Genomic DNA, 42,997 nt, shown 5'->3' with positions numbered 1-42,997 from the left:
GGGCGCCACCGTCGTCCTGCGCGTTCTCGGCGTCGGCGCCACCCTCGGCACCACCGCCCTCGGCCTCGGACTTCTGCAGTTCCGCCTGGATGAGTTCGGGCGGCAGGACGGTGTCCACCGTCAGCTCGCCGACGACCGGGTCATCACCGCTGGCTTCCATGTCCTTGGCGTTGAGCGTCATCTCCGGCTGGCCGGAGACCATGGGCCGCGACTCGTCGCTGTCCTCGTACGACACGCTCATGGTGGAGGGGACCGTAGCCTCGAAGGAGGGGATCTTGCCCTGTGCGAGACCGAGCAGCAGCGGGGAGGCACCGAAGCTCACGCTGGGATCCTCGGAGAGCTCGGTGCCGTCCTTCTCCAGGGAGGAGCGCATCTCGTCGGCGACGGTGTTCTTCGCGTAGGCGCGCAGGCCGAACTCGGCGACGACCAGGAGGATCGCCAGGACAACGACCACGCCGATGAGGATCTTCCACCAGCGGCCGGACTTCTTCTTCGGCGTGGGGGCGGTGGCGCCGGCACCGGTACCGTCGCCCCAGGCATCAGCGTTGCTTGAGTAAGTCACCGGACCAGTCTGGACTATGAACGTCCCCCGGCGCTACAGGCGGGGCGGGGGTTGGACCCGTTTCTACGGATACCGTCAGCGGCCTGACAGGTGGATCAGTTGTTCTCGGTGATCCACTTCTCGACGAGGCTGGCCTCGTTGACCACGATGTCGCGGACGTAGTCGGCGACCTTCGGCTCGATGACCGGGCCGATCATGGGGATGGTGACGTCGATGTCGACCTCCGCCTCGAAGGTGGTGGAGTCGCCCTCCCCGATGAGGGTCAGCTCGGCCTCGAACTTCACCGGGGCACCTTTGATCTCGGAGAACATCTCGCCGGTGGCGGTGCCGTCCTCGAGGGCGCCGAAGGAGATCGTGCGCTTGAGCTTGAGGTCCTGGGAGACCATGGAACGAACTGCCTCGGGCAGTGCGGTCGCGGAGAGAACCTCGAAGAGCACGACGTTGATCGGGTCGCTGGAGAACTCCGCGACCTCGCCGGGCTCGTCGGCGATGTTGGCCGTTTCGTACTCCCAGTACTCCTTGGTTCCGAGTGCCGCGAGGACCTTGTCGGCGGGGATGTTGACGGTCGTCGAGGTTTCGATGTGAGTTGTCATGCGGACAGACTACCGTTAACGGGGTGAGTTCTCTTGATTCTGGATTTGTCGCGTCAACAATCGCTTCCATCGGCACCCGTCCGGGTGTGGAGGTGCCGGACGCCGACTTCGCCTCGCTGACGACACTGCGTATCGGTGGTGCCCCGGCCGCGACCGTGGTGTGCCACACGCCGGATGCTATCGCGCAGGTGGTGGGGGAGCTGGACGCCGCGGGCATCCCGCTCCTGGTCGTCGGCGGCGGATCGAACCTGGTGGTCGGGGAGGACGTGGGTGATCTGGTTGCGGTGGTGCTGGCGTCCGGGGGGACGTCGGACGTCGCGTCCCCCGTGCCAATCGACACCGGTACAGGGCTGGTGCGTGCCTTCGCCGGCGTGGTCTGGGACGACCTGGTCGCGCAGACCGTGGATGCAGGCCTCGGCGGTCTGGAGTGCCTGTCGGGGATCCCGGGCTCCGTGGGTGCCACACCCGTGCAGAATGTCGGGGCCTACGGTGCGGAGGTCTCGCAGACGCTGCACCGGATCCAGCTCTTCGACCGGTCGACACGGGAGACGTCCTGGGTGCCCCCGGAGTCGCTGGATCTGGCCTACCGCTACTCGAACCTGAAGTTCACCAACCGTGCGGTGGTGACCGCAGTGGAGTTCCAGCTGACCGCGGATGGGCGGAGCGTCCCGCTGCGTTTCGGGGAGCTGGCGCGCCGCCTCGGGGTGACGGCGGAGGAGGCGAGCCCGCGCCGTCCCGTCGCCGACGTACGTTCCACGGTTCTCGAACTGCGGCACGGCAAGGGGATGGTGCTGGTCGCCGACGACCACGACACCTGGTCGGCCGGGTCGTTCTTCACCAACCCGGTGGTCCCGCCGGATCTGGCGGACTCCGTCCAGACCCTCGTCACGGAGTCACGCGGTGCGGAGGACGCGGCGAAGATGCCGCGTTTCGCCGCGGACGGCGGCGAGAAGCTGTCGGCGGCGTGGCTGATCGAGCGCGCCGGGTTCACCAGGGGCTGGCACCCGGAGGGCAACGGCAGGGCAACCCTGTCGACGAAGCACACGCTGGCCCTGACCAACCGCGGGGAGGCCACGTCCGGCGACATCGTGGAGCTCGCCCGCGCCGTCCGTGACGGGGTCCGGGACGTCTTCGGTGTGACCCTGGAACCGGAGCCGGTGTGGATCGGCGTCGAGATCGACGGGTAGGACCCTTAACTTTCGCACTCCCGCCCCGTCCCACGATGTGATATGAGCTGGTCAGGGAGTTATTCCCTTGGTGTCGACTTCGCTGAGGGTGCGAAAGTTTTCGATCGCGGGATGTCCGGCCCCGCGACGGGGAACGGCGCTCGGGTATCCTGGGACGCTATGCGCGTCGCGATGATCTCCATGCACACCTCCCCGCTGGAACAGCCCGGGATCGGCGACGCCGGAGGGATGAACGTCTACGTCCGGAACGTCGCCGAGCATCTCGTGTCGCACGGCGTGGAGGTGGACGTCTTCACCCGCGCCACCCGCGCGTCCCAGGGCGAGGTGGTGGACGTGTCACCGGGGCTGCGGGTGATCAACTGCGTTGCCGGCCCGTTCGAGGGACTGCCGAAGGAGTCGCTGCCCACCCAGCTCGCCGCGTTCACCGGGTCCGTCCTGTCCTTCGTGCGGCGTGAGGCGGGGAGCAACGGGGACCCGTCCGACCGCACGGGGGCAGGACGCTACGACCTGATCCACACCCACTACTGGCTCTCCGGGCAGGTCGGCTGGCTGCTGCGGGACCTGTGGGGCGTGCCGCTGGTGCACACCGCCCACACCTGGGCGGCGGTGAAGAACCTGGGTCTGGCGGAGGGTGACACCCCGGAGCCGGAGTCGCGGCGCATCTGTGAGCAGCAGATCATCGACAACGCCGACCGGATCATCGTCAACACCCCGGACGAGGCGGATGCACTGGTCACCGCCTACGACGCCGACCCCGACCGCCTGGCGGTGGTGTCCCCGGGCGTGGATGTCCACCGGTTCACCCCCGGCTCGGACCGGGCGACGGAGCGCTCCCGCCGTGAACTCGGCATCCCGCTGCGGGCGAAGGTCATCGCCTTCATCGGGCGCCTTCAGATGCTGAAGGGGCCGCACATCCTGCTGCGTGCCGCCGCCGACCTGGTCCGGCGGCACCCGGAGCAGAACATCCGCGTGGTGATCTGCGGGGGACCGTCCGGGACCGGGCTGGAACGTCCGGATGAACTGCACGATCTCGCCGCCGAACTGGGGGTGTCGGGCTACGTGCGCTTCCTGTCGCCCCGTCCCCCCGAGGAACTGGTGACCGTCTACCAGGCCTCGGACATCATCGCGGTGCCCAGCTACAACGAGTCCTTCGGGCTGGTGGCGCTGGAGGCCCAGGCGTCCGGGACCCCCGTCGTCGCCGCGCGCGTCGGCGGTCTGCCGTTGACCGTCACCGAGGGGGTCAGCGGGCTGCTGGTCGACGGGCACGAGCCGGCGGACTGGTCAGCCGCGCTGGAGAGGCTGGTCATCGATGACGACCTGCGCAACTCCATGTCGGACGTTGCCCCGGAGCACGCCGCCACCTACTCCTGGGACGTGACCGTGGAGCGGTTGATCGCCGAGTACCAGCGGATCGTCGACCGGTGGACGGACCGCCGGTGCGCGGAACCGGCGGTGTCGCTGACCTCCCTGCATTCCAGGAACCCCAGTGGAACACCGACGTCGGACGCCGCCGGGTAGTAGATTCGGTGCCATGGAACTGCAGCAGTTGACGGACCTCCTGGACACCGCCGAGGTCGACTACGAGGTGGCCGGGGGAGAGGGCGATCCCTCGAAGGGCGAGGCCGCCGTCGTGGTCCTGCCCGGTGAACGGCGGCTGAAAACCAATGCCCTGTTCATCCCGCAGGACGGCATGTTCCGCGTCGAGGCGTTCGTGTGCCGTGCCGTCGAGGAGGCGCACGCCGAGGTGTACCGGCTGCTGCTGCAGCACAACCGCAAGGCCATCGGTGTGCACTACACCCTGGACAACAACAACGACATCTACCTGGCCGGACAGTTCTCGGACACCACCAGTGCGCAGGATGTGCAGCGCGTCCTGGGCCAGATCCTGGAGCTCGCCGACGGGGACTTCAACCACATCCTGGAGCTGGGGTTCGAGACGTCGATCCGCCGCGAGTGGGAGTGGCGCCTGGACCGTGGGGAGCCGACGAAGAACCTGGAGGCTTTCCAGCGGCTGCGTCCCGGCTACGAGGAGGAGCGGCGTGCCGAGCGTGAGGCGCGGGCGGGGCAGGCTGCGCAGCAGGTTCCTCCGACGCCTCCGGCCCCGCCTGTTCCGTAGGCCGGTCAGGAGCCCAGCCCGCGCTCCGCGGCGATGGACAGCACCCACAGGTGCATCCGGTCCTCGAAGCCGCGGGCGGGGAACATGCCGCCGGGGCCGGTATCGGCGCCGGGGGTGGTCCCGGGGGCGGCGCCCACCGTCGCAACCCCCACTCTCTCGGCGGCGACGTCCTTGATGGTCACGCTCGGGGTACGCACACGCTCCGGCACGCTGATGCCGGACGGAGCGTCGAAGGACGGGATCCCTCCCTCGACCCGCTGGCGTTCCAGGGCGTTGACCCCGTCGATGCCTTCCGTCAGGTACACGGTGAGCATCTGCCACAGCGCACCGAGTTGGTCGTGCTGCCGGGCACCGTCCAGCTGCGACGGGTGCTGCAGCAGGTAGCAGGCGACGTTGAGGCCGTGGAAACGTCCCCAGGGTTGGAGGCGCTGATGGTCCAGGGCCAGGAGTTCGTGGAAGTAGCCGGTGCAGGTGGTGTTCTCCCACCCGGCACCGCACTCGGGGCAGGTGGTCGTGGGGTTCATGGTGTCGGTCCTTTCGTTCACACCTTCAGTGTCACGCATACCGCTGGTGTGCACAGGTGCCAGTTGTCATCACTTCCGTGGGAGATTCCTCAGGGGCTTTCGGCACTCACCGGCACGTGACGCAGGGCGAACGCCCCGCTGGACTCCACGAACATCGCGGCCGCGATGCGCCGGCTGACGGGAGACTGAGACCCCCTTTCCGTGGTGGCTGTTCTCCCGTTGTTCACGGTGCCGTGCGCTGGAGCGTGGCAGAATGGGGAACCATGAGCGACAACAACCACGGCACACTGATCCTGCTCCGCCACGGCCAGAGCGAATGGAATGCATCCAACCAGTTCACCGGATGGGTGGACGTCGACCTCACCGACCAGGGACGTGCCGAGGCCGTCCGCGGCGGCGAGCTCATCGCCGACGCCGGACTGACCCCCAACATCCTGTACACCTCCGTCCTGCGCCGCGCGATCACCACCGCGAACCTGGCCCTGGACAAGGCTGACCTGCACTGGATACCCGTCATCCGCGACTGGCGCCTCAACGAGCGCCACTACGGTGCTCTGCAGGGCCTGAACAAGGCGGAGACCAAGGAGAAGTACGGCGAGGAGCAGTTCATGGCCTGGCGTCGCAGCTACAACACCCCGCCGCCCGAGCTCGAGGACGGCGAGGACTACTCGCAGGCCGGCGAACTGCGCTATGCCGGGCTCGCCGAGGTCCCGAAGACCGAGTGCCTGCTCGACGTCGTCAACCGGCTCGTCCCCTACTACCAGACCTCTATCCTTCCGCGGCTGGAGAAGGGGGAGACCGTGCTGGTCGCCGCCCACGGCAACTCGCTGCGTGCCATGGTCAAGCACCTGGACGGCATCTCCGACGACGACATCGCCGGGCTGAACATCCCCACCGGCATCCCGCTGGTCTACAGGGTGGATGAGAAAGGCAGCGTCCTGAATCCCGGCGGCGAGTACCTCGACCCGGAGGCCGCGGAAGCAGGGGCCGCCGCGGTTGCCGCCCAGGGCGGAAAGTAGCAGACGGCGCAAGTGGACGTTTCGGGGACGGCGCTTCTTGCGCTGGGGATCCTTGCCGGCCTGATTGTGGGGGCCGTTGTCACCGGTGTCATCTTCGCGATCCGTCGGCGTGCCGAACGCCGGATCGATGAACGTGTGCGCCGGGAGACCCAGCAGAACCGGGTGTCGACGGTCGCACAGGTCATGCACTTCGCCGTGGAGTCCGCACCCCTGGGGATCGCGGTGGTCGACCGCCGTGAGGACCTGGTCCTCGCCAACCGGAGCTGCGGTGACCTCGGTGTCGTGGACGGCCGTCAGCTCGCACCCGAGGTGTGGCGGATCGCCCAGCGCGTCTTCGACGACGGCGAGGCCCGGGACGGTGTTTTCCGACCCGGGCCCTCGGTGGTGGGGCCGCTGTTCTCCGTCGCAGTGTCGGTGAAGAGGCTCACCACCGCCGACGACAGGTTCGCCGTCGTCTTCTCCTGGGACAATTCCGAGAACGTGCGCATGGAGTCCGCCCGCCGTGACTTCGTCGCCAATGTCTCCCACGAGCTCAAGACCCCCGTAGGCGCCATATCGCTGCTGGTGGAAACGTTGATGGAGGGCTCGGACGATCCCGAGACCGTCGAGTACTTCGGCGGCAAGCTGCAGACCGAGACGCAGCGGATTTCCACGATGATCTCCGAGCTCATCGGCCTGTCGAAACTGCAGGGGGCCGAATCACTGCCCGATTCCCGTCCGGTCAGCGTGGACGCCGTCATCGACAAGGCGGTGGGGCGCTCGCGGATGGCCGCCGAAGTCGAGGGGCTCGACCTGCACACCGACGGGCCCTGCAACGCGTGGCTGATGGGGGATGAATCACTGCTGGTCACCGCGGTGACCAACCTGATCAACAACGCGATCAACTACTCCCCGGAGGACACCCCGGTCACCGTGAGCCGGGCGGTCCGCGGTGAGTCTGTGGTGATCAGGGTGACGGACCGGGGCATCGGCATTTCCCCGGATGACCAGAAACGCGTCTTCGAGCGATTCTTCCGCGTGGACAAGGCACGCTCCCGGGCGACCGGCGGCACCGGCCTGGGCCTGGCCGTCGTCAAGCACACCGTCATCAACCACGGGGGGAATGTCTCGCTGTGGTCGCGCACCGGTACCGGTTCCACGTTCTCGCTGGAGTTCCCCGTGCTGAAGGACCAGGAGATCTCCGACGAGAATGTCCCGGACCAGGAACGTTTCACCTCCGCCGAGTTGCTTCCGGGGCAGGACTGACATGGGCAGGGCTTTGGTCGGACGCATGCCAGGCAAACTCCAGGCAAACACTTGGCGAACACTGCGCCAGCCGGGATCAACGGCTCCCCGGTACCGTCGCCGGGAGTTTACAATGATGCCGTCTGCTGCAAACACGGCCGTCACATGGCCGCAACCCGACGTGTGAGGACAGAACCGAACGTGACCACTGACCGCCAGACCGTGCTCATCGTCGAGGATGAGGAATCACTTGCGGAACCGCTCGCATTTCTCCTGGAGAAGGAGGGCTTCGGGGTCTACACCGCCGCCGACGGACCCAGGGCGCTGGAACTGTTCGACGCCCACGGCATCGACCTCGTCCTGTTGGACGTGATGCTTCCGGGCATGTCCGGCACCGAGGTCTGCAAACAGCTGCGCACCGTCTCCAGCGTGCCGGTGATCATGGTCACCGCCCGCGACAGCGAGATCGACAAGGTCGTGGGTCTGGAGATCGGCGCCGACGACTACGTGACCAAGCCGTACTCCGCCCGCGAGCTGATCGCCCGGATCCGGGCCGTCCTGCGCCGCGGCGGCGAGCCCGAGGACGAGGGGGAGGGCGACGACAGCCTGGTGCTGCGCAGCCGGCGGGTGGTGATGGACGTGGAGCGCCACACCGTGTCAGTCGACGGGACGAAGGTCTCACTGCCGCTCAAGGAGTTCGACCTGCTGGAGTACCTGATGCGGAACGAGGGGCGGGTGCTGACCCGCGGACAGTTGATCGACCGGGTCTGGGGGATCGACTACGTCGGCGACACGAAGACGCTGGACGTGCACATCAAGCGCCTGCGCTCGAAGGTGGAGGTGGATCCGTCCGCACCGAAGATCCTGGTGACGGTGCGGGGGCTGGGCTACAAGTTCGAGGGCTAGGAGGGGGTCTTCAATTCGTTCCCCGTGGCCGCCCGCTTCAGGGGGTGCGCTGCCGCGCTGGGTGGGAAGGGCCCTGCCCCTGGACTGCAGGAGCCCCGCCTACCACCGGAGAGACACTGGGGTGTGGAGGAGAACGCAATCGGCAACACCCGCACCGCACCGCTTTGGCGTCTTCGGCTTAAGTCGATGTGCCGAAAACGGTGCGGTTTTGCCGCTTGAGACTCCCGGACCCCGTAGCCACGTAGCCCCGTAGCCACGCAGACACGCACCTGCGGCTAACTGCAGTTGTGCTGTCCTGCAGCCGTGACATCCGAACGTGGACGAATCCCCCACGTTCCTAGGAAGCCCGCGACGCCGCGGCGGTCGCCGGGTGGATCGCCAGCAGCGGGAAGCCGGACGGTGCGACCTTCGCCAGGTTCTCGCGTTGCCGGCAGTGCTCGGCGACGACGTCGTAGGCCTCAGGACCGATCAGTTCCCGCAGCTCATCGGCATGGGTGGACCACAGGGACTCGGCTGCGGAACCGTCCCCAGCACCGTCACCGTGGCACCCCGGGTCGGAGGTGCAGTACCAGTCGAAGTCCTCGCCGCCTTCGCCCCAGCCGCGTCGGGTGTACTCGGTGACGGTGGTGTGCAGCATGTCCACGCCGTCCGGACGGGTCTCCCACTCCTCCTCCCGGCGCAACGGCAGCTGCCAGCACACCTCGGGCTTTGCGACTGTCAGCGGGACGTCGTTGCGCAATGCCCACCCGTGGAGGGCGCACCCTGCTCCGCCGGAATGCGAGGAACGGTTGGCGAAAACGCAGGCGCCGTTGTGGACCCTGGTCTTCAGGGCCGGTTCCGGACCGGAGCCGTCGTCTCCGTCGAGTTCGTCCCAGACCAGCCACGGCTCGCCCTCGGGGGAGTCCTCCCGGCCGTTCACCGCATCCGCAGCCTCCCCCGTGTCCCCGCCCATGACCAGTGAACGGAACTGCCAGTCCTCATCGGTGAGGTGGGGGACGATCTCGGCGAGTGCGCCCCGGTCGTCCTCGTCGGCGAGGAAGGCGCCGTGCACGCAGCACCCCACGTCCGGGTTGGACGCGTCGATGCCGTGGCAGGCGTCCGTGCCGAAGCGGCAGCGGTAGGTCGACAGCATCCAGGTGAGGTCGACGGAGACGATGTGGCCGGAGTCGGCGGGGTCGGTGAACTCGAGGAATTCACGGGCGTGGTCGGCCGCGACCTCGCGTCCCTCCCGGACAGCGAGATCGGCCGGGGTGCCCTCCGGGTAGCCGCTGACGGCACCGGGGCCGGTCACGGAGGACGGGGAAAGAACGGAATGAGTCACGGTATCCACCGTAGACCGGATAGGCTGGTGGTCGTGCGATTAGGTGTCTTGGATGTGGGAAGCAACACAGTCCACCTCGTGGTGGTGGACATGGCTCCGGGCGGTCCGCCGACCCCGATGAGCAACTGGAAGACGCCCATGCGTCTGGTGGAGTACCTCGACGACGACGGGTCCATCACGCCCAAGGGGGTGAAGAAGCTGATCAAGGGGGTCGGCCTGGCCGCTGAAATGGCCGATCAGTTCCATTGCGACGAGATGTTGCCCTTTGCTACGTCGGCACTGCGTTCGGCGGCGAACTCGGAGATCGTGCTGGCCCAGGTGGAGGCGGAGACCGGGGTCCGGTTACGCATCCTCTCGGGCACGGCCGAGGCCGAGCTGACCTTCCTCGCGGTGCGGCGCTGGTTCGGCTGGTCGGCGGGACGCATCTGCGACCTCGACATCGGCGGCGGCTCGCTGGAGATGTCCGTGGGGGTCAACGAATTGCCCGACGTGGCACTGTCGGTGAACCTGGGCGCCGGCCGGCTCACCCACGAGTGGTTCGAGACGGACCCGCCGAAGCGCAAGGAGATCAAGGCGCTGGCCGAGCACATCGACGCCACCCTCGAGGAGCCGGTGAGGACGCTGAAGGAGGCTGGTCCGGTCGATCTCGCGGTCGGCACGTCGAAGACGTTCCGGATGCTCGCCCGGTTGACGGGCGCGGCGCCGTCCTCGGCGGGTCCGCGTGTCCGTCGCGTGCTGACACGCCCCGGCGTCCGGCAGTTGACGTCGTTCATCTCCAGGATGACCGCCGCCGACCGTGCGGAGCTCGAGGGCGTGTCGGCGGACCGGTCCCACCAGGTCGTCGCCGGTGCACTCGTGGCCGAGGCCACGATGCGCCACCTGGGCATCGAGCAGCTCCAGCTGTGCCCCTGGGCGCTGCGTGAGGGCGTGATTCTGCGCCGCGCGGACGCGGAGGACGCGGCCGCCGACGTGGATGTGGACGTTGATTTCGATCAGGGAGATTAACGTGGTGGTCGGCGTAGGGTCCTACGATGTGGGCCGAATGCGTGATAACTGTAAACTGTCGACTGATAATTGAGGCATGAACCAGGGTTGCCGTGGAAGAGTACGGTGACCGCAGCGGTGTGATGTGTCTGCCGTCCTGCCCGGCAGGCGGTAACCGATGATGGGAACGACGGATGAGTGAGAAGCTGACTGTTGCGGAGCTGCTGGCCCGCAACGCCAAGGAGGGTTCGCGGAGGAACGCGGACCGTCCCCGGCGTCGACGCAACATTGAGGACGGTGGAGTCTCCGTGTCGGAGCTCACCGGTTCCATCCCGGTCGTCCGTGATGAGCATCTCGCGGAGGACGGGGGCGTTGAGGACGGCACCGGCATTGAGGACACTGCGGACGTTGCGGCCACCGGGGCCGAGGGGTCTCAGGACGCGGTACCGGCGGACCGTGCCGAGGTTGAATCCGCGCCGGAGGAACCGGTGGTGGAGCAGGAACACCACGGGACCCACGGGCTCGACGGCAGCGGGGACACCACCGACGCCGACGGTGCTGTGGCCGATGCCGACCTGGCCGATGCCGACGGCACCGACACCGGGCAGGAGTCCGGTGTCGATGTCGGGGACGCCGAGACCACGCTGATCCCGAAGGCCTCCATCGGTGCTGCCGGTGCCGGTGCCACTGCCGGCGTGGCCGGGGCAGCGTCCTTCGCGGACGCACCGGAGTCGCCGGAGGCAGAGCCCGTTGACGCGCCGGACGACGCCGTCGAGGGCGCCGACGCCGAGGGCGCCGACGCCGAGGGCGCCGACGCCGAGGGGACCCGCTCGGAGCTGACCGATGACGGGCAGGCGACGGACGACGAGGACGCCACCGGCACCGACGACAGCGACGAGGACGCCAGCGCTGAGGGCGCCGGCGCCGATGACGAGATCGTCGAGTACGAGGATGACGCGATCTCGTGGCCGGCCCTGATCGGCCAGTCCGTGATCGCCCTGGCGGTCGGCGTCCTGATCTTCTTCGGCTTCACCCTGCTGTGGGACAAGCTCGCCGCCGGCCTGGTTCTGGCCATGGCCGTGGTCGTCACCCTCGTCTGCGTGGGCATCGTCCACGCCCTGCTGCGGCACCGGGACACACTGGTGCTCGTCCTGGCGTTCATCGTCGGGCTCGCGATCACCCTGGGGCCCCGGCTCGTCATGTCGATCTGACCGGCCGCGGCGCCGGTGGCGCACACCGGATCGGTGCCGTACGGGGGCGGCCCATGGTGCTGACCACGGCCGGTGGCAATGGGGCGGGTTGCCTGGCACGCTGGTGAGCATGACTCGTATCTCATTTATCGGTGGTGGAAATATCGGCGAGGCCCTGATCTCGGGGCTCGTCGGATCAGGGGACAAGGGGGAGGCCCCGGATGTCGTCGTGTTCGACCCGAGCAAGGATCGGCTGGATGTCCTGCGCGAGCAGTACGGCATCATCTCCGCGGACAGTGCGTCCGAGGCGGCCACGGAGGCCGACTTCGTCGTCATCGCCGTGAAGCCGTACATCGTGGGCCCGGTGCTCGAGGAGATCGCCGGCACGTTGGACAGCAATGACACCGACACCGTCCTCGTGTCCGTCGCGGCGGGTGTGAGCCTGCCATCCATGGAATCCGCCGTGGCTGCCGGAACCCCGGTGGTCCGTGTCATGCCGAACACGCCGATGCTCGTCGGCAAGGGCATGAGTGCGATCGCCGGTGGACGGTTCACCTCCGCGGAACAGGTCGAGGCCGTCCGTGGCCTCTTCTCCACCGTCGGTTCGACCGTTGCGGTGGCGGAGAAGGACATCGACGCGGTCACGGCCGTGTCCGGGTCCGGACCGGCCTACATCTTCCTCGTCGGTGAGGCGATGACCGATGCCGGTGTGCAGCTCGGACTCACCCGCGACGTGGCCCAGCAGCTCGCTGTGGCCACCATCGAGGGTGCGGCCACGATGATGGCCGAGGGCGACAAGAACCCGGTGGATCTCCGCGGGAACGTCACCAGTCCCGGCGGAACGACCGCTGCGGCGACGCGTGCCCTGGAGGAGAACGGTCTGCGGACCGCGTTCTTCCGTGCGATGCAGGCGTGTGTGGACCGCTCGGTGGAGCTGGGACGCCCGTCCGATTCCTGAGGGACGCTCCCCGGTCCTTCCCGCCGTTACCGTCGGCAGAACGCCCCCGTCCGGGGGTGATTTAGATCGTCGATGTCACTGGAGTCCCCCAAGTCACAACAGTGTCAAACGGTGTCAACAGTTCTCTTTTGTCCTACCTGTCGCATTATTCACAGGATTAACGGTAGTATGGCCCCAGCGCCCGACGTGTCGAAGTTCTGCAGGAGGGGAAGCCTGCAGCGCGTGCGTGCGTCGTAAGGATGGAAATTATGGCAAGCAATGACAGTGGAACGTTCCTGACGGTCGCTGAGGTCGCCGAGCTTATGCGGGTGTCCAAGATGACCGTGTACCGCCTGGTTCACTCCGGTGAACTTCCGGCGGTGCGTGTCGGACGCTCCTTCCGCGTGCATGAGCAGGCGGTGGAGGAGTACCTGGGTGCCTCGATCTACGAGGCGGGCCAGGCTGGCTAGTCAGGTCCCCGGACCCCTCCTGCGCACCGGCCGAGAACCGGTGTGGGGGAGGGGTCTTTTGCTGCTTGAGTGAGCGGGACGTTAGACTGTCCACCATTCGTGTCGGTTCGGTCCCGATCGGTGATCACAGTTGCCGTTGCCGTCCGCCCAAGGAACCAGCAGGTGCCTGGTGGGAACCGACCGGCAGCAAGATCCGTAAATGAAGACCAACCACGAGGGAGGACCTATGGGTTCTGTCATCAAGAAGCGTCGCAAGCGCATGTCGAAGAAGAAGCACCGCAAGATGCTTCGCCGTACCCGCGTCCAGCGGCGGAAGCTCGGTAAGTAGAGCCTTCCGGCGGTCCCCTCCGTGGGGTTCACGGTCGGTTCATCCCCGGGGCGCACCCCGGGCCCGGCGGCGTGGTCCCCGGTCACTTCACGTGGCCGGGGACCACGTTTTCTTATGTCCGTCCCTGCGGCCACTAGAGTGGTCGGCATGACGCCCCACTCAGTGACCCTGATGGTCCGCAGCACCTGCGGCTCCTGTGACCGGGTCCGCCGCCAGATCACGCCGATCTGCGACGGGCACGGTGCCGGCCTGGAGGTCGTGGACGTCGATTCGTCAGGGGCGCTGGCCATCGAGTTCGGTGACCGGGTGCCGGTTGTCCTGGTCGATGACGAGGAAATCGCCTGCTGGGAGATCGACGACGATGAACTGGTCGATGCCCTGCGCAGATAGGTGAACCCACCGACCCAACGGCCGGATCCGGGGCCGTTCCCTATACCAACCGCCTCCGGCGCTTTTGTTATTGGGGGGTCTGAAGGGATACCGTAGACACCCGGAAACACTTGACGATGACTCGGGAGGCTGTGCGCCCATGGCAGGACTGGGGATCAACGGACCGGCAGCCGTCCTCCTGGTCGGGCTGTCTTTCCGTTCGGCACCTGTGCCGGTTCTGGAGAAGGCGTCCGTGTCACCGGAGGAGCTCAACCTCCTGGAACGCGATCTGCTCGACGGGGAGTGCGTGACCGAGGCGCTCATCCTCTCGACCTGCAACCGCATGGAGTTCTATGCGGCCACCACCGCTTTCCACCCGGCCCTCGACCACGTCGTGGAGACCATCGCCGCCCATGCGGGGATGCCCTCGGCGGAGCTCGAGCCCTACCTCTACGTCCGCTACGCCGACGCCGCGGCCGAGCACATGCTGACCGTCGCCGCCGGCCTGGACTCCATGGTCGTCGGAGAGCAGCAGGTCATCGGACAGTTGCGACACTCGTACACCTCCGCCTCGGACAACGGCACCGTCGGAGCCACGCTGCACGAGCTGACCCAGCGTGCACTGCGCACGGGTAAGCGTGTCCACACGGAGACCGACGTGGACGAGGCCGGTTCCTCGATGGTCAGTTTCGCGCTGGACAATGCGCTCGCCGAACTCGGTGCGTCCGACATGAGGGGACGTTCCGCCGTGGTCATCGGCGCCGGGGCCATGGCGTCGCTGGCCTCGACCTACCTGGGCAGGGTCGGCGTGGAGCACGTCACCGTGGTCAACCGGACGCTGGGACGCGCGGACAGTCTCGCCGAGCACGCCCGCGAGGCCGGGGTGGACGCCTCCGCCGCGACGTTGACGGACCTGCGCACCGCACTGGACGGTGCGGGTGGGGCCGATGTCGTCGTCTCGGCCACCGGCGCGGTCGGCACAGTCCTCGGGGCCGACGACCTGGCAGGCACCCTCGCCGCGAATCCGCGGCGCATGGTGCTGGTCGACCTGTCCATGCCCCGGGACATCGACGACTCCGTCACGTCGGAGGGGGCAGCCCGTGGCCAGGGCGCCGAGGTCCGGCTGCTGAACATCGAGGAGCTCACGGCACTCGCCGGCGACGGCACCCGGGACGAATCCTCGGCCCGCGCCATCATCGCCACGGAACTCGCCGAGTACCTCGAGCAGGTCCGTGTCCAATCCGTCGTCCCCACCGTGAAGGCACTGCGCCGCAGGGCCGCCGACGTCGTCGACGACGAACTGGGCCAGCTCATCCGCCGCACCCCCGGCATCTCCGACGACGACCGTGCGGAGGTCGCCCGGACGGTGCGCCGCGTGGTCGACAAGCTCCTGCACACCCCGACGGTGCAGGTGAAGAAGCTGAGTTCGCAGGACGGGGCGGTCAACTACGCCGAGGCCCTGGCCACCCTGTTCAACCTCCCGTCGGGTTCCTCGGCGTCGGTGTCGCAGTCCATCGAGCCGGGGGACGCGGGCAAGGCCCGCATCGGCAACGTCCTGTCCACCCCGGAGTCCATCGAGGTCACCGAGATCACCGACGCCACCGGGACCGAGGACGATGTCCGTGACGGGGAGGCCTCGTGACCCGCACCCTCCTCGTGGGAACGAGGGCCAGTAATCTGGCACGCACCCAGGCCGGGACGGTCCGCGACCAGCTCCGGTCCGCGGGGCAGATCGACGCTGAGCTGCATTTCGTCCACACCCCCGGGGACGCCTCCCAGAAGGCGCAGACCCCGGTCAACAGGATCGGTGTCGGCGTGTTCACCGAGACCCTGCGCAATGCCCTCGCCGACGGTGAATGCGATGTGGCCGTCCACTCCTTCAAGGACCTCCCGACCGCCGTCGACGACCGTTTCATCTCCGTCGTCCCGCCCCGGGTGGACCCCCGTGAGGTGCTGGTGAGTCTCAACGACCTCAGCCTGCGGGAGCTCCCGGCGAACGCGAAGGTCGGCACCGGTGCCCCACGACGGGTGTCCCAGATCCGTTCCCTGCGTCCCGACCTGGAACTCCGGCCGTTGCGCGGCAACATCGACACCCGTATGGGCCGCGTCGGCGACGGTCCGGACGACCTCGCCGCCGTGGTCCTCGCCCGTGCCGGACTGGACCGTGTCGGGGAACTCGACCGGGCCTCCGAGACGGTGTCGGTCGACGACATCCTGCCCGCACCCGCCCAGGGTGCGCTGTGCGTCGAGGTCCGGGCGGACGATGCGGACGCCGTCTCCGCGGTCCGCGCACTCGACGATCCGGTCTCCCACGCCGGGGCCGTCGCTGAACGCGCCGTCCTCGCCCAACTGCAGGCTGGGTGCACGGCGCCGGTGGGGGCGTGGTCCGAGTACCGGGACGGGCGCCTCACCCTGCGTGGGGGCGTCTTCGCCCTCGACGGGTCCCGCCAGCTGCTCCGGGAGAAGGTCGTGGACATCGACATCCCCGCCAGCGACGCACCGGGAGACGGTGACTGGAAACACCGCGCACACGAGCTCGGCCTCGGGGTGGGCCGTGAGCTCCTCGACGGTGGTGCCGCGGAGATCATCTCCGACATTGTCGGCGCCCGTTGACTGTGCTCCACACGCCTGATCCGCCCCCTTCAATTCCTGACCTACCTGAGAAAGTCACCTCGATGACCACTGCCGGAATCCCCCAGACGGGTGCTTCGACCGGTCCGCTGACCGGCCGGGGGCGCGTCCTTTTCGTTGGCGCAGGCCCCGGAAACCCGGAACTGCTGACCGTCCGCGCCCGCGAGATCCTGGCGAACACCGCCGAAGCGTGGGTCGACCCGAACGTCACCACGGCCGTGCGCGGCATCATCGCCGAGGGCCTGCCCGTCCCGGAGGAGAAGCTCGCCGCCGCGGAGAAGGAGTGGGAGGCCGAGCTCGAGTCGGCGAAGGCCGCCGGTGCACGGCGCCGTCCGCGCCGGCCCGACCAGGTCACCGCCGCCGAGATCGTGCTCGCCGCCCCCTACACCGCCGAGGCGGCCTCCGAGCTGGCCGCCGCGGAGGCCGAGGCCTCCGCGGACGCCCAGGCGTACCACAACGGGGACCTCGCGGGCGGTCACGCCCCGGAGGTCTCCGGACGCCCCGTCCCCGCCAGCGAACTCGCCCACTCCATGGTCGAGCGGGTGCGCCACGGCCGTAACGTGGTCCGCCTCGTCGCGGGCAACCCCGTGTCGAACCCCGCGGTGCTCATGGAGCTGCAGGAGGTCACCGCCCTCGGTGTCGAGTTCGAGGTCGTCCCCGGCATGACCGGGGCGTCCGCGCTACCCGCCTACACCGGTATCGCCACCGGCGAGGGCTACACCGCCGTGGACCTGACGGCCGACAAGACCGAGGTGGACTGGGACGGCATCGCCGCGGCACCCAAGCCGCTGATCCTCACCGCGTCGCCGTCCGACCTGCCGGCGATCACCGGCGAGCTCAAGCGCCGCAACGTCCCCGGTTCCACCCCGGTCACAGCGACGACCCACGCCACCACCCGACGCCAGCGCTCCTACGACGTCACCCTCGACACCCTGAAGTCCGTCGTCGCCGCCTCCGGGCCGGTGGCGAAGGAGGGCGACATGCCCGAGGAGCTGGTGGTCACTATCGGTACGGCGGCAAGCAGCCGCAGCAAGTACTCCTGGTGGGAGAACCGTGCGCTGTACGGCTGGACCGTGCTGGTGCCCAGGGCGAAGAGCCAGGCCGGGCCGATGAGCGCCAGGCTGGCGTCCCACGGGGCCATCCCGATCGAGGTGCCGACGATCTCCGTCGAACCGCCGCGCAGCCCCGCGCAGATGGAACGCGCCGTCAAGGGGCTCGTCGACGGGCGCTACCACTGGATCGTCTTCACCTCCGTCAACGCGGTGAAGGCCACGTGGGAGAAACTCGCCGAGTTCGGGCTGGACGCCCGGGCGCTGGCCGGGGTCCGTGTCGCCGCCGTGGGTCAGAAGACGGCCCAGGCCGTCCGTGACCTCGGTATCGCCCCCGAGCTGCTGCCCGCGTCGAACGCCCGCAACGCCTCGGGTCTGGTGGACGTCTTCCCGCCCTTCGACCCCGACCTGGACCCGGTGGACCGCGTGCTGCTGCCGCGTGCCGACATCGCCACCGACACCCTGGTCGACGGTCTCATCGACCTCGGCTGGTCGGTGGAGGACGTCGTCGCCTACCGCACGGTGCGCGCCGCCCCTCCCAGCCAGGAGGTCCGCGACATGATCAAGTCCGGCGGCTTCGACGCGGTGTGCTTCACCTCCTCGTCGACGGTGAAGAACCTGGTGGGTATCGCCGGGAAGCCGCACACCCGCACGATCATCGCCTGCATCGGTCCGATGGCGGCCCAGACCGCCCGGGAGCACGGCCTGCGGGTGGACGTCATGCCCGAGGTGGCCGGTGTCCCCGAGCTGGTGGATGCCCTGGCGCACCACGTCGCTGAACTGCGTGCGGCCGGCCAGCTGCCGCCGCCGCGCAAGCGCCGTCGGCGCCGGCGTTCCACCACGGGGCAGTAGGGGTACGCGGCCGAGTAGCATCGGGGCCATGAGTGACCCCGTGAATCCCGACATCACAACCCCGTTCCGCCGTCCACGGCGTCTGCGCACCTCGCAGACGATGCGGGACTTCGTGGCGGAGACCCATCTGGAGCCCGCGCAGTTCGTCCTGCCGATGTTCATCCGGGACGGCATCGACGCCCCCAATGACATCACGGCCATGCCCGGCGTCCAGCAGCACACCGAAACGTCCCTCCTGAAGACCGCCGAAGAGGCGCTCAAGGCGGGGGTCGGCTCGGTTGACCTGTTCGGGGTGCCCACCGATGAGTCGAAGGACGCCACCGGTTCGCAGGCGTGGGCGTCCGACGGGATCCTCAACACGGGCGTCAACGCGCTGCGCCGGGAGTTCGGCGACGACCTCATCGTCATGGCGGACACCTGCCTCGACGAGTTCACCGACCACGGGCACTGCGGTGTGTTGACCGAGGACCGCTTCGGCCACACCGTCGTCGACAATGACGCGACCCTGCCGCTCTACGCGCGGATGGCCGTGAGCCAGGCCGAGGCCGGGGCGCACGTGGTCAGCCCGTCCGGGATGATGGACGGCCAGATCCGGGTTATCCGGCAGGCCCTCGACGACGCCGGATTCCAGGACGTCACCATCCTGGCCTACTCCGCGAAGTACGCCGGCGCCTTCTACGGCCCCTTCCGCGAGGCCGTCGGTTCGACCCTGCAGGGTGACCGGAAGACCTACCAGCAGGACCCCCGCAACGCCCGGGAGTCCCTGCTGGAGGTCGAGCTCGACATCGAGGAGGGGGCGGACATGGTCATGGTGAAGCCCGCCATGCCCTACCTGGACGTGCTGCGGCAGGTCGCCGACTTCTCCTCCGTCCCGGTCGCCGCCTACCAGGTCTCGGGGGAGTACTCGATGATCTCCGCGGCGGCGGAGAAGGGGTGGATCGACCGCGAACCCGCGATCCTGGATTCGCTGACCGGCATCCGGCGGGCCGGGGCGGACGTGATCCTGACCTACTGGGCCACTGAAGCAGCCAAGCTGCTCCGCGGCTGAGCCTGCCTGAAGCAACCACCACCGAGTACCGCTAGACTCGACCGGGATATGACACAGCAGAACACCCCTCCGCAGAAACCGCCGGAGCACCGTGGCGGGCCCGGTCAGCACCGGCCCAGCCGCAGTGAACGGCGCAGGGAGAACCGCCGCGCCAACCGCCGGAGTTCGCGTCCGCCGGAGGACTTCCCGGTCCCGCCGAAGGTCGGACGTTCCGGCGGCCTCGCCCCGGACTCGAAGGACGCCCCGGAGAACGTCCGGGACGGCGTGCGCGCCTGGTACATCGTTGCCGCGATCCAGGCCGTGACCGCGGTGCTGCAGCTCATCATGACGCTGCAGGACCGCCGCGCCCTGACCAGTCAGGTCCGTGACCAGATGGACAACATGTCCCTGGCCGACGGGATCACCGAGGACACCCTGGTCACCGGGACGGCGATCACGAACCTGCTGTTCATGCTCGCCGCGGTGGCGGTGTGCACCTACCTGACGAGCCGTGTGGCCCGCGGTGCGGTCCGCTCCCGGATGTTCCTGATGATCGGCTCGGTCTACCTGGCGCTGATGGCGCTGCTGCAGGTCTTCTCCTCGCCCCCGGACGCCGGCGCCACCGTGCTCGTCCTGGCGATCGGGGCGGGGACGATCATCTCCGGCGTGATTGCCGTTGTCGGTCTGTGGCTGGTGACCCGCCCGGACAACGCCGACTGGTTCGGTCTCCCGGACAAGGCGGAGGTGGAGGCCTACACCGAGAAGGTCGCCAAGCGCAACGAGGAGCTGGACAAGGAGCGGGCGAAGAAGAAAGAGGAGAAGGCGGAGCGGAAGCGCGCCCGCGAGCGGGAGAAGGAAGAACGCAGGCAGGACGACCAGGGCAGGGGACGCTGATCATGCCCAGCATGTTCCCGGTCTCCCACAACTCCGACCCGGGTGACGAGAACCGCCGGATCAACTACTGGCGGCCGGGGGACGGCATCCCGGGGTCGGTGAAGATCGCCTTCGTCCTCCTCCTCGTCGCCGGGATCGGCCTGCTGGCCAGCGGGGTGATGATGTGGACGGCCGACCGGCCCGTCGTCGACGACGCCGACCAGATGGCGCACATCAACACCGTGTCCACGAACCTGAAATGGGTCGGCACGGTGCAGATCGTCGGTGCCGTCGCCATGGCTCTGCTGCTCCCCGCGCTGCTGCGCGGTGACGGCCGCCGTCGCCGCTGGCTGATGATCGCCGTGTCCGTCACCATGGGATTCACCCTGGTCGGCTGGGTGTTCAGTCTCGGCGGACTCGAGCAGCCGTTGCTGGCACTGGCGATGGCGTGCGCCGCCCTGGCCATGTACCGGCCCGCGGGCCGCACCTTCTTCGGCGGCACCCCCGGAGAGTTGGAGGCGTGACCCATGCGCTCCGGGGACCCCACTGACAGGACCGAGGAAACAGCGGCGTCGGACGCGGTGGCGCGGGCGATCAACGAGGCGCGGGAGGCGGCCCGTGCCGCAGGCCTCGAGGACCGGGAAGACGGGGAGGGGCAGGACGGTTCCGGGGATTCCGCCGGTTCACGCCGCCGGGGCCGCACCGGCACCCGGTTGACGTCCTTCACCTTCCACCTGGACGGACTCGGCTCCGCGGTACGCGCCGGGGAGATTGAGGAGGCGCTCAACGCGCTGCCCGGCGTGCAGGCCAGGGTCGTCTACTCCACAGGTATGGCGTGGGTGACCGCCCCGGAGTCCCTGCAGCCGGATGTCCTGCGCCGGGTGCTGCACGATCTCGGCGTCGATTCCTGGCTGACCTCCGCGTCCCTGCGCCGACGCTCGGAGCGGCTGGAGGCGCCCGGCCGACGCCACATCTCGGAGAACCGTGCCCGCAGACAGGAGCGGTACCGCAGCGGTGAGGACCGCCGTGGCGCCACGTCCGGACGCACCCGCCGGGGCGCGTGGCTGTCCGGCGGACAGGACGGCACCGAGGTGCTGCACACCGCCCGTGAACTGATCACCGGCTCCCGGCTGATCGTCGCCATGCTCCTGGGGCTCCCCGTGGTGGCGCTGCAACTCGTCGGATCGTGGCAGTTCGACTACTGGCAGTGGATCTGCCTGGCGCTCACCGTCCCGGTCGTCACGTGGTGCGCGTGGCCGTTCCACCGGGCGATGCTCGGCGGGCTGCGGCGGGGACTGCCCGCACTCGACGCCGCCTCGTCCGCCGCGATCCTGCTGGCCTTCCTGTACTCGGTGGTGGTGCTCACCGCGGGGCCGCCGGGGGAGCCCGGGTGGCGCGCGGGCAGCATCCTGACCGCCTGGGGCTACCGGGGCGAGGCCCTGTTCCTCGACGTCGCGTGCGGCTGCACAATCCTGCTCCTGCTGGGACGCCTGGCGTCCCGGCGGTCCCGGCTGAGGTCGCTGCTCGCACTCAACCTGGTGTCGCCGGACACCGGGGACGGCGGCAGGGTCACCGTGGTCCGCAAAGGGCGGAACGGCCGTCCGGCGAAGTTCTCCATCGCCCCGGCGGAGATCCGTGTGGGTGATGACGTCCTCGTCCCCGCCGGGGCGGTCATCCCGTCCGACGGTGAGGTCGTCGGCGGACGCGCCGTCCTGGACACCGGGCCCTTCGGTGGCGCGGCGGGGGCGTCCGAACCCTCCGGGATGTCCGGCACACCCGGCCTGGTCGGGGTATCGGTCGGTTCGCGCGTCTACGCGGGGTCCCGGCACATGGGCGACGGTTCAACCTCCTCCGCAACGTCCGTTGAGCCGGTGGGCGACCCGCTGAAGGTGAGGGTCAACCGCACCGGTTCGCGCACCCGCATCGCCGGGGTCCGCCGCTGGATCGCGGCCGCGGAACGCGACGAGAACCGGCTCGACCAGCTGGCCACCCGGACGGCGTCGCTGCTGGTCCCGTGGGCGGTGGTCATCGCCGTCGTCGCCGCGCTGGGATGGCTCGTCATCGGGGACAACGTCGCCGCCGCCGTCGCCACGGCACTGACCGTTCTCGTCGCGGTCGCCCCGGTCGCCCTGGCCGTGTCCACCACCCTGGCACTGCGGATAGGCCTGGCCCGGGCGGCGGCGGGCGGCACCCTGCTGCGCAACGCGGACACCATCCACCGCCTCGCCGCGATCGACGCCATCATCTTCAACCGTGCCGGGACGCTGACCACCGGTCAGATGAACGTCGTCGGCATCACCGTGCCCAAGGGGACGGACGCGGTGAACCCGGAACTCGTCCTGCGCGTCGCCGGGGCACTGAGCCTCGGCAGCGACCACGGGGTCTCCCGGGCGATCGTCCGCGCCGACCGCGAATCACGCGACGCCGGGGCCGGTGGCGAGGACGTGCCGCACTGGATCGAGGCCGGCCCCGTCGAGGTCACCGAGCGGGGCGTATTCACCGCCGCCGTCGACATCCCTGGCGGGGACGGCGCTCTGCGGCAGGTCCAGGCCAGCCTGTGGAGGCCCCGTGACCTCTCGGAACTCTCCGACCCGGCCCTGTCCAACGGTGCGCTCAGCGGCGGGACGCCACTGGTGGTGAGCTGGAAGGGCCAGGCCCGGGGTGTGATCTCGGTGGCCGACACGGTGAAGCGGGACGCCTCGACGGCCATCGACGCACTGGAGGAACTGGGGGTGGAGACGTTCATGATCTCCCGCGACACCTACCCTGTCGCCCGGCGGATGGCGGACTCGATCGGGGTGTCGACGGTGCTGGCCGGGATCGACCCGACCCGCAAGGCCGCGACGGTCCGCAGTGTCCACGCCCACGGGGCGACCGTGGCCATGGTCGGTGACCAGGACGTCCTCGACTGCCTCGAGGTCGCCGACGTCGGCGTCCTGATGGGGGCGGCGGACCGGATCGACCGCGGCGGCGGTGGTTTCACCCAGGCGGCCGGTGATGTGGTCCTGGTCCGCGAGGACATCTCCGCGATCCCCGAGTCGCTGGGGCTGGCGCGCCGGGTGCGTGGCACAGTGAACTGGAACCTGTGGCTGGCCTGGGGCTACAACATCGCCGCACTGGTCCTGGCCGTGGCCGGGGTGCTGAACCCGTTGCTGGGCACCGCACTGATGCTGGCGTCGTCGCTGGTGATCGAGTGGAGGTCGGCCCGCATCAGCCATGACCGTCCCCGGCCCCGTTATGCTGGGGCGGGTAGAGGTGCACGAAAGAACATGCGTAAGAGGAGCGGTGGATGAACGACTGGACGAGCAGCGCGGCAGCGATGGAGTCAGCGGAGAAGGTGACCCCGGGAGGGGTGAACTCGCCGGTGCGGGCGTTCGGGTCCGTCGGGGGGACGGCGCCGTTCATCGCCTCGGCCGCCGGTTCCCGGCTCACCGACATCGACGGCAACGACTACGTTGACCTGGTCTGCTCCTGGGGCCCGATGCTGCACGGCAACGCCCACCCGGTGGTGGTCGACGCGGTGCAGCAGGCGGCGGCGAAGGGACTGTCCTTCGGTGCGCCGACGCTCGCCGAGACCGAGCTGGCCCAGGAGATCATCGACCGCACCAGTGTGGAGAAGGTGCGCCTGGTCAACTCCGGCACCGAGGCGACGATGTCGGCGGTGCGCCTGGCCCGCGGGTACACCGGCCGCGACAGGATCCTGAAGTTCAACGGGTGCTACCACGGCCACGTGGACTCCCTGCTCGTCGCTGCGGGTTCCGGTGTGGCGACGCTGGGACTGCCGGACTCCCCGGGCATCACCGCGTCCGCCGCCGCGGAGACCATCGTGGTGGACTACAACGACCTGGACGCCGTCCGGGAGGCCTTCGCCGCGAACGACGGGCAGATCGCCGCGGTCATCGCTGAAGCCAGCGCGGGCAACATGGGCACCGTCCACCCGGACGGGGGCTTCAACGAAGCGCTGAGGGAGATCGCCCACGACCATGGTGCGCTGCTGATCCTCGACGAGGTCATGACCGGTTTCCGTACCTCGAAGTCCGGCTGGTTCGGCGTGGACGGTGTGGCCGGCGACCTGACCACGTTCGGCAAGGTCGTCTCCGGTGGGATGCCGGCCGCGGCCTTTGGCGGCCGTGCGGAGATCATGGACATGCTCGCCCCGTCCGGCCCCGTCTACCAGGCGGGCACGCTGTCGGGGAACCCGGTGGCCACGGCGTCCGGCCTGGCGTCGCTGCGGTTGGCGGACGAAGCGGCCTACGCCACCCTGGAGGCCAATGCGGACCGGCTGGGTTCACTGGTCAGCGCCGCTTTGTCCCGCGAGGGTGTGGCGCACCATATACAGCGGGCGAGTTCCATGCTGTCCGTCAGGTTCGCCGAGGGCCGGGGCCGCAACTTCGCCGATATGCAGGCCGCGGACACCTTCCGCTACGCCCCGTTCTTCCACGCTCTGCTGGAGGGCGGCGTGTTCCCGCCGCCGAGCGTCTTCGAGACCTGGTTCGTGTCCACCGCACTGACCGACGACGACTTCGCCCGGATCGAGGCGGCGTTGGTCCCGGCGGCGAAGGCTGCTGCGGCCGCCTCGGCCGCCTGACCACCTCAGCGTGGTCGGCTACTCGTCGACGTTGTCCAGGGCGTCCTGGATCATCGGCAGGTAGCGCTCCAGTGACCACGGCACGGTCAGCGGGTTGATCATGGAGGACGCGGTCACGAAGCTGTTGTCCGTCGGGGCGACTTCCGCGCCCTGCTCGATGGCGTCGATGGAGCCGTATACCCGGTCGTCGTGCATGTCCTCGCGGTTCGCCTCATCGGCGTAGAAGGTGAAGATCAGGTCCACGTCGCTGAGCCTGCTGGCCTCCTCCATGCTGAACTGGGCGGAGTCGGTGCCCTCGACCTCGTGCTCCCGCATCTCCTCGACGAAGGGCGCGACCTGGAACCCCAGGTCCCTGACCACCGCGGCGCGCTGCTCGTCCGGCAGGAAGACGCCGAGGTTCTGGTCCGGGCCGCCGTTGTTGTAGATGAAGGCGAAGTCGTGCTCGGCGAACTCCGGGTGGTCCTCGCGCACGGTGGCGAACCGGTCCTCGATGTCCTCGATGAGTTCGGGTCCGCGATCCTCCTGGCCGAGTGCGGTGGCGATGGTGGTGATCTGGTCCTGCCATTCGATCGTCCACGGCTGCTCGGGGTAGGCCACGGTGGGGGCGATGTCGCTGATCTGGTCGTACTGCTGCTGGGTGATGCCCGACCAGGGTGCCAGCACCAGGTCGGGGTCGAGGGCGGCGATCTCCTCGGGGTCGACGTCCTCGCCGCCGGTGATCAGTTCGGGCAGGTCGGGGTCGCCCTCGTAGCCGTCGTCCTCGATGGCCTCGCGCACCCAGGGGAGCTGGCCGGAGTCGTCCGCGCCCCAGTCGTAGCTTTCGGTGCCGACCGGGGTCACCCCCAGGGCGACAGCGGTTTCGGTGGATCCCTGGCCCAGGGTCACGACCCGTTCGGGCTGTTCGGTGATCTCCGCCTCCCCGAGCGCGTGGTCGATCGTCACTGTCTCGAAGTCACCGTCGCCGCCGCTCCCGTCGTCGTCGGAGGAACAGGCGGCCAGGGGCCCGGCAACAAGGCAGGATGCGGCGAGTACCGCCAGGGCGCGCCGCAGTCCGGGGCGGGCGCTTCGGTTGATTTTCATGAGGGAAGGCTACCATCACTGTCAAGGTGTACGGCGTTCACCAGGGTGGGTGACCCGCGTCATACACTTATGACCTCAGCACTGCGGGAGGTAGGGTCTTTACCCATGACAACGATCGTCCACCTCGTCCGTCACGGGGAGGTCCACAACCCCGACCGTATCCTCTACGGTCGGCTCCCGGACTGGCACCTCAGCGTCCGCGGACGGCAGATGGCTGCAGCCGTCGCCCGGGATCTGGCCGACCACGACATCTCCTACCTCGTCTCCTCCCCGCTGGAGCGGGCGAGGGAGACCGTCGCGCCCCTCGCCGGGGAACTCGGCGTGACACCGGGGGTTGACGAGGACCTGCTCGAAGCGGGCAATGACCTGCAGGGGCTGCACATCAAGGGTGCCCGCTCGGCCCTGTGGAACCCGAAGCTCTGGCCGATGCTGAAGAACCCGGCGGAGCCCAGCTGGGGCGAGCCCTACGCGAAGATCCTCGACCGCATGTGGCAGGCCGTTGACCGGGCGCGCCGCGGGGCCCAGGGCGGGGAAGCGGTGTGCGTGACGCACCAGCTGCCGATCGTCTGTGTCCAGCGGGACGTCCAGGGCCTGGCGCTGCACCACAATCCGGCCGCGCGCCGCTGCGAGCTGGCCTCCGTGACCTCGCTCGTATTCGAGGGTGGTACAGAGGGGGAGGACGCCAACCTCGTCGACATGGTCTACTCGGAGCCCGCACAGGAGATCTGAGCAATGGTGAGTGATGTGAAGAAGCAGGTCGGACGCACCGCTACGGCGGTGGTCGCCACGGTCGCGGTGGCACTCGGCCTCGTCTCCTGCAGTGAGGAGAACACCGCAGGCACCGACGCCGTCGCCCAGGGCGGTTCCTTCGAGTTCGTGTCGCCCGGCGGGCAGACCGAGATCACCTACGACGAGGCCGACCGTGAACCCGTCGCCGACATCGAGGGCGACTCCCTGATGGAGCCGGGCACCACCATCTCACTCAGCGACTACGAGGACCAGGTCGTCGTCCTGAACACCTGGGGGCAGTGGTGCGGGCCGTGCCGCAGCGAAACCGATGACCTGCAGCGTGTCCAGGAGCAGATCGAGGACGCCGGGAAGGGTGGCACACTGCTCGGCATCAACGTCCGCGATTCCGTGGCGGACAAGGCCCGCGACTTCAAGACGGACAACAACGTGACCTACCCCTCCATCTACGATCCGCCGTTCATGACGGCGCTGTCGCTGGGCGGCCTGCCGGCGTCGGTCATCCCGACCACCATCGTGCTGGACAAGCAGCACCGTCCGGCGAAGATCTTCCTGCGCGAGATCACCGACGACGACCTGTGGTCCGCCGTGGAACCGCTGCTGGACGAGGACCCGGCTGAGTCATGAGTGATATCGGAGGTGCGTTCGCGGATGCCGCCGCAACCGGCCCGCTGTTCCTCGGCCTGCTCGCCGCCGCCGTGGCGGGACTGGTGTCCTTCGCGTCCCCGTGCGTGATCCCGCTGCTGCCCGGCTACGTCTCCTACCTCGCCGGCGTCGTCGGCGCGGACACCGAGTACAGCAGGGAAGGCGCGGTCGTCACCGCGAAGAGGGCCAGGGTCGGCGGTGCGGCACTGCTGTTCGTCGCCGGTTTCACCGTGGTCTTCGTGCTGGCCACCGCCACGGTGTTCGGCGCCATCCGGGTGCTGACGATCAACCAGGAGACGCTGATGCGCGTCGGCGGCGTGATCACGATCCTGATGGGCATCGTGTTCATGGGGTTCATCCGTCCCCTGCAGAATGACACCCGCATGGCCCCGAAGCGGTGGTCGACCATCGCCGGCGCCCCGTTGCTCGGCGGTGTGTTCGCCCTGGGTTGGACGCCCTGCCTGGGGCCCACCCTCGCCGCGATCATCTCCGTGTCCGCGGGCACCGAGGGTATGACCGCCGTCCGCGGCGTGGTGCTGATTGTTGCCTACTGCCTCGGCCTGGGTCTACCGTTCATCCTGGTTGCCCTCGGATCGGCGAAGGCCCTGCGGGGCGTGGGCTGGCTGCGCAGACACTCCCGGACGATCCAGCTCATCGGCGGCGCCCTGATGATCGTCGTCGGCATCCTGCTGGTCTCCGGCCAGTGGGCGCTGTTCGTCGACTGGGTGCGCCAGTTCCTGGTCTCCGACACGACCCTGCCCATCTGATCCCGACTGATCCCGACTTCGTTCACCGAAAGGTTTCCATGATCCGCTGGCTCCTGCACCTGCCGAAGAAGGCCTGGCAGTGGCTGACCAGGATGCGGACGGCATTGGTCCTCCTCTTCCTCCTGGCACTCGGCGCCGTCCCCGGGGCACTGCTCCCGCAGCGTTCGTTGAACGAGGGCAACGTCAACGAGTTCATCGAGAACAACGGGCGGATCGGCGAAATCTACGACACCCTCGGGCTCTTCGACGTCTTCAGTTCCCCGTGGTTCGCCGCGATCTACGTCCTGCTGTTCCTGTCGCTGATCGGCTGCATCCTGCCGCGCACCTGGGCCCACTACAAGGCCCTGCGCGTCCGGCCGCCGGCAGCACCGCGCAAGCTCAACCGGATGCCGAACTTCGTCGAGGGCACCGTGGACGCGTCCTCCGACGAGGTGGAGAAGCAGGTCGCGCGCCGCTTCCGCAAGTGGAAGGGCGGGGCGACCGAGGCGTCCGACGATAAGGCGGGGAAGTGGTCCTACTCCGCCGAGCGCGGCTACCTGCGTGAGGCATCCAACCTGGTGTTCCACCTGTCGCTGGTGGGGATCCTGGTGACCATCCTGATGGGCCGGCTGCTGTACTACGAAGGGCAGGTCATTGTGGTCGCCGGCACGGATTCGCCGAGTTCGCAGTTCTGCAACACCGCGGTGGCCAACTACGACTCCTTGCGCTCCGGACCGACCTTCGACGGCACCACGCTGACCCCGTTCTGCCTGAACGTGAACAACTTCGAGGCGGAGTACGAACAGTCCGGGCAGGCGACCAGCTTCGCCTCCGACGTCGACTTCGCCGAGGGGCAGGACGCCACGAAGCCGCTCGAGGACTGGGACCACACCCAGCTGCGGGTCAACCACCCGCTGAACGTGGACGGCGACCTGGTCTACCTGCAGGGTCACGGCTACGCGCCGACCTTCTCCGTGAAGTGGCCCAACGGTGAGGAACGCACCGAGACCATTCAGTTCCGCCCCGATGACCTGACGTACTTCCTGTCCTCCGGCGCGGTCAAGATGGATCCGCCCGCCGGCATGTACCCGGACCTCTACGACCGCCGGCAGAACCAGCTGGCGATCCAGGGGCTGTTCGCCCCGACCGCCGAGTTCTCCGGTGAGAACGACGCCCTGCTGCAGTCGTCCTTCCCGGCGATGAACGATCCGGCGGTGGCGATCGACATCTACCGCGGGGACACCGGCCTGGACGCCGGTACCGGCCAGGACATATTCTCCCTGGACTCCCAGCAGATGCACAGTGGTGCGCTGCAGAAGCTCGACCGGGTGAACCTGATGCAGGGCGAGGCCGTCACCCTCGACGACGGCACGGAGATCACGTTCGACGGTGCCGAGGAGTTCGTTAATCTTCAGGTCAGCCGCGATCCCACGACGGGCTGGGTCCTCGGTTTCGCCGTGACGATGCTGATCACCCTGGTCGGTTCACTGACCATCAAGCGCCGTCGGTTCTGGGTGCGCGTCACGGACAACGACAACGGTACGACCACTCTGCAGATCGCCGGGCTGGCCCGGACCGATTCCGCCGGCTGGGGCCGTGAGTTCAACCGGGTGGCCGAGGAACTGCTGCACCTGGAGGACGAGGAGCTCGACGAGGACATCGAGCAGTCCGACGGTGAGTGGGAGGACTGGGAGGACGAGCTCGCCCGCGAGCTCCACCGCGAGGTCGCCAACGGGGAGTTGGCGGAGGATCCGGAGGAGTCGGAGGAGCCGTCCGACGACGGGGCGTCCGACACGTCCGGGGACCCGGATGACTCCGACGGGTCCGGGAGTGACGGAAAGCACTCCTGATCCGGAGTGTGGCGGTGACTTTCACACCTTCTATTTTCCCACGATGTGATACCCGCAGGTCAGAAGGTTAATGATCGGCGGGAAAAATTGCGTCCGGTGTGAAAGTCGCTCGCCGGTCAGGTCCACCGTGCCCGCGACGCCGCTCTTTTTGGTCATGTTCGCAGGTGGGCAGTAACGTGGTGGATCGTTATGGTGCGGTGGTATCCCACTGCCGCCCTACTGCGAATCACGGAGGAATCCACGGATGGACGGCAACGAGGGGCTGGCGACGTTCTCCGACGTCGCTTATGCGACGACGGCCGGAATCTACCTGCTTGCGCTGGTGGTCTCCCTCATCTACTACGGCATGCTGCGTTCGGCGACCGAGGCCAGGCGTGAGCGCGCCAGGATCCTCGGCAGCAACCGGCGGGGCCGGGACGAGGCGGGGAATCCACGGCAGGCGACCCGTGCCACGGTGGCGGCAGGCGCAGGCGCAGGCACGTCGGCAGGCGCGGGATCGGGAACCGGGACCACCGACGCCGTCACGGTCAGCGAGAAGGACGCCGCCGACGGTGGGACCCATGATGTCTCCGGGATCCCGACCGGCTCGATGGCCGAGGAGGAACTGCCGAAGAGTTTCCAGGTCGACGCCATCCGTGCCAGGTTCCGCCGCACCGACCGTTGGGGCGGAATGGCCCAGTCGCTGGTGTGGCTCGGTGTCGCCGTCCACCTGCTCTTCCTGGTGACCCGCGGTTTGTCCGGCGGCCGTTTCCCGTGGGGCAACCTCTTCGAGTACGTCGGGGTGGTGTCCGGGGTCTCCATGGTCATCGCCTGCGTGGTGCTGCGCCGCAAGTCGATGCGTGTGCTGTGGCCGTGGCTGCTGACGCCGATCCTGGTGCTGCTGTTCTACTCGGGAACGGAGCTCTACTCCGAGGTCCAGCCACTCGTCCCGTCCCTGAACTCCTACTGGTTCATCATCCACGTCTCCGTGGTGTCGATCGGCGGCGGCATCGGCCTGGTCTCGGGTATGGCGTCGCTGCTGTACCTGCTGCGCCGTGCCCAGCCGAAGGGGGAGGAGAAGGGCTTCTTCGGGGCGATCGCCACCCCGCTGCCGGATTCCACGAAGCTGGACGCCCTGGCCTACCGTGCGGCGATCTGGACACTGCCGGTCTTCGGGCTGGGCGTGATCTTCGGCGCAACGTGGGCTCACTTCGCCTGGGGCCGGTTCTGGGGCTGGGACCCCAAGGAGACGGTCTCCCTGATCACCTGGCTGCTCTACGCCGCCTACCTGCACGCCCGTGCGACTCCGGGAATGCGCGGAAAGCCGGCGGCGTGGATCAACGTCGTGGCCTTCGCGACGATGGTGTTCAACCTCTTCTTCATCAACATCGTCATCTCGGGCCTGCACTCCTACGCCGGACTGAACTGACATGTCGGACGCGCCGCGCCCCATCAGCCGGCTGCTGGTGACCGGCGGCGCCGGCTTCATCGGTTCGAACTTCGTCCACCGCACCCGTCAGCTGCGTCCTGACGTGCACGTGACGGTGCTGGACGCGATGACCTACGCGGCGAACCCGGCGAACCTGGCCGGGGTGGACGTGGACCTCGTCGAGGGGGACATCGGCGATGCGCCTCTGGTGGACGCGCTCATCGGGGATCTGGCGGAGGGCGACGGGGGAGCGGCGGTCGTGCACTTCGCCGCGGAGAGCCACAACGACAATGCGCTGCGCGACCCGCTGCGCTTCGTGCGCACGAACACCGGGGGCACCGCGGCGCTGGCGGAGGCCTGCACCCGTCACGGTGTCCACCTGCACCATGTCTCGACTGACGAGGTCTTCGGGGATCTGCCGCTGCGGGGGTCGGGGGAGCCCGGGGCGGAGGACCGCTTCACCGTCGAGACGTCCTACGCGCCGTCGTCGGTGTACTCGGCGTCGAAGGCGAGCGCGGACCATCTGGTGCGTGCCTTCGTGCGCAGCCACGGGCTGAGTGCGACGATCTCGAACTGCTCGAACAACTACGGGCCGCGGCAGCACCCGGAGAAGTTCCTGCCCCGTCAGATCACGGGCCTGCTGGACGGGGAGAAACCGCGGCTCTACGGTGCGGGCGAGAACGTGCGCGACTGGATCCACGTCGACGACCACAATGACGCGGTGTGGGCGATCCTGGACCGCGGGGAGTCGGGGCGGACGTACCTGATCGGCGCGGACGGGGAGAGGTCGAACCTGGAGTGCGTGCGTGACCTGCTGGGGATCTTCGGACACGGCGCGGATGACTACGTGCACGTCACCGACCGCCCGGGACATGACCGCCGCTACGCCATCGACCCGTCCTCGATGCACGCGCTGGGGTGGTCGCCGCGGTACACGGACTTCTCCGGGGGACTGGCGGCGACGGTGCAGTGGTACCGGGACAACCGCGACTGGTGGGAGGTGTCCAGGAAGTCTGCCGAGGATGTCTACCGCGAGTCGGAGCGCGTGGTCGAGTAGGGCGGGGAACCGGAGGGGACTCGGGAGGGGGTGATTGGCGGGGGTGGTCGAATCGACATGTGACCTGCGGCACTGTGATGGACATCTCATTTCCTGGAGTGCATGATCCGGAATCGTCCTTCGGCAAAAGTAATTAAGGGTAGGTTATCCGACATGCTCCTCAGTGATGGAGTGACCACTACACCGCTCCCGGTGCCACCCCGGGGAAAGGATCCACCACCATGACCATGTCCCGAGTCGTCACCGTCCCGAAGTCCCGTCGCACCTGGCGCACCATGCTGCTGTCCGGGGCAGCCGTCCCGCGGCTGGCGACGGCGCGTCCCGAAACCTCGTGCTTCGTCGGCGACACCGCCGTGGCCCTTCCGAACCCGCCGTCGGACTTCGACATCACCACGCCGGGCAGTGTGCTGACCACCGGGCAGACTGCCGAGGTGCTCACCCGCCTCCCGCAGGGTCCCACGCTCTACTGGGAGATCACCGCCATGTGTGCCCGGCGTATCGCGCCGGGGGACATCGGTCTCGGCCGCGATGACCGTGATGACCTGGGGGCCGGGATCAACCCGGCTGCCGGGGAGGTCGGACATTACGTCCTGACCCCCTACGAGATCGAGTTCCTCGGTGCCGGTGACGACGGTAACCCGGTTGTCCAGTCCGCTGTGGCTGTCCCCGTGCTGACGGCGAGCGATGCCACGGGACGTGCGGTGAATCCGTTGATCTTCTCGGCCGAGGAGCACTGCGGGATTCCGGCCGCCGATGCGGTGCCTTCCACGGTGGAGGAGCTCGCAGAGGGGAGGACGTACCGCGGTGCGGTCCTGAGTTACGTGCGGGCGGACAGTGCCGGCGGGTCGGACGGGCAACCTGTCGGTGTCCGGTTCATCTACCAGGCCGAGGGGGCGGAGCTGGAGCCGCTGCACGGGGGGCGGGTCATCTGGCGCTGAGGGTCCGCCGGAAAATTTAATGCCGTTCACTGCGCAAAACAGTTATCGGGACTACTTAGGTTGCGATAGGGTTGCGGAATGACTGATTTCAAGAAATGGCGCCTCGCTCTTATTGCCGGTCTCGCCGTACCCGCCCTTGCCCTGTCCGCCTGCAGCTCGGATGATTCCGACAGCGACGCCGACTCAGACTCCTCAGCCGACGCCGGAGGTTCTGAGGACTCTGAGGGTTCGGGTGACTCGGACGATTCCGATGACTCCGGCGACTCCGCCGACGTCGAGCTCGAGGGTGCGCCCGACGGATTCGAGCTCACCGATCCAGGCAGCAAGCTGAGCCTCGGTGACGACGCCTTCGTGGTCACCCAGGGGTACGCGGAGGAGGGGCAGACAGGTGCCCTCCAGTTCTGGAAGGTCACCGCGCAGGACTCCACGGACGTTCCCGTCGAGGAGGTCGAGCTCAGCAGTGAGGCGGACGAGGTCGAGAACTTCGTCTGCATGAACTACGACATCGAGTTCCTGGGTGCCCAGGAGTCCGACGACCCGGAGGCCAGCACCTCCATCGAGGACCCCGACCTGGGTGCCGTCGACGACGACGGCAACGGCGCGAACACCGTCATCATGTCGGACTCCTCGGACTGCGGGATCCACGCGTCCGATGAAATGCCGTACGACCTGGACGAGCTGCAGGAGGGCAAGGTCTACAAGGCCGCCGCGCTGAGCTACGTCACCAATGACGGCAGCGGCGTCGACCCGACCGGTATGGACTTCGAGTTCGACGTTGACGCCCCGGGCCTCGAGAACGCCGATGCCATCTACTGGAACTAGACGACCGCAACGGGGCGACTACGCCAGGAAGGCCGGACGGGCCTTCTTCAGCAGCGCGAGCCCCTTGCGCAGCTGACGGGGGCCCGTCTGCGCGTCGATCTCCGGGTTCTCCGTGAAGGCCGCGTCGGAGCGTACCTCCGGGGCGTTCGAGGCGTCCGCCCGCAGCATGTGGTTCGGCAGCGACAGCTTCAGCAGCGTGCGCTGGACCTGCAGGAGCTGCTTCGGGAAACTGTCCGTGTTGTACGGCAGTCCGTACTCCGCCGCGATCTTCTCCACCTCCGCGCTGATCTCCTTGAGGTGGTTCGACGGCATGTCCGGGAACAGGTGGTGCTCGATCTGGTGGTTCAGGTTGCCGGACAGGATCGACAGCACCGTCCCTCCCCGGAAGTTCGCCGAGCCGAGCATCTGGCGCAGGTACCATTCGTCCCGGCTCTCCTCGTCGAGGGTGCGGCGGGTGAAGGTCTCGACGTCGTCGGGGAAGTGGCCGCAGAAGATCACGGCGTAGGCCCAGACGTTCCGGGCGATGTTGCCGATCACCGCGGTCTTCACCGCTGACGTCGCCCGGCGCTTCGCCCCGGCCGCGCGACTGACCCTGCGGCCGCCCTCCCTGCCGGGCAGCAGATAGCCGGCGGCGGCGGCGACGGCGGGGAACAGGACGTAATCCTTGCCGAACTGGCGTCCGACCTTCTTCACGGTGTCGAGGAGCCGCGGCTTGGTCTCCTCCCACGACTGCTTGCCCACGAAGTAGCGTCCCAGGTCCACGTCGTAGAATCCGACGGCGACCTCGAAGAGACTGGCCAGGACGATGTTGATCAGCGGCTGGAACGCCGCCATCGGCGTCCACTTGCGGTCACGGGTCACCCGCAGCACGCCGTAGCCGATGTCGTTGTCCATGCCGATGATGTTCGTGTAGGTGTGGTGCACCACGTTGTGCGAGTGCTTCCACCCCGAGGACGGACCGGTGTTGTCCCACTCCCACGTGGACGAGTGGATCTCCGGGTCGTTCATCCAGTCCCACTGGCCGTGCATCACGTTGTGGCCGATCTCGAGGTTCTCGAGGATCTTCGCCATCCCCAGCATCGCGCCGGCCGGGATGGCCACTGTGGAGGACGAGGCGGTCGCGATGCGGGCGATCAGGTCAAGGGTGCGCTGGGCGCGGATCAGGCTCTTGATGTAGTCGGCGTCGGTCTCCCCGAGCCTGTCGCGGTGCTCCTTCTCGATCGCGGCGAGGCGGGAGCCGATATCGCGGATGTCGTCGTCGGAGAGGTGGGCGTAGACGTTGATGTCCTGAATGGCCATGATCGGTCTCCTTGTCTGGTGGTTCGGGGTCAGCTGTTGGCGATGTGCAGGCGTCCGGAGGGCACGCAGGAGCACGTCCTGATCTGTTCCCCGGGACCGTAGGACGCGCCGTCGCGCAGGTCCACGGCCATGCCGTCGGTGATGGGTGTGACGCAGGTCCGGCAGATCCCCATGCGGCAGCCGTGGACCAGGTTGACACCGCAGCTCTCGGCCGCCTCCAGGATTGTGGTGGTTCCCGACGAGGTGACCGTCATCCCGGTCTCCCCGAACTCGATCTCCCCACCGAGGTCGGCTTCGTCGATGTGGCCGGGGCCGCCGTCGCCGCCCTGGGTGTGGAACTGTTCCGTCCTGGTGTCCGGGATGGCTTCGGTGAGGGCGTCCAGCAGAGGCGCGGGGCCGCAGGCGAAACTGGTGCGGCGCTCCCAGTCCGGGACGGCGCCCTTGACGTCCTCCGGGGTCAGGCGGCCGCGCTCCGTGGAGTCCCACGGCAAGAGGTGGTAGGTCGGCTCACTGCGGGCGAGATCGGTGAGTTCGGCGGCGAAGGGTGCCGACGGCCCGGGGCCCCGCTCACTGTGGACGTGCGCGATGTCGGGCATGGTGCCGTCGGAGTGTTCCTGACGCAGCCACCGCAGCATCGACATCACCGGGGTGATGCCCGCGCCGGCGGTCACGAACAGTAGGCGGCCAGGCAGCGGGGACGGCAGGTGGAAGTCACCGCCGGGGGCTGACAGGCGGATGACCTGGCCGGCGGTCGCGCGGTCGGTGAGGTGGTTGGACACCGTGCCGCCGGGGACCGGCTTGATGCTGACCGTCAGGGTGCGGGAGCGGCCCTCGCGACGGCTGCCCCGGTGGCTGACGGGCGCGTTGGTCAGCGAATAGCACCGCCAGCGCCAGCGCCCGTCGATCTGCAGTCCGAGTCCGATGAACTGGCCGGCGTGGAAGTTCCCGGACATCCCTGGGCCGGGGACGATGGTGAGTGTCGTGAACGAGCCGTCGCGAGTCACCGACATGATGCGCCCCCGGACCTCCCGTCCCCGCAGGGGGTCGAAGAGGCCGGCGTAGTCGGTGGGAGTCAGGGGGGTGGTGAAACCCCTCAGCAGCTGTCCCAGGCGTACTCTCGTCATCCACGACACGTTACGCTCCGAAACATGTATGTTTCAAGACAATAACGGCGCTGACGGGAGTTTCACAGCATAACTGCAGCTGCCGCGTCCTGCCGGTGCCCACGGTGCCGGGGACGATAAGGTGGTGGCCATGGCTGACATCACCGACCTCGCGATCCCCGGTGCCTGGGTCCACACGCCGACAATCTTCCCCGACGACCGCGGGACCTTCCGCGAGTGGTTCCGGGCGGACACCGTCGCCGAGAAAACCGGCTACCCGCTGGACATCCCGCAGGCGAACCTCTCGACCTCGCGGGAGGGGGTCATCCGTGGTGTCCACTTCGCCGATGTTCCTCCGGGCCAGGCCAAGTACGTCACCTGCATGGCGGGGCGCATCCAGGACGTCCTGGTCGACCTGCGCCGCGGCTCACCGACCTACCTGCAGCACGTGGTCGTCGAACTGTCCGCGGAGAACGGGAAGGGACTGTTCATCCCGGTGGGTGTGGGGCACTGCCCCGCCTTCCCCGTCGGGTCGGGCGACGGTGCGCTGACCTACCTCGTCTCCGAGGGCTACAACCCGGGCGCAGAGCACGGGGTCAACCCCCTCGACCCCGCACTGGGCATCGACTGGGAGGCCCTCGGCATCCCGTCCGACCGGGTCGTTCTGTCCGACAAGGACCGGGACGCCCCGACCGTCGCCGAGGTCGAGGCCGGGTCAACGGGCTTCGTCCTGCCGTCCTACAACGACTGCCGCGGCTGGGAGAAGGAGCTGCGCGTGGCATGGGAGCAGGCGAACGCCGACGCCGAGAACTGGGAGGGCGAGTGATGCGCGGCATCATCCTCGCCGGCGGAACCGGGTCGCGCCTGTGGCCGATCACCATCGGCGTCTCCAAACAGCTCGTGCCGGTCTACGACAAGCCGATGATCTACTACCCGCTGACCACCCTGATGCTCGCCGGGGTGCGCGAGGTCCTGGTTATCACGACACCCGGGGACAACCAGCAGTTCCGGCGGCTCCTCGGTGACGGTTCCCAGTTCGGCGTGTCCATCGAGTATGCCGTGCAGGACGCACCGAACGGCCTGGCCGAGGCCTTCATCCTCGGTGCCGACTTCATCGGGGATGAGCCGGTCGCCCTGGTTCTCGGCGACAACATCTTCTACGGCGCGGGCCTGGGGTCCCAGCTGCGCCGCTTCCACGGGGTCGAGGGCGGGGCCATCTTCGCCTACTGGGTCGCGGACCCGTCGGCCTACGGTGTCGTCGACTTCGACGGGGACGGCAGGGCGACATCGCTCGAGGAGAAACCCGTCCTGCCCGCCTCGAACTTCGCCGTGCCCGGGCTGTACTTCTACTCCCCGGATGTGGTGGACGTCGCCCGCTCGCTCACCCCGTCCGAACGCGGTGAACTGGAGATCACCGACGTCAACCGGCACTACCTGGAGCGCGGGGACCTGCAGGTCGATATCCTGCCGCGCGGGACGGCCTGGCTGGACACCGGTACCGTGGACAACCTCATGGCCGCCGGGGATTTCGTGCGCACCATCGAGGAGCGCCAGGGACTGAAGATCGGCTGCCCGGAGGAGGTCGCCTGGCGGATGGGGTACCTCTCCGACAAGGACCTGGCCGACCGAGCCGATGCGCTGGGCAAGGCAGCCTACGCCGACTACCTGAGGTTGCTGCTGCGACGTGGCCGCGACAGGTGAGCCGGAGGGCACGGACGATCTGCTGTCCCGGGTCCGCCGGGAGTGGCCGGAGCTGACCTGGACCGGCGTGGACGTGCCGGAGCAGGGCATGGACCATGAGGTCGTTGTCCTGCGCGGTGTGGACGCCCACGACGGCGGTGACGACAGTGCTGACCTCGTGGTCCGTGCCCCGCGCACCCCGGCCTACCGGGACCAGGCACCGGTGGAGGCTGCTGTCCTGAATCTGCTTGCGTCAGGACCGGTTACGGTCCGCCTCCCTGAACCTGTGTTGACCAGTGGCGACGGAACCCTGACCGCGCAACGCTTCATCACCGGGGAACCGCTGACCGCGGATCTGTGGCGGGGCCTTTCCGCGGAGTCCCGCGACAGTGTGACGGGTCAGCTCGCCGGACTGATGAGTCTGCTGCACGGGGCAGACGTGGCGTCCTCCCCGCTGAGGGATGTCGAACCGTGGTGGACGCCGGCGGGTGTCCTGAACACGGAGTCTCCCCGGGCATTGCCGGCGAAGGCTGCCCTGGTGCGCAGGCGCGCCGGGAATGTGCTGGCACCTGTGCTGTCGACGGAGGACATGGTTGTCGTCAACGAAATCCTGGACAGCCTCAATGACCTGCTTGTCTCCCCGGCTCCGCAGCGGCTCATACACTCCGACCTCTACGATTCCCACCTGCTGTGGGACGGTGCCGCACAGTCGCTGGGTGTCATCGACTTCTCGGACATGAACCTGGGCGACCCGGCGGTGGATTACGCGCACCTGTTCGGGGTGGACCCTTCGTTGCCGGGGCGGGTGGCGACGCTGGCAGGGGACACAGCGGACACAGGGAACGCTGTTGACTCCCTGCTGCAGCGGGCATGGACCTATGCCCGGTGGGATGCCGTGTTCGTGTTGATCGACCACTACCGTACCGGCCATACAGCTGCTGACCTGGCGTGGGAGCTGTTCGCTCAGGCGAAGGAGAGCAGCGCGCCGCCGTTGTAGGGGGCCACCACGGTGGCGGGGATCTGCCAGTCCACGGACGGGTCCAGTGCGCGGACCACCTCGTACAGTGCATGGGGGTCGTAGGGGAGGGCGAAGTGGTCGGCGGCATCGAAGCGGTAGCGGTCCTGCAGCCGGATGTTGGTCACATTGTCTGCCCCGGGGAGGTACAGCGAGGAGTGCGGCAGCACCGCCTCATCGAAGCGACTGCCGATCATCGTGTAGTGGACCTCATCGCTGGTCACCCCGGTTGCCTGCAGTCGCTGCTGGAAGACGCCGCCGGTCACGAGGTCATCGATGGCGGGGACGGATCCTCCGGTCAGCGTCTCCAGAATCCGCCTGGCGCCCGGTTGTATCCCCGCATTCGGGACGCCGAGGCCGACGAGTTCACGGACAGTTCCGGCACCGCCCCCGTGTCGGATGAAGTCGTGGGCGACCACCCCACCCTGGGAGTGCCCCACGATGTCCACGGCCTCTGACCCGGTCAGCGTCCTGACCTCGTCCACCCGGTCGGCAAGCTCTGCGGCGCTGTCGGCAATCGGGCCCAGGCCACCGGCGAGATCCTTGTCCGGGAGCCGGCCCACATTGACGGTGAACACGGAGAAACCCGCGTTGCGCAGCAGCGGTGCCAGCGAATGCCACGCCGAGACCGCGTTGTCGAGCGTGCCGTGCACCAGAATGACCGGGACGGGGTGCTCGGTACTCCCTGCGTCCTGCACGAGGTTCGCCCCCGACGGATCGGCGTCCCTGTCCGCCAGCCCGGCACGCTGCGAGGCGATCTTGCTGAGCGGCACGTCCAACGGGCCGTGAAACGCGTCCGGCAGGGCGCGTCGACCGAAGACCGGGCGGAACGGGAAACGTGTCACCGGTGCCACCTCTCGGTGTGGTTGAGGTGGGTCGGCAGGTAGGCGCCGGGCTGGAACAGGGTGTCGTAGAAGTCCAGGTCGATGTGCTGGGCCTGCAGGTAGTTCATGATCTGCACGGTCTGCACCGTGCCCGGGATCTTGCCGAACTGGTCGTCGATGTAGGCCACCGACTCCTTCAGGTGGGCGATGAACTCCGGGGTGTACGGCGCGGACGCACTGCGCACCGCACGGCTGTCCTTCCACGGCCCCGGGGTGTCCGGGTGCTGCGGCCCGCCAGGGGAGACCTTCAGTCTGATGTAGCGGTCGACCGCCTCCCCGGCATCGGCGACATGCGGGCGGGACAGGGTCTCCCACACCCCGGGCAGTCCGGTGGGGTTCGGCAGCGGCCAGCGGTCGTCCTCCTGGACATGGAAGCCCAGTCCCGGGACGTCCGGTGCCTCCGCTCCGAGCACGGAGTTGCGGTCGATGCCGTCGAAGGACCAGCCACCCAACCCCAGGGCACCGAGGACGAGGTGCCCCGCGTAGGTGGAGGTCATCAGCTCCGCACTGGCCTCGGCCAGCGTGTACTGCTCCACGAAGGACAGGGGGAACGGGTCCCCGCTGTGGCGCAGGTTGGGATCATGCGCGTTGGGCAGCGGACGGTCGTTGATGTCGTCGTAGATGCCGTAGCCGTTCTGCTGGAAGAAGGCGATGTTGGCGATCAGGTGGTGGGCCAGGTCCGCGACCGGGATGACCAGCAGGGAGCCTGGATGGTTGGCGATCCAGGTGTTGTGCCCCTCCAGGTACGGTTCCTGGCGGGGCAGGTTCAGCCGCTCATCGGAGATCCTCCGGAACCTGTCGACGGTGTTGTTGAGCCAGGGGAGTATATCGTCCGGGGTGGGGGTGGAGCCGTTGGTTCCGTCGGGGAAGCGGGACGGTGTCTCCGTCGGCGGGGTGTCCTCCCGGGTGGGCAGGAAGTAGGTGCCGGAGTCGTCGGTGAAGAAGAACTCGGTGGTGTGGAAGCCCGCGGCCGACGGGAAGGTACGGCCTCCCGGGACGCCGGGGTAGTTCGGGAAATGTGGTGCGTAGCCGGGGTGGTGGGTGATGCCGTGGTGCAGGCCGGTGTTGCCCGTGACGAAGGACAGGACCAGTGCGCGTTCAACCTCGCTCAGTGGGGTCGCAGGGTGGTCACTGCGGTAGGAGAGCGGGCCGTCCGGGATCTCGCCGCCCAGCGGGAAGCGGCGTGAACGGCGCCCCTGGATCGCTGCGGCGAGGGGGTAGGACAGGAACTCGGCGATGGCTTCTGCGTCGTGGTCGGTGATGGTGAGTGGCATGGCGCCATGCTAACCACGGGCCCACGGACGCTGCGCAGGTTCGGACTACGGCGAAATCACGCGCCGGACGCGCCGCCCTCGTCCTTGCGCTTCTCCTGACCGCCCTTCCCCGTGCTGCCGCGGTTGTCCCCCCGGGTCTCGCCCTCGTCCTTGGCCTGGGGCTGGGTCTCCTGCGTGGAGTCGCCTTCCTTGGCGTCACCGGCGTTGTCCGACTTCTTCTCGCCACGCCGCGCCCGCTCGACGGCCTCCTGTTCCAGACGTTCAGCCTCGCGCTGCTGCTTGAAGCGTTCCTTCTTCAGGTTCCACAGGAAGTCCGGGTCATCGTCGGGGCCCTTGCTCTCGACCTGCTGCTTCTTCTGGCGTCCCAACTGCGGGAACTGCCCCTTCTCGGACACCTCGCGGTCGTTGTTCCAGGTCTTCGGTCCGAACGCCTTCCACAGCACAATGATCGTGACGATCACGAGCAGAAGGATCGCTATACGTCCCATGGTTGCTGCCCTCCGGTTGGCGTAGTGGACGCGGCCGAGTGAACGGCTCTCATACACCATGCTAACCGCACGTGGCCGCCACGTCGAAGTTAGGACGTGAATGGCGTTAAAACACCGGTGGAACCGACGGTGGATTGGGGGTGACCGTCGGCCGGTCGTAAGGTGGTGGGCGTGAACGACACGAACAACGGCACCGGCGGCAGCGAGGATGCAGGCGCGGACGTCAACCCCGGCAAGCTCAGCGGCAAGGCATGGCGCGACATCGCCCTCTACGGGCTCGCGCGCGTCCTGGTGTTCCTGGTGCTGACCGTGGTGATCCAGTCCATTGCGATCCTCATGGGCATGGGGCAGTCCTTCCCCCTGCTGATGAGTGCCCTGCTGGCGCTGATCATCGCCTTCCCGCTGTCGATGTTCATGTTCAGCAAACTGCGCCTGCGCGTCAACGAGCAGATCGCCGTGCGGGACGCCGGACGCCGCGCACACAAGGAACAGATGCGCGCCCAGCTCGAGGACCGGCTGGACTAGCCGGCGTCCAGGGCCCGGTGCCAGGCCGGTCTTCCGGATCCACTGTCGGAACCCAGGTGTGGGGGGGGGGGGGGGGGGTTGTTGGGGGGGGCCCCCCCCCCAAGCCCCCCCCCCCCACGAAAACCCCCCCGAAAGGCCCCTCCCCGTCCCGCCAAACACCCACTATCACCCCGGGAGGCTGCATGCGCTCCTGCAGAACTGCCAGCATGCGAGATCAGCTGTGCAGCCGGTCCTGGGAGGCCCAGGCCCGCCTTGTAACTGACAAATAGGTGACTAAAAGGCGGGTGACGACTTGTTGTGCTCCGCGAGTAGGGTGCCGATGGCCACGAACCCCTGGCCCTGGGGTTCATCCGCTGGATATCTCCATATGTTCCAGGTGTCTCAGGCCTCAACGGCCGTCGCGATTGCCGAAGCGAGTGCACCCATGGGCCCGCACCAGCGCGGCACCGGCCGCCACCGCATCTGGGCTTGTTGTCGGGGGGGCCGGTGTGATGAGAGCGGTGTTAGGCACTGGTAACCCGGGCTCCGTGGGGGTTATCCCCCGGCTTTCCGGGGCGCCGATGCTGGTCATCGAGCCCTCCCGGTCCAGTCTTGTACCCCGTCGCCCGGGGCACAGAGAGTTTTTCCGGTCACGGCATCGTGGCCTCTCGCCCGATGGCCCCTTCGGACCTTGCGGTCTGCTCCCG

General features: G+C 68.3%; 41 protein-coding genes and 1 pseudogene. 32 read left to right on the top strand and 10 right to left on the bottom strand.

Features of this window, described 5'->3' with window-relative positions; genetic code table 11:
* Together ACTIL2_RS06895 and ACTIL2_RS06890 are read right to left on the bottom strand one after the other, a co-directional pair.
* Positions 1-562 (bottom strand): LmeA family phospholipid-binding protein (locus tag ACTIL2_RS06895; protein ID WP_442336714.1); only part of this gene is annotated, 562 nt, incomplete at its 3' end.
* A gap of 95 nt (positions 563-657) precedes the next feature.
* Positions 658-1,155, bottom strand: a complete 498-nt coding sequence (locus ACTIL2_RS06890) for a DUF2505 domain-containing protein (RefSeq protein WP_442336713.1) — start codon at positions 1,153-1,155, stop codon at positions 658-660.
* Positions 1,156-1,178: 23 nt separating this feature from the next.
* Here ACTIL2_RS06890 and ACTIL2_RS06885 point away from each other — a divergent pair, with 23 nt between their 5' ends.
* The 3 genes from ACTIL2_RS06885 (at position 1,179) to ACTIL2_RS06875 (ending at position 4,458) form a co-directional block, all read left to right on the top strand.
* Entirely contained in the window at positions 1,179-2,342 is a 1,164-nt protein-coding gene (locus ACTIL2_RS06885; RefSeq protein WP_442336712.1) for a UDP-N-acetylmuramate dehydrogenase, read from the top strand.
* Positions 2,343-2,501: 159 nt separating this feature from the next.
* Positions 2,502-3,860, top strand: coding sequence for a D-inositol-3-phosphate glycosyltransferase (gene mshA / locus ACTIL2_RS06880; RefSeq protein WP_442336711.1), 1,359 nt, complete (start codon positions 2,502-2,504; stop codon positions 3,858-3,860).
* A 13-nt stretch (positions 3,861-3,873) separates the two neighbouring features.
* Positions 3,874-4,458, top strand: a complete 585-nt coding sequence (locus ACTIL2_RS06875; protein WP_442336710.1) for a YbjN domain-containing protein — start codon at positions 3,874-3,876, stop codon at positions 4,456-4,458.
* A 5-nt stretch (positions 4,459-4,463) separates the two neighbouring features.
* Here ACTIL2_RS06875 and ACTIL2_RS06870 read toward each other — a convergent pair whose 3' ends face one another.
* The gene (locus tag ACTIL2_RS06870) at positions 4,464-4,982 is read right to left on the bottom strand and encodes a DUF5946 family protein (protein WP_442336709.1); all 519 of its coding nucleotides are present in this window, start codon (positions 4,980-4,982) and stop codon (positions 4,464-4,466) included.
* A 263-nt stretch (positions 4,983-5,245) separates the two neighbouring features.
* On the opposite strand from ACTIL2_RS06870, the gene ACTIL2_RS06865 reads away from it, so the two are divergent.
* The 3 genes from ACTIL2_RS06865 to ACTIL2_RS06855 all read left to right on the top strand — a co-directional run bounded on the left by ACTIL2_RS06865 (position 5,246) and on the right by ACTIL2_RS06855 (position 8,131).
* Positions 5,246-6,001 (top strand): phosphoglyceromutase, encoded by a 756-nt coding sequence (locus ACTIL2_RS06865; protein WP_442336708.1) that lies wholly within the window; start codon positions 5,246-5,248, stop codon positions 5,999-6,001.
* Positions 6,002-6,043: 42 nt separating this feature from the next.
* A complete protein-coding gene (locus tag ACTIL2_RS06860) occupies positions 6,044-7,246 on the top strand; it encodes a sensor histidine kinase (RefSeq protein ID WP_442336722.1) in 1,203 nt (400 codons plus the stop codon).
* A 180-nt stretch (positions 7,247-7,426) separates the two neighbouring features.
* Positions 7,427-8,131, top strand: a complete 705-nt coding sequence (locus tag ACTIL2_RS06855) for a response regulator transcription factor (RefSeq protein ID WP_442336707.1) — start codon at positions 7,427-7,429, stop codon at positions 8,129-8,131.
* A 337-nt stretch (positions 8,132-8,468) separates the two neighbouring features.
* On the opposite strand, the gene ACTIL2_RS06850 is transcribed toward ACTIL2_RS06855, so the two are convergent.
* Positions 8,469-9,452, bottom strand: a complete 984-nt coding sequence (locus ACTIL2_RS06850) for a hypothetical protein (RefSeq protein ID WP_442336706.1) — start codon at positions 9,450-9,452, stop codon at positions 8,469-8,471.
* Positions 9,453-9,485: 33 nt separating this feature from the next.
* Between ACTIL2_RS06850 and ACTIL2_RS06845 the strand changes: the two genes are divergently transcribed.
* The 14 genes and pseudogenes from ACTIL2_RS06845 to hemL all read left to right on the top strand — a co-directional run bounded on the left by ACTIL2_RS06845 (position 9,486) and on the right by hemL (position 24,750).
* Entirely contained in the window at positions 9,486-10,457 is a 972-nt protein-coding gene (locus ACTIL2_RS06845; protein WP_442336705.1) for a Ppx/GppA phosphatase family protein, read from the top strand.
* A 173-nt stretch (positions 10,458-10,630) separates the two neighbouring features.
* Complete coding sequence (locus tag ACTIL2_RS06840; RefSeq protein ID WP_442336704.1) at positions 10,631-11,647, top strand: hypothetical protein; 1,017 nt, start codon at positions 10,631-10,633, stop codon at positions 11,645-11,647.
* 109 nt (positions 11,648-11,756) lie between these two features.
* Positions 11,757-12,584, top strand: coding sequence for a pyrroline-5-carboxylate reductase (gene proC / locus ACTIL2_RS06835; RefSeq protein ID WP_442336703.1), 828 nt, complete (start codon positions 11,757-11,759; stop codon positions 12,582-12,584).
* A gap of 248 nt (positions 12,585-12,832) precedes the next feature.
* A complete protein-coding gene (locus tag ACTIL2_RS06830) occupies positions 12,833-13,033 on the top strand; it encodes a helix-turn-helix domain-containing protein (RefSeq protein ID WP_442336702.1) in 201 nt (66 codons plus the stop codon).
* A gap of 226 nt (positions 13,034-13,259) precedes the next feature.
* A complete protein-coding gene (locus ACTIL2_RS06825) occupies positions 13,260-13,361 on the top strand; it encodes a 30S ribosomal protein bS22 (RefSeq protein ID WP_003855542.1) in 102 nt (33 codons plus the stop codon).
* A gap of 147 nt (positions 13,362-13,508) precedes the next feature.
* Positions 13,509-13,751, top strand: coding sequence for a glutaredoxin family protein (locus ACTIL2_RS06820; protein ID WP_442336701.1), 243 nt, complete (start codon positions 13,509-13,511; stop codon positions 13,749-13,751).
* 139 nt (positions 13,752-13,890) lie between these two features.
* A complete protein-coding gene (locus ACTIL2_RS06815; protein ID WP_442336700.1) occupies positions 13,891-15,372 on the top strand; it encodes a glutamyl-tRNA reductase in 1,482 nt (493 codons plus the stop codon).
* A complete protein-coding gene (hemC, locus tag ACTIL2_RS06810; protein ID WP_442336699.1) occupies positions 15,369-16,343 on the top strand; it encodes a hydroxymethylbilane synthase in 975 nt (324 codons plus the stop codon). The genes ACTIL2_RS06815 and hemC overlap by 4 nt, the downstream gene beginning before the upstream one ends.
* Before the next feature lie 62 nt (positions 16,344-16,405).
* Complete coding sequence (locus ACTIL2_RS06805) at positions 16,406-18,262, top strand: uroporphyrinogen-III synthase (RefSeq protein WP_442336698.1); 1,857 nt, start codon at positions 16,406-16,408, stop codon at positions 18,260-18,262.
* Between the two features lie 28 nt (positions 18,263-18,290).
* Entirely contained in the window at positions 18,291-19,310 is a 1,020-nt protein-coding gene (hemB, locus tag ACTIL2_RS06800) for a porphobilinogen synthase (protein ID WP_442336697.1), read from the top strand.
* A 48-nt stretch (positions 19,311-19,358) separates the two neighbouring features.
* Positions 19,359-20,183 carry a hypothetical protein gene (locus tag ACTIL2_RS06795; protein WP_442336696.1) on the top strand — a complete coding sequence of 275 codons (825 nt, stop codon included), beginning with the start codon at positions 19,359-19,361 and terminating at the stop codon, positions 20,181-20,183.
* A 2-nt stretch (positions 20,184-20,185) separates the two neighbouring features.
* Positions 20,186-20,686 carry a hypothetical protein gene (locus ACTIL2_RS06790; RefSeq protein ID WP_442336695.1) on the top strand — a complete coding sequence of 167 codons (501 nt, stop codon included), beginning with the start codon at positions 20,186-20,188 and terminating at the stop codon, positions 20,684-20,686.
* 3 nt (positions 20,687-20,689) lie between these two features.
* Positions 20,690-23,455: a heavy metal translocating P-type ATPase gene (locus ACTIL2_RS06785; RefSeq protein ID WP_442336694.1), complete on the top strand. Its 2,766-nt coding sequence runs from the start codon at positions 20,690-20,692 to the stop codon at positions 23,453-23,455.
* A pseudogene (gene hemL / locus ACTIL2_RS06780) lies at positions 23,400-24,750 on the top strand (glutamate-1-semialdehyde 2,1-aminomutase). The gene ACTIL2_RS06785 and the pseudogene hemL overlap by 56 nt, the downstream one beginning before the upstream one ends.
* A gap of 18 nt (positions 24,751-24,768) precedes the next feature.
* Here hemL and ACTIL2_RS06775 read toward each other — a convergent pair.
* Positions 24,769-25,830 (bottom strand): iron-siderophore ABC transporter substrate-binding protein, encoded by a 1,062-nt coding sequence (locus tag ACTIL2_RS06775; protein WP_442336693.1) that lies wholly within the window; start codon positions 25,828-25,830, stop codon positions 24,769-24,771.
* 105 nt (positions 25,831-25,935) lie between these two features.
* Here ACTIL2_RS06775 and ACTIL2_RS06770 point away from each other — a divergent pair, with 105 nt between their 5' ends.
* The 8 genes from ACTIL2_RS06770 to ACTIL2_RS06735 all read left to right on the top strand — a co-directional run bounded on the left by ACTIL2_RS06770 (position 25,936) and on the right by ACTIL2_RS06735 (position 34,043).
* The gene (locus tag ACTIL2_RS06770) at positions 25,936-26,559 is read left to right on the top strand and encodes a histidine phosphatase family protein (protein ID WP_442336692.1); all 624 of its coding nucleotides are present in this window, start codon (positions 25,936-25,938) and stop codon (positions 26,557-26,559) included.
* Positions 26,560-26,562: 3 nt separating this feature from the next.
* Positions 26,563-27,204, top strand: coding sequence for a TlpA family protein disulfide reductase (locus tag ACTIL2_RS06765; protein ID WP_442336691.1), 642 nt, complete (start codon positions 26,563-26,565; stop codon positions 27,202-27,204).
* Positions 27,201-27,989: a cytochrome c biogenesis CcdA family protein gene (locus ACTIL2_RS06760; protein ID WP_442336690.1), complete on the top strand. Its 789-nt coding sequence runs from the start codon at positions 27,201-27,203 to the stop codon at positions 27,987-27,989. The genes ACTIL2_RS06765 and ACTIL2_RS06760 overlap by 4 nt, the downstream gene beginning before the upstream one ends.
* A 38-nt stretch (positions 27,990-28,027) precedes the next feature.
* Positions 28,028-29,818, top strand: coding sequence for a cytochrome c biogenesis protein ResB (locus ACTIL2_RS06755; RefSeq protein WP_442336689.1), 1,791 nt, complete (start codon positions 28,028-28,030; stop codon positions 29,816-29,818).
* 244 nt (positions 29,819-30,062) lie between these two features.
* Positions 30,063-31,226, top strand: a complete 1,164-nt coding sequence (gene ccsB / locus ACTIL2_RS06750; RefSeq protein WP_442336688.1) for a c-type cytochrome biogenesis protein CcsB — start codon at positions 30,063-30,065, stop codon at positions 31,224-31,226.
* 1 nt (position 31,227) lies between these two features.
* Entirely contained in the window at positions 31,228-32,283 is a 1,056-nt protein-coding gene (gene rfbB / locus ACTIL2_RS06745) for a dTDP-glucose 4,6-dehydratase (protein ID WP_442336687.1), read from the top strand.
* Positions 32,284-32,504: 221 nt separating this feature from the next.
* Positions 32,505-33,221: a hypothetical protein gene (locus ACTIL2_RS06740; protein ID WP_442336686.1), complete on the top strand. Its 717-nt coding sequence runs from the start codon at positions 32,505-32,507 to the stop codon at positions 33,219-33,221.
* A gap of 78 nt (positions 33,222-33,299) precedes the next feature.
* Positions 33,300-34,043: a hypothetical protein gene (locus ACTIL2_RS06735; protein ID WP_442336685.1), complete on the top strand. Its 744-nt coding sequence runs from the start codon at positions 33,300-33,302 to the stop codon at positions 34,041-34,043.
* Between the two features lie 18 nt (positions 34,044-34,061).
* Here ACTIL2_RS06735 and ACTIL2_RS06730 read toward each other — a convergent pair whose 3' ends face one another.
* Together ACTIL2_RS06730 and ACTIL2_RS06725 are read right to left on the bottom strand one after the other, a co-directional pair.
* The gene (locus ACTIL2_RS06730) at positions 34,062-35,342 is read right to left on the bottom strand and encodes a fatty acid desaturase family protein (RefSeq protein ID WP_442336684.1); all 1,281 of its coding nucleotides are present in this window, start codon (positions 35,340-35,342) and stop codon (positions 34,062-34,064) included.
* A gap of 29 nt (positions 35,343-35,371) precedes the next feature.
* Positions 35,372-36,466: a flavin reductase family protein gene (locus ACTIL2_RS06725; RefSeq protein WP_442336683.1), complete on the bottom strand. Its 1,095-nt coding sequence runs from the start codon at positions 36,464-36,466 to the stop codon at positions 35,372-35,374.
* Positions 36,467-36,596: 130 nt separating this feature from the next.
* Here ACTIL2_RS06725 and ACTIL2_RS06720 point away from each other — a divergent pair, with 130 nt between their 5' ends.
* The 3 genes from ACTIL2_RS06720 to ACTIL2_RS06710 are packed head-to-tail and all read left to right on the top strand — an operon-like array spanning position 36,597 to position 39,122.
* Positions 36,597-37,271 (top strand): dTDP-4-dehydrorhamnose 3,5-epimerase family protein, encoded by a 675-nt coding sequence (locus tag ACTIL2_RS06720; protein ID WP_442336682.1) that lies wholly within the window; start codon positions 36,597-36,599, stop codon positions 37,269-37,271.
* Positions 37,271-38,146: a glucose-1-phosphate thymidylyltransferase RfbA gene (gene rfbA, locus ACTIL2_RS06715; protein WP_442336681.1), complete on the top strand. Its 876-nt coding sequence runs from the start codon at positions 37,271-37,273 to the stop codon at positions 38,144-38,146. The genes ACTIL2_RS06720 and rfbA overlap by 1 nt, the downstream gene beginning before the upstream one ends.
* On the top strand, positions 38,130-39,122 hold the full coding sequence (locus ACTIL2_RS06710) for an aminoglycoside phosphotransferase family protein (protein WP_442336680.1): 993 nt from the start codon (positions 38,130-38,132) through the stop codon (positions 39,120-39,122). Before rfbA ends, ACTIL2_RS06710 begins: the two co-directional genes overlap by 17 nt.
* On the opposite strand, the gene ACTIL2_RS06705 is transcribed toward ACTIL2_RS06710, so the two are convergent.
* The 3 genes from ACTIL2_RS06705 to ACTIL2_RS06695 are packed head-to-tail and all read right to left on the bottom strand — an operon-like array spanning position 39,089 to position 41,846.
* The gene (locus tag ACTIL2_RS06705) at positions 39,089-39,985 is read right to left on the bottom strand and encodes an esterase/lipase family protein (RefSeq protein ID WP_442336679.1); all 897 of its coding nucleotides are present in this window, start codon (positions 39,983-39,985) and stop codon (positions 39,089-39,091) included. The genes ACTIL2_RS06710 and ACTIL2_RS06705 overlap by 34 nt on opposite strands.
* Positions 39,982-41,298 carry a hypothetical protein gene (locus tag ACTIL2_RS06700; protein WP_442336678.1) on the bottom strand — a complete coding sequence of 439 codons (1,317 nt, stop codon included), beginning with the start codon at positions 41,296-41,298 and terminating at the stop codon, positions 39,982-39,984. The genes ACTIL2_RS06705 and ACTIL2_RS06700 overlap by 4 nt, the downstream gene beginning before the upstream one ends.
* 56 nt (positions 41,299-41,354) lie before the next feature.
* The gene (locus ACTIL2_RS06695) at positions 41,355-41,846 is read right to left on the bottom strand and encodes a hypothetical protein (RefSeq protein WP_442336677.1); all 492 of its coding nucleotides are present in this window, start codon (positions 41,844-41,846) and stop codon (positions 41,355-41,357) included.
* A gap of 111 nt (positions 41,847-41,957) precedes the next feature.
* Between ACTIL2_RS06695 and ACTIL2_RS06690 the strand changes: the two genes are divergently transcribed.
* Positions 41,958-42,311 carry a DUF4229 domain-containing protein gene (locus tag ACTIL2_RS06690; protein ID WP_442336676.1) on the top strand — a complete coding sequence of 118 codons (354 nt, stop codon included), beginning with the start codon at positions 41,958-41,960 and terminating at the stop codon, positions 42,309-42,311.
* The last annotated feature ends 686 nt before the right edge of the window (positions 42,312-42,997 follow it).

The organism is Corynebacterium sp. (genome assembly GCF_052107835.1).
Taxonomy (GTDB): Bacteria; Actinomycetota; Actinomycetes; order Mycobacteriales; family Mycobacteriaceae; genus Corynebacterium.
The sequence above is the reverse complement of the archived record's forward strand: the minus strand, read 5'-3'. Positions and strand labels throughout refer to the sequence as shown.

Bases quoted from the DNA above. Each gene is read 5' to 3' on its own strand.
- ACTIL2_RS06790 (WP_442336695.1), top strand. From the start codon at position 20,186: ATGCCCAGCATGTTCCCGGTCTCCCACAACTCCGACCCGGGTGACGAG.
- ccsB (WP_442336688.1), top strand. From the start codon at position 30,063: ATGGACGGCAACGAGGGGCTGGCGACGTTCTCCGACGTCGCTTATGCG.
- ACTIL2_RS06870 (WP_442336709.1), bottom strand. From the start codon at position 4,982: ATGAACCCCACGACCACCTGCCCCGAGTGCGGTGCCGGGTGGGAGAAC.
- ACTIL2_RS06865 (WP_442336708.1), top strand. From the start codon at position 5,246: ATGAGCGACAACAACCACGGCACACTGATCCTGCTCCGCCACGGCCAG.
- ACTIL2_RS06775 (WP_442336693.1), bottom strand. From the start codon at position 25,830: ATGAAAATCAACCGAAGCGCCCGCCCCGGACTGCGGCGCGCCCTGGCG.
- rfbA (WP_442336681.1), top strand. From the start codon at position 37,271: ATGCGCGGCATCATCCTCGCCGGCGGAACCGGGTCGCGCCTGTGGCCG.
- ACTIL2_RS06890 (WP_442336713.1), bottom strand. From the start codon at position 1,155: ATGACAACTCACATCGAAACCTCGACGACCGTCAACATCCCCGCCGAC.
- hemB (WP_442336697.1), top strand. From the start codon at position 18,291: ATGAGTGACCCCGTGAATCCCGACATCACAACCCCGTTCCGCCGTCCA.
- ACTIL2_RS06820 (WP_442336701.1), top strand. From the start codon at position 13,509: ATGACGCCCCACTCAGTGACCCTGATGGTCCGCAGCACCTGCGGCTCC.
- ACTIL2_RS06755 (WP_442336689.1), top strand. From the start codon at position 28,028: ATGATCCGCTGGCTCCTGCACCTGCCGAAGAAGGCCTGGCAGTGGCTG.
- ACTIL2_RS06720 (WP_442336682.1), top strand. From the start codon at position 36,597: ATGGCTGACATCACCGACCTCGCGATCCCCGGTGCCTGGGTCCACACG.
- ACTIL2_RS06805 (WP_442336698.1), top strand. From the start codon at position 16,406: ATGACCACTGCCGGAATCCCCCAGACGGGTGCTTCGACCGGTCCGCTG.
- proC (WP_442336703.1), top strand. From the start codon at position 11,757: ATGACTCGTATCTCATTTATCGGTGGTGGAAATATCGGCGAGGCCCTG.
- ACTIL2_RS06785 (WP_442336694.1), top strand. From the start codon at position 20,690: ATGCGCTCCGGGGACCCCACTGACAGGACCGAGGAAACAGCGGCGTCG.
- ACTIL2_RS06815 (WP_442336700.1), top strand. From the start codon at position 13,891: ATGGCAGGACTGGGGATCAACGGACCGGCAGCCGTCCTCCTGGTCGGG.
- rfbB (WP_442336687.1), top strand. From the start codon at position 31,228: ATGTCGGACGCGCCGCGCCCCATCAGCCGGCTGCTGGTGACCGGCGGC.
- mshA (WP_442336711.1), top strand. From the start codon at position 2,502: ATGCGCGTCGCGATGATCTCCATGCACACCTCCCCGCTGGAACAGCCC.
- ACTIL2_RS06735 (WP_442336685.1), top strand. From the start codon at position 33,300: ATGACTGATTTCAAGAAATGGCGCCTCGCTCTTATTGCCGGTCTCGCC.
- ACTIL2_RS06825 (WP_003855542.1), top strand. From the start codon at position 13,260: ATGGGTTCTGTCATCAAGAAGCGTCGCAAGCGCATGTCGAAGAAGAAG.
- ACTIL2_RS06795 (WP_442336696.1), top strand. From the start codon at position 19,359: ATGACACAGCAGAACACCCCTCCGCAGAAACCGCCGGAGCACCGTGGC.
- ACTIL2_RS06765 (WP_442336691.1), top strand. From the start codon at position 26,563: ATGGTGAGTGATGTGAAGAAGCAGGTCGGACGCACCGCTACGGCGGTG.
- ACTIL2_RS06730 (WP_442336684.1), bottom strand. From the start codon at position 35,342: ATGGCCATTCAGGACATCAACGTCTACGCCCACCTCTCCGACGACGAC.
- ACTIL2_RS06695 (WP_442336677.1), bottom strand. From the start codon at position 41,846: ATGGTGTATGAGAGCCGTTCACTCGGCCGCGTCCACTACGCCAACCGG.
- ACTIL2_RS06725 (WP_442336683.1), bottom strand. From the start codon at position 36,466: ATGACGAGAGTACGCCTGGGACAGCTGCTGAGGGGTTTCACCACCCCC.
- ACTIL2_RS06830 (WP_442336702.1), top strand. From the start codon at position 12,833: ATGGCAAGCAATGACAGTGGAACGTTCCTGACGGTCGCTGAGGTCGCC.
- ACTIL2_RS06770 (WP_442336692.1), top strand. From the start codon at position 25,936: ATGACAACGATCGTCCACCTCGTCCGTCACGGGGAGGTCCACAACCCC.
- ACTIL2_RS06700 (WP_442336678.1), bottom strand. From the start codon at position 41,298: ATGCCACTCACCATCACCGACCACGACGCAGAAGCCATCGCCGAGTTC.
- ACTIL2_RS06840 (WP_442336704.1), top strand. From the start codon at position 10,631: ATGAGTGAGAAGCTGACTGTTGCGGAGCTGCTGGCCCGCAACGCCAAG.
- ACTIL2_RS06740 (WP_442336686.1), top strand. From the start codon at position 32,505: ATGACCATGTCCCGAGTCGTCACCGTCCCGAAGTCCCGTCGCACCTGG.
- ACTIL2_RS06875 (WP_442336710.1), top strand. From the start codon at position 3,874: ATGGAACTGCAGCAGTTGACGGACCTCCTGGACACCGCCGAGGTCGAC.
- ACTIL2_RS06760 (WP_442336690.1), top strand. From the start codon at position 27,201: ATGAGTGATATCGGAGGTGCGTTCGCGGATGCCGCCGCAACCGGCCCG.